The 57,671-nt window shown below is 39.4% G+C and carries 56 protein-coding genes and 3 tRNA genes (1 of these 59 running past the window's edge); 23 read left to right on the forward strand and 36 right to left on the reverse strand.

Annotated features, from left to right (window positions below; translation table 11 throughout):
• The coding region (locus E0H82_RS14545) for a transposase family protein (protein ID WP_165492963.1) at positions 1–237 on the forward strand (237 nt) is incomplete at its 5' end.
• A 161-nt stretch (positions 238–398) separates the two neighbouring features.
• On the forward strand, positions 399–1,625 hold the full coding sequence (locus E0H82_RS14550; RefSeq protein ID WP_131265457.1) for an MFS transporter: 1,227 nt from the start codon (positions 399–401) through the stop codon (positions 1,623–1,625).
• A gap of 95 nt (positions 1,626–1,720) precedes the next feature.
• Here E0H82_RS14550 and E0H82_RS14555 read toward each other — a convergent pair whose 3' ends face one another.
• The 3 genes from E0H82_RS14555 to E0H82_RS14565 all read right to left on the reverse strand — a co-directional run bounded on the left by E0H82_RS14555 (position 1,721) and on the right by E0H82_RS14565 (position 6,708).
• Positions 1,721–2,704: an ion transporter gene (locus E0H82_RS14555; RefSeq protein WP_131265458.1), complete on the reverse strand. Its 984-nt coding sequence runs from the start codon at positions 2,702–2,704 to the stop codon at positions 1,721–1,723.
• A gap of 101 nt (positions 2,705–2,805) precedes the next feature.
• Complete coding sequence (locus tag E0H82_RS14560) at positions 2,806–4,521, reverse strand: AAA family ATPase (protein WP_131265459.1); 1,716 nt, start codon at positions 4,519–4,521, stop codon at positions 2,806–2,808.
• Between the two features lie 177 nt (positions 4,522–4,698).
• Positions 4,699–6,708 carry a hypothetical protein gene (locus tag E0H82_RS14565; protein WP_131265460.1) on the reverse strand — a complete coding sequence of 670 codons (2,010 nt, stop codon included), beginning with the start codon at positions 6,706–6,708 and terminating at the stop codon, positions 4,699–4,701.
• A gap of 286 nt (positions 6,709–6,994) precedes the next feature.
• On the opposite strand from E0H82_RS14565, the gene mdh reads away from it, so the two are divergent.
• Both mdh and E0H82_RS14575 read left to right on the forward strand, forming a co-directional pair.
• Positions 6,995–8,206, forward strand: coding sequence for an iron-dependent methanol dehydrogenase (gene mdh / locus E0H82_RS14570; RefSeq protein ID WP_131265461.1), 1,212 nt, complete (start codon positions 6,995–6,997; stop codon positions 8,204–8,206).
• Positions 8,207–8,423: 217 nt separating this feature from the next.
• Positions 8,424–9,392, forward strand: coding sequence for an alpha/beta hydrolase (locus E0H82_RS14575; RefSeq protein ID WP_131265462.1), 969 nt, complete (start codon positions 8,424–8,426; stop codon positions 9,390–9,392).
• Position 9,393: 1 nt separating this feature from the next.
• Here the strand turns inward: E0H82_RS14575 and E0H82_RS14580 are convergent, their stop codons facing one another.
• Complete coding sequence (locus E0H82_RS14580; RefSeq protein WP_131265463.1) at positions 9,394–10,584, reverse strand: transcriptional regulator; 1,191 nt, start codon at positions 10,582–10,584, stop codon at positions 9,394–9,396.
• A gap of 196 nt (positions 10,585–10,780) precedes the next feature.
• Between E0H82_RS14580 and E0H82_RS14585 the strand changes: the two genes are divergently transcribed.
• Complete coding sequence (locus tag E0H82_RS14585; protein ID WP_116758929.1) at positions 10,781–12,292, forward strand: aldehyde dehydrogenase family protein; 1,512 nt, start codon at positions 10,781–10,783, stop codon at positions 12,290–12,292.
• 99 nt (positions 12,293–12,391) lie between these two features.
• On the opposite strand, the gene E0H82_RS14590 is transcribed toward E0H82_RS14585, so the two are convergent.
• From E0H82_RS14590 to E0H82_RS14605, 4 genes are all read right to left on the reverse strand, one after another.
• Complete coding sequence (locus E0H82_RS14590; protein ID WP_131265464.1) at positions 12,392–13,333, reverse strand: DMT family transporter; 942 nt, start codon at positions 13,331–13,333, stop codon at positions 12,392–12,394.
• A complete protein-coding gene (locus E0H82_RS14595; protein ID WP_131265465.1) occupies positions 13,330–13,908 on the reverse strand; it encodes a TetR/AcrR family transcriptional regulator in 579 nt (192 codons plus the stop codon). Before E0H82_RS14595 ends, E0H82_RS14590 begins: the two co-directional genes overlap by 4 nt.
• A gap of 193 nt (positions 13,909–14,101) precedes the next feature.
• On the reverse strand, positions 14,102–14,695 hold the full coding sequence (locus tag E0H82_RS14600; protein ID WP_131265466.1) for a 2-hydroxychromene-2-carboxylate isomerase: 594 nt from the start codon (positions 14,693–14,695) through the stop codon (positions 14,102–14,104).
• Positions 14,696–14,733: 38 nt separating this feature from the next.
• A complete protein-coding gene (locus tag E0H82_RS14605; protein WP_131265467.1) occupies positions 14,734–15,486 on the reverse strand; it encodes an SDR family oxidoreductase in 753 nt (250 codons plus the stop codon).
• A 91-nt stretch (positions 15,487–15,577) separates the two neighbouring features.
• Here E0H82_RS14605 and E0H82_RS14610 point away from each other — a divergent pair, with 91 nt between their 5' ends.
• The gene (locus E0H82_RS14610) at positions 15,578–16,138 is read left to right on the forward strand and encodes a TetR/AcrR family transcriptional regulator (protein ID WP_131265468.1); all 561 of its coding nucleotides are present in this window, start codon (positions 15,578–15,580) and stop codon (positions 16,136–16,138) included.
• A gap of 77 nt (positions 16,139–16,215) precedes the next feature.
• Positions 16,216–16,929 carry a glutamine amidotransferase gene (locus tag E0H82_RS14615; RefSeq protein WP_131265469.1) on the forward strand — a complete coding sequence of 238 codons (714 nt, stop codon included), beginning with the start codon at positions 16,216–16,218 and terminating at the stop codon, positions 16,927–16,929.
• Between the two features lie 97 nt (positions 16,930–17,026).
• On the opposite strand, the gene E0H82_RS14620 is transcribed toward E0H82_RS14615, so the two are convergent.
• Both E0H82_RS14620 and tkt read right to left on the reverse strand, forming a co-directional pair.
• Positions 17,027–17,611, reverse strand: coding sequence for a YceI family protein (locus E0H82_RS14620; RefSeq protein WP_131265470.1), 585 nt, complete (start codon positions 17,609–17,611; stop codon positions 17,027–17,029).
• 280 nt (positions 17,612–17,891) lie between these two features.
• Positions 17,892–19,880, reverse strand: coding sequence for a transketolase (gene tkt / locus E0H82_RS14625; RefSeq protein ID WP_131265471.1), 1,989 nt, complete (start codon positions 19,878–19,880; stop codon positions 17,892–17,894).
• A 587-nt stretch (positions 19,881–20,467) separates the two neighbouring features.
• On the opposite strand from tkt, the gene E0H82_RS14630 reads away from it, so the two are divergent.
• From E0H82_RS14630 to E0H82_RS14640, 3 genes are all read left to right on the forward strand, one after another.
• The gene (locus E0H82_RS14630) at positions 20,468–21,268 is read left to right on the forward strand and encodes a hypothetical protein (RefSeq protein ID WP_131265472.1); all 801 of its coding nucleotides are present in this window, start codon (positions 20,468–20,470) and stop codon (positions 21,266–21,268) included.
• Positions 21,269–21,666: 398 nt separating this feature from the next.
• Positions 21,667–22,833, forward strand: a complete 1,167-nt coding sequence (gene metK, locus E0H82_RS14635; protein ID WP_131265473.1) for a methionine adenosyltransferase — start codon at positions 21,667–21,669, stop codon at positions 22,831–22,833.
• A gap of 352 nt (positions 22,834–23,185) precedes the next feature.
• Complete coding sequence (locus E0H82_RS14640; protein WP_016167644.1) at positions 23,186–23,389, forward strand: hypothetical protein; 204 nt, start codon at positions 23,186–23,188, stop codon at positions 23,387–23,389.
• 291 nt (positions 23,390–23,680) lie between these two features.
• Here E0H82_RS14640 and E0H82_RS14645 read toward each other — a convergent pair.
• The 5 genes from E0H82_RS14645 to E0H82_RS14665 all read right to left on the reverse strand — a co-directional run bounded on the left by E0H82_RS14645 (position 23,681) and on the right by E0H82_RS14665 (position 26,419).
• Positions 23,681–23,765, reverse strand: a tRNA-Leu gene (locus tag E0H82_RS14645).
• A gap of 31 nt (positions 23,766–23,796) precedes the next feature.
• Positions 23,797–23,870 (reverse strand) — tRNA-Trp (locus E0H82_RS14650).
• 31 nt (positions 23,871–23,901) lie between these two features.
• Positions 23,902–23,986 (reverse strand) — tRNA-Leu (locus tag E0H82_RS14655).
• A 107-nt stretch (positions 23,987–24,093) separates the two neighbouring features.
• On the reverse strand, positions 24,094–24,888 hold the full coding sequence (locus E0H82_RS14660; protein WP_228258669.1) for a serine/threonine protein kinase: 795 nt from the start codon (positions 24,886–24,888) through the stop codon (positions 24,094–24,096).
• A gap of 19 nt (positions 24,889–24,907) precedes the next feature.
• Positions 24,908–26,419: a DUF3336 domain-containing protein gene (locus E0H82_RS14665; protein ID WP_131265475.1), complete on the reverse strand. Its 1,512-nt coding sequence runs from the start codon at positions 26,417–26,419 to the stop codon at positions 24,908–24,910.
• A gap of 183 nt (positions 26,420–26,602) precedes the next feature.
• Between E0H82_RS14665 and E0H82_RS14670 the strand changes: the two genes are divergently transcribed.
• Both E0H82_RS14670 and E0H82_RS14675 read left to right on the forward strand, forming a co-directional pair.
• Entirely contained in the window at positions 26,603–27,475 is an 873-nt protein-coding gene (locus tag E0H82_RS14670) for an ATP-binding protein (RefSeq protein ID WP_131265476.1), read from the forward strand.
• 343 nt (positions 27,476–27,818) lie between these two features.
• Positions 27,819–29,873 carry a TonB-dependent siderophore receptor gene (locus E0H82_RS14675; RefSeq protein ID WP_171458303.1) on the forward strand — a complete coding sequence of 685 codons (2,055 nt, stop codon included), beginning with the start codon at positions 27,819–27,821 and terminating at the stop codon, positions 29,871–29,873.
• Between the two features lie 627 nt (positions 29,874–30,500).
• Here E0H82_RS14675 and tsaD read toward each other — a convergent pair.
• Positions 30,501–31,517 carry a tRNA (adenosine(37)-N6)-threonylcarbamoyltransferase complex transferase subunit TsaD gene (tsaD, locus tag E0H82_RS14685; protein WP_131265478.1) on the reverse strand — a complete coding sequence of 339 codons (1,017 nt, stop codon included), beginning with the start codon at positions 31,515–31,517 and terminating at the stop codon, positions 30,501–30,503.
• Positions 31,518–31,662: 145 nt separating this feature from the next.
• Between tsaD and rpsU the strand changes: the two genes are divergently transcribed.
• Together rpsU and E0H82_RS14695 are read left to right on the forward strand one after the other, a co-directional pair.
• Positions 31,663–31,878, forward strand: a complete 216-nt coding sequence (gene rpsU, locus E0H82_RS14690) for a 30S ribosomal protein S21 (RefSeq protein WP_001136722.1) — start codon at positions 31,663–31,665, stop codon at positions 31,876–31,878.
• A gap of 38 nt (positions 31,879–31,916) precedes the next feature.
• Entirely contained in the window at positions 31,917–32,363 is a 447-nt protein-coding gene (locus tag E0H82_RS14695; protein ID WP_131265479.1) for a GatB/YqeY domain-containing protein, read from the forward strand.
• Positions 32,364–32,431: 68 nt separating this feature from the next.
• Here E0H82_RS14695 and E0H82_RS14700 read toward each other — a convergent pair whose 3' ends face one another.
• The 14 genes from E0H82_RS14700 to E0H82_RS14765 form a co-directional block, all read right to left on the reverse strand.
• Complete coding sequence (locus E0H82_RS14700; protein WP_228258670.1) at positions 32,432–32,797, reverse strand: hypothetical protein; 366 nt, start codon at positions 32,795–32,797, stop codon at positions 32,432–32,434.
• Between the two features lie 71 nt (positions 32,798–32,868).
• On the reverse strand, positions 32,869–33,234 hold the full coding sequence (locus E0H82_RS14705; protein ID WP_116758917.1) for a GFA family protein: 366 nt from the start codon (positions 33,232–33,234) through the stop codon (positions 32,869–32,871).
• Positions 33,235–33,281: 47 nt separating this feature from the next.
• Positions 33,282–34,685: a M48 family metalloprotease gene (locus E0H82_RS14710; RefSeq protein WP_228258672.1), complete on the reverse strand. Its 1,404-nt coding sequence runs from the start codon at positions 34,683–34,685 to the stop codon at positions 33,282–33,284.
• Between the two features lie 120 nt (positions 34,686–34,805).
• On the reverse strand, positions 34,806–35,771 hold the full coding sequence (locus tag E0H82_RS14715; RefSeq protein ID WP_131265481.1) for a 2-hydroxyacid dehydrogenase: 966 nt from the start codon (positions 35,769–35,771) through the stop codon (positions 34,806–34,808).
• Positions 35,764–36,456, reverse strand: coding sequence for a hypothetical protein (locus E0H82_RS14720; RefSeq protein WP_228258671.1), 693 nt, complete (start codon positions 36,454–36,456; stop codon positions 35,764–35,766). The genes E0H82_RS14715 and E0H82_RS14720 overlap by 8 nt, the downstream gene beginning before the upstream one ends.
• Positions 36,457–36,553: 97 nt before the next feature.
• Positions 36,554–38,404, reverse strand: coding sequence for a M48 family metalloprotease (locus E0H82_RS14725; RefSeq protein WP_416224504.1), 1,851 nt, complete (start codon positions 38,402–38,404; stop codon positions 36,554–36,556).
• Between the two features lie 130 nt (positions 38,405–38,534).
• Positions 38,535–40,076, reverse strand: coding sequence for an amidophosphoribosyltransferase (gene purF / locus E0H82_RS14730; protein ID WP_131265483.1), 1,542 nt, complete (start codon positions 40,074–40,076; stop codon positions 38,535–38,537).
• Positions 40,077–40,100: 24 nt separating this feature from the next.
• Positions 40,101–40,685, reverse strand: a complete 585-nt coding sequence (locus E0H82_RS14735; protein WP_131265484.1) for a CvpA family protein — start codon at positions 40,683–40,685, stop codon at positions 40,101–40,103.
• Positions 40,682–41,692, reverse strand: a complete 1,011-nt coding sequence (locus tag E0H82_RS14740) for a quinone-dependent dihydroorotate dehydrogenase (protein WP_131265485.1) — start codon at positions 41,690–41,692, stop codon at positions 40,682–40,684. Before E0H82_RS14740 ends, E0H82_RS14735 begins: the two co-directional genes overlap by 4 nt.
• A 90-nt stretch (positions 41,693–41,782) precedes the next feature.
• On the reverse strand, positions 41,783–42,262 hold the full coding sequence (gene gspM / locus E0H82_RS14745; RefSeq protein WP_131265486.1) for a type II secretion system protein GspM: 480 nt from the start codon (positions 42,260–42,262) through the stop codon (positions 41,783–41,785).
• Entirely contained in the window at positions 42,262–43,404 is a 1,143-nt protein-coding gene (gene gspL / locus E0H82_RS14750) for a type II secretion system protein GspL (RefSeq protein WP_131265487.1), read from the reverse strand. Before gspL ends, gspM begins: the two co-directional genes overlap by 1 nt.
• Before the next feature lie 27 nt (positions 43,405–43,431).
• Positions 43,432–43,887 carry a SixA phosphatase family protein gene (locus tag E0H82_RS14755; protein WP_131265488.1) on the reverse strand — a complete coding sequence of 152 codons (456 nt, stop codon included), beginning with the start codon at positions 43,885–43,887 and terminating at the stop codon, positions 43,432–43,434.
• Between the two features lie 113 nt (positions 43,888–44,000).
• The gene (locus E0H82_RS14760) at positions 44,001–45,074 is read right to left on the reverse strand and encodes an NAD(P)H-dependent glycerol-3-phosphate dehydrogenase (RefSeq protein ID WP_131265489.1); all 1,074 of its coding nucleotides are present in this window, start codon (positions 45,072–45,074) and stop codon (positions 44,001–44,003) included.
• 29 nt (positions 45,075–45,103) lie between these two features.
• Positions 45,104–45,679 (reverse strand): nitroreductase, encoded by a 576-nt coding sequence (locus tag E0H82_RS14765; RefSeq protein WP_131265490.1) that lies wholly within the window; start codon positions 45,677–45,679, stop codon positions 45,104–45,106.
• A gap of 196 nt (positions 45,680–45,875) precedes the next feature.
• Between E0H82_RS14765 and E0H82_RS14770 the strand changes: the two genes are divergently transcribed.
• Positions 45,876–46,253 (forward strand): hypothetical protein, encoded by a 378-nt coding sequence (locus E0H82_RS14770; protein WP_131265491.1) that lies wholly within the window; start codon positions 45,876–45,878, stop codon positions 46,251–46,253.
• 77 nt (positions 46,254–46,330) lie between these two features.
• On the opposite strand, the gene rhlB is transcribed toward E0H82_RS14770, so the two are convergent.
• Both rhlB and E0H82_RS14780 read right to left on the reverse strand, forming a co-directional pair.
• On the reverse strand, positions 46,331–47,482 hold the full coding sequence (gene rhlB, locus E0H82_RS14775; RefSeq protein WP_116758903.1) for an ATP-dependent RNA helicase RhlB: 1,152 nt from the start codon (positions 47,480–47,482) through the stop codon (positions 46,331–46,333).
• A gap of 98 nt (positions 47,483–47,580) precedes the next feature.
• Entirely contained in the window at positions 47,581–47,793 is a 213-nt protein-coding gene (locus tag E0H82_RS14780; RefSeq protein WP_005177104.1) for a cold-shock protein, read from the reverse strand.
• 382 nt (positions 47,794–48,175) lie between these two features.
• Here E0H82_RS14780 and E0H82_RS14785 point away from each other — a divergent pair, with 382 nt between their 5' ends.
• The 6 genes from E0H82_RS14785 to E0H82_RS14810 all read left to right on the forward strand — a co-directional run bounded on the left by E0H82_RS14785 (position 48,176) and on the right by E0H82_RS14810 (position 51,715).
• A complete protein-coding gene (locus E0H82_RS14785; RefSeq protein ID WP_131265492.1) occupies positions 48,176–48,409 on the forward strand; it encodes a sulfurtransferase TusA family protein in 234 nt (77 codons plus the stop codon).
• Between the two features lie 141 nt (positions 48,410–48,550).
• Entirely contained in the window at positions 48,551–49,420 is an 870-nt protein-coding gene (gene rpoH / locus E0H82_RS14790) for an RNA polymerase sigma factor RpoH (protein WP_116758901.1), read from the forward strand.
• 139 nt (positions 49,421–49,559) lie between these two features.
• Positions 49,560–49,925 (forward strand): DUF423 domain-containing protein, encoded by a 366-nt coding sequence (locus tag E0H82_RS14795; protein WP_131265493.1) that lies wholly within the window; start codon positions 49,560–49,562, stop codon positions 49,923–49,925.
• A gap of 25 nt (positions 49,926–49,950) precedes the next feature.
• Complete coding sequence (gene thiS, locus E0H82_RS14800) at positions 49,951–50,148, forward strand: sulfur carrier protein ThiS (RefSeq protein WP_116758899.1); 198 nt, start codon at positions 49,951–49,953, stop codon at positions 50,146–50,148.
• A gap of 12 nt (positions 50,149–50,160) precedes the next feature.
• A complete protein-coding gene (locus E0H82_RS14805; RefSeq protein WP_131265494.1) occupies positions 50,161–50,946 on the forward strand; it encodes a thiazole synthase in 786 nt (261 codons plus the stop codon).
• 79 nt (positions 50,947–51,025) lie between these two features.
• The gene (locus tag E0H82_RS14810; RefSeq protein ID WP_131265515.1) at positions 51,026–51,715 is read left to right on the forward strand and encodes a hypothetical protein; all 690 of its coding nucleotides are present in this window, start codon (positions 51,026–51,028) and stop codon (positions 51,713–51,715) included.
• Positions 51,716–51,772: 57 nt separating this feature from the next.
• On the opposite strand, the gene E0H82_RS14815 is transcribed toward E0H82_RS14810, so the two are convergent.
• Positions 51,773–52,384, reverse strand: coding sequence for a glutathione S-transferase N-terminal domain-containing protein (locus tag E0H82_RS14815; RefSeq protein WP_131265495.1), 612 nt, complete (start codon positions 52,382–52,384; stop codon positions 51,773–51,775).
• Positions 52,385–52,612: 228 nt separating this feature from the next.
• Here E0H82_RS14815 and E0H82_RS14820 point away from each other — a divergent pair, with 228 nt between their 5' ends.
• Positions 52,613–54,061, forward strand: coding sequence for a SulP family inorganic anion transporter (locus tag E0H82_RS14820; RefSeq protein ID WP_131265496.1), 1,449 nt, complete (start codon positions 52,613–52,615; stop codon positions 54,059–54,061).
• Between the two features lie 225 nt (positions 54,062–54,286).
• Positions 54,287–55,003 carry a tRNA (guanosine(46)-N7)-methyltransferase TrmB gene (trmB, locus tag E0H82_RS14825; protein ID WP_131265497.1) on the forward strand — a complete coding sequence of 239 codons (717 nt, stop codon included), beginning with the start codon at positions 54,287–54,289 and terminating at the stop codon, positions 55,001–55,003.
• 52 nt (positions 55,004–55,055) lie between these two features.
• On the opposite strand, the gene E0H82_RS14830 is transcribed toward trmB, so the two are convergent.
• From E0H82_RS14830 to E0H82_RS14840, 3 genes are all read right to left on the reverse strand, one after another.
• Positions 55,056–55,841 (reverse strand): fatty acid desaturase family protein, encoded by a 786-nt coding sequence (locus E0H82_RS14830; protein ID WP_131265498.1) that lies wholly within the window; start codon positions 55,839–55,841, stop codon positions 55,056–55,058.
• Positions 55,842–55,966: 125 nt separating this feature from the next.
• Positions 55,967–56,740, reverse strand: a complete 774-nt coding sequence (locus E0H82_RS14835) for a Rossmann-like and DUF2520 domain-containing protein (protein WP_131265499.1) — start codon at positions 56,738–56,740, stop codon at positions 55,967–55,969.
• An 89-nt stretch (positions 56,741–56,829) separates the two neighbouring features.
• Positions 56,830–57,671, reverse strand: partial view of a DUF1311 domain-containing protein gene (locus E0H82_RS14840; protein ID WP_131265500.1) — the 3' portion only. 193 nt of this gene lie beyond the right edge of the window; 842 of the gene's 1,035 nt are visible here — the last part of the coding sequence; the start codon falls outside the window, past its right edge; its stop codon occupies positions 56,830–56,832.

The following is a 57,671-nucleotide window of genomic DNA, read 5'->3' on the forward strand; positions in this document are numbered from 1 at the left end:
GCGATTTATGAAAAAAGTTTAATACCAATAAAAGCAAAACGAGGATGTAAATTAGATCCTGTATTAAAACAACACAACCGTGAAATCAATAAAAGAAGAATAGGAATTGAACATGTATTTGGTGTACTCAAGACCTTCAAAATACTTTCAGAGCGCTATCGAAATAGAGGGAAAAGGCTCGGTTTAAGATTCAATTTAATTGCTGGAATTTACAACTTAGAATTGAATGAAAAATGAGTTATGAAAGAGATCTATTAGGTAATTAAAAATATTAAACTTACACACACCTAAATTTAATCTATTCATCAACTCTATGAATTCCGAGTAAACGACTTAACATTATTCACTCATTTCACCTATAATTAGCTCTTTCTCCCCCTCCCAATATTCCGATTAAAATGATATCTCCGCATTTAAATACGGCGACTGATCCTACGCCATCCTATCGCCTATTTCGGGTCATTCTAGCACTCGCCTTAGGTGGCTTTTGTATTGGTACAACAGAATTTGTCGCGATGGGACTTATTCAAGAAATTTCACATAATTTGAATGTAAGTATTCCTGTAGCAGGACATTTTATCAGCGCCTATGCCTTAGGGGTTACAATCGGTGCTCCTATTATTGCAATCTTAGCAGCCAAAGTCCCGCGCAAAATCCTACTGATTGGGCTTATGCTCTTTTATGGCATCGCCAATGCCATCACTGCATTTGCCAATAATTATGAGAGCATGTTGCTGTCACGTTTTATTTCGGGTTTGCCTCATGGTGCTTATTTCGGTATTGCAGCCTTGGTTGTGGCTGACTTTGCGGGCAAACAAAAACGTGCTTCTGCGGTTGCCAAATTGATGATGGGCTTAAATGTAGCAACGGTCATTGGTGTACCCTTTGCAACGTGGTTGGGGCAACACTATGGTTGGCGGTCTGGGTTTGAATTCTCAGCTTCAATTGCATTTTTTACCGTCATTGCGATTTGTTTTTGTCTGCCAAAAATTCAACTCGATCATACTGCTAGTATTCAAAATGAACTTCGCGGGCTTAAAAATACGCAAATGTGGTTAACTTTAGCTGTCGGCGCTATTGGTTTTGGCGGTCTTTTCTCGGTGTATAGTTACGTTTCACCCATTTTGACTGAATATACACACACTGGTATTGAAATCGTACCTTTTGCACTTGCAAGTATTGGTTTAGGTTTAGTACTTGGTGGTTTAGTTGCAGGGCATTTCGCCGATAGAAACTTGAATAAAGCAATTATTTGGGTCCTCCTTTCAAATGCTGGTTCTTACATCATTTGTGCACTCGCTATTGGGAATCTATATACCGCCTTTGCAGCATTATTCTTAGTCAGTTTTAGTATTGCAGGTTTGGGACCATTGCTACAAACCCGTCTCATGGATGTTGCGGGTAATGCTCAAAGTTTGGCTGCTTCTTTAAATCATTCAGCATTTAATATCGCCAATGCTTTTGGTGCTTTTCTAGGCGGTTGGTTAATTAGCCAAAACTTGGGTTGGCTCGCACCCATTTGGGTTGGCACACTACTCAGTTTTGGTGGTTTAATCATTTTATTTTTTGCTTTTCAGCATGAGAAAAATAATCTAGTCGTTTCAGCATGTCATGAATCTATCTAACACAATACTACGACATGTGCATGTGTGAAATAAGCAATGAAAGTGCTTGCTGCTTTCATTGCTTTACTCATCACTTAGCTCTCAATTTTTAAATATTATTCAGGCAATTTTTTACCACAATGTGGGCAGTATGCATATTGATCTCTTTCCTGCTTAAGCGATTCTTCTTTTTGCTCTCGAATTAATTGCAAAATAATATCTTGTGTCTGCTCCTGAGTAAGTCCCACTTCTTTACGTATTTCCTCAATCTTTTCTTTTTCTAGAATAAAATCAATATCACTGTTTTGAATCAATTCTCGAAATCTAAGTTCCAGTTCTTGTTTTCGTAATTCAAGCTCATTTGCCAAACCATTGGCTAAAATACCCGCGGGCAAAGCGGCCAATCCGACACCTAAAATGGTAATCAGTGCCCCTAAAAAACGGCCAAGCGGCGTTACAGGAGTCACATCACCATAACCGACCGTGGTTAAGGTCACGACCGCCCACCACATCGATGCTGGTATTGAACTAAAGACATCAGGTTGTACCCGACTTTCGATCAAATACACACCTGCCGCAGCCATAATAATCATAATCACCAAGATAAAAATGACGGCTTGGAATGAACCTTTTTCGCGTTCGATGACACGTAATAAAATTTGCAAGGAAACAAAATATCGAGTTAGTTTTAATAATCGAAGTAAACGAACAATTCGGAGGAATCGTAGATCGAAATGAACAAAGAAATTGAGATACGCAGGCAAAATAGCCAGTAAATCGATAATTGCCCCACCACTTTTAATCCAATTTAAACGATTTTTCCAAGCCGATTCAAAACTGTCTGACTCTGCAACTGACCAGAAACGTAAAATGTATTCCACGGTAAAAATAAAAATTGAAAAAAATTCAAAATAATAAAACAAAGTCTCGTAACGTACATAATATTGATGTACTGACTCAAGTAATACCGCAGCAGCATTACTCATAATTAATGCAATCAGAAAATAATTAATCCCACGACTTAAGCGGGTTTCATAATCTTCATTGTGCAAATTGTTATAGACCAACTTGCGTAGCGTATACCATGCCGTAAATTTCATTGCTGTTCTAAGTTATTCTTATCGCTTATAAATCAGTGTATATGAACTTTAAATCAAAGTAAGCAAGAATTCCTCTTGCCTACTCTTTTCTCATTTAAATTTTATTCGATATAAAGTAACGCTAAACGCACTTGGTCATAGCCCATACGCGGATTGGTTGATTCTACAATTGGACGTAATTTAATGGCACCATCATCTGCAAAATGATCTGGGCTTTGACGTTTCTGTAGGCGTTTATATATCTTACGGACTTCCTCTACAACTTCTTCACCCGGATGTGCAACAGAAATATCTAAGCCTTGTTCTTTATGCAACCGTCCCAAATGATTAATAATGGTGGCAGGCGTGAGTCCACGTTCGCTTGCAATATCTTCTATGTCATAACCTGACTCAAAGAGTTCACGAGTTTCATCTAAAGTTGCCGAGGCATAGTTTTGCTTACCAGCATTTCGAGCAATTTTTTTCTCATTTCGCTCAATTTCAACATCATTCAGCGTTCCGCCACAGTGGCGAATAAAAGCTTTATGTTGCACGGTTAAATCAGTTTCAGCAAAATTCGTTTCAGCTTCAGCAGATAGTTCTTGAAAGCGTCGGTCTGCTTTAATCGCAAGACTGTCTAATTCCAAAGCTTGCATATTAAAACCCAACAGTTTTAAACCATCTAATGATTTTAATCGTGATAATGCGACGTAACCTTGTCCTTTTTCAAAGGTATGGCTCAAGTTTATTTCTGCCGCTGCCAAGGTCATACCTTGTGATTTATGAATAGTAATTGCCCATGCCAGACGCAATGGAATTTGCTGCAAACTGGCAATACTCTTACCCGCTTCGTTATCCACTGACCACGTTTCTGGTTCCACCAATAAGACTGAACCATCCGTGAGTTTCACTTTGGGCAAAATGCCATGATCATCATCTTCTTCAAAACCTATAACTTCCCCTAAACTGCCATTGATATAGCCCATGTCAAAATTGTTTTTTACAAACATCACTTTGGCATTCTTTTTTAAAGTTAACGCTTCTGGGGCACGTACAGAAGATTTCAGAGTTTCAATTAATTTATCATTACCATCACAGACTGCCATGAATTCATGGCCTTTCTGCTCAATGGCATTTAAATGTTGAAAATTAATTGAATCGACATCCATGTTATGGGTATAAAGACGCGTAAATGTATCGCCAATATCTTGTGAACGCGTTTGTTCTAATACACGGATATGCTCCGAAGTAATACTCTGACTACGAATTGCATTCAAAATATCATTCAGATAATCATTACCTTGACGATGTTGCTCGGTCAGATAGCAAACACGGAACTTGGCTTCAACCCACGCCTCAGACATAAAGCAGAATTTATCCCGATTGAGCTCTTCTTTTTTCCCAACAGGTGGCAACTGAAAAAAGTCACCCGCAACAATCACCTGAATGCCACCAAATGCATCGTCACTTTCTTTAAAGTATTTTAAAACCTGATTGACCAAATTCAGTTGTTTTGCATGCAACATCGAAATTTCATCAATAATTAATACCTGTGCATTTTCTAAATGTTCTTTGAGGTATTTGCGCTCTTTCATACGCTTAAGATCATCATCACTTAAGCTATCTTTAATACCGATACCTGCCCAAGTATGAATAGTCATGCCATTCATATGCGTTGCAGCAATACCTGTAGACGCTGTAATCGCAACAGGTACCTTACGCGCTTTCAAATAATTGATGTACTGATTTAAAGTATAAGTTTTTCCTGCACCAGCCGAACCTGTAAGGAAGACATTTTCGCCAGCTTTGAGGAGCTTAAGTGCAGTTTCTTGTTTCATATGACCGATAACCAATAAATAACGGCTATAGCCTAACGAGTTTTGCGTTAAAAGTTAAGTCTGAGAAGAAACACACTCGTTTTTTCCTACATCAAATGATTAAATAACAAAAGCTTATTCATAAATTAAAAAAAAGAATCAGAATGGTTTTTGTTAATTGGTTAAATCATATGAAGTCTATTGCTGTGATGGTGAAAAATGTTCGTTAAACCATTGAATGAATTGCTCCGCAATCGTCACTAACAATTGCTCCGCTTTTTGATTATTGGGATATTCCAATTGATCAAATAGCAATTTCCCTGCCTGAATATGGCAACCTAGCGTTAAGGACTGCCTGTAATGTGGCGACGACATATGAAAAGCAACATATTCTCCTTGCATAATTCGTTCTGCATAACTCATAGCCAGACAATGATGAAATATATTTGACTCTTCAATAATACGTTCAATTTGATGCAATTCCTCAAAGCTCCAACCTGAATATTGCAAAATGGTTTGAGGGGATACAGCATTCCAGGTATTCACAGCAAAACTCTGTTTTAAACGCGCTAAAATTTCATCCTTATGTAACTGCCGATGCCATTCTACGGCATGGTGGAATAAACCTAACCATGTACTATTTTTTGCAATTTCACGGTTTTCATTAAAACAATAAATCAAATAATCTCGAACATAAGCATCAAATACCGACACGCGTAAATTCTGATAGCGTAAATAAAATAAAGCCCTAAACTCATTCACAGGGACATGATGCCGACGTAAGGTACGATAAAACCCCCGATTTTGGTGCGTACTTGGATGCACATAATTCAATAACTCATGGGGTAAATCTTGCACAATATGATGTAAATGCAACATATATGCCTGCATGACGCGGCTAATTTTCTTATACACCTGCTTGACTATGGTTTCATTCTTGCTGGCGACATTACGCAGTAAATTCATCCATTCATCCAAATATAAAATGGATGGGCTAATGGCAATACGCTGATCCTCAACGGTTTGCTGTTGCCCTTTCAGCACTACACTTTGATTATTTTGATGTTCAAACCATTGTTCTGCGGTTGCATGTATATCGCAGCTTTGAATAAACATCCGCGCACAAGTATGTTGAAAATATTGCAACGTTAATAAAATAATACAGGGATGAATTTGACTGGTATCAACAAAACTTAAAGCTGTCACCGCGACACGCACATGACTGTGTTGGATGTGTGCACTTAACCAGTCAAGTACCATCGCATCTTGCTTAAACAACCAATTCACGGTTCTGGAATAATCAAAAATAGGCAACCGTGCGACTTTTTTTTGCCAGATCTGCGTATTTGGCTGCAAAAAGTTCTGTTTGGCCAATAAATCATCTTTATGCCACAACTCGCGATTCATCAAGCGTACAAAGGACAAGACATGACTTTGCTGTAAGGCATAAGGCTGTAGCAGTGCAAAATCCATTTGATGATCCAGCAGTTCATCCAAATTAAACTTCTGCTCGAAGGTCAAGGTTGCAATCCGATACAAGGCAGCGGGCAAAAATTGCGCTGCACTATGGCAAAGCTCATCATAACTATCCATTAAGCCCTGCAATGGTAAAAAGTCTTCCCCGTTTACAATATGTAATGCACAAAGTTGGCTAAAATGTTGTTTTAACGCAGGATCTAAAGCAGTTCCCGTTTGTTTGGACTGAGCAAAACAAGCATATGTTGCCATTCCGAGTACCATTAAACGCCGATCTAACAACTCAGCTTGAGCCAAAGTCATCTGATTTAAACATGCTATGACACGCGCAGGTCCATCCACCCACTGATAAATTTGTTTCGCAATAAGTTCACGTAATTGCTGTACTTTATTTTTAAGAAATAAGGAGTGTTGTTCATTCAATTGATCAGTCAAGAAACCGACATCATGCAAAAAGAAATCTTCAAGTAATTCCGCATGTTGATCTTGATAATTAAAATTGTATTGAATAAATGGAGTATGTTGGTTTTGGACTAATGCAAAAGAGAGATGAAACATCTCATTCATAATAAAAATGGTCTGCTTTTCTTGATCAATCCGAAACATATTTTGTGCATTCAGATTCCCCAAGATTTGCCACTGTTGATGCTGCATAGCAGTCAAATCTGAAGAAAACCCCAGAATCAATTGAGCAATTTGACGATGTTGCGGTATTAAACGCTCTTGTTCCATACACGCCCCTCATTCTACTTTTGTATAATGCTTCTTCCTATTGTAATCAAATTTAAAAAAAATTCACCCTAAGATAGAATTCATATTTTTATATTAATTTTCAGTCATATATAAGAATGAAATTTCTCATTCAATTTATATTTCAGATCTATCTGCCCATATTATTTTTTGTAAAACATTTGATGGTAGGTGTTTGGTAGGTAGGTTTAAAACTGTCTTCGTTAAATACTCAAGCCACGGTGAGGGTCACCGCTTAGAACATAACAATGGTAGAAGGAATCGCACCATGGCTTTTAAAAATATTGCAGATCAAACAAACGGTTTTTATATTCCATGTGTTTCACTCTTTGGTCCAGGCTGTGCTAAAGAAATTGGAACCAAAGCACAAAATTTAGGTGCTAAAAAAGCACTGATTGTAACTGATGCAGGTTTATTTAAATTTGGTGTAGCAGACACCATTGCAAGCTATCTAAAAGATGCGGGTGTCGACAGCCACATCTTCCCGGGTGCAGAACCAAACCCAACAGATATTAATGTCCATAACGGCGTACAAGCTTACAATGACAATGCCTGTGACTTTATTGTTTCACTGGGTGGTGGTTCATCACATGACTGTGCAAAAGGTGTTGGTCTAGTTACAGCGGGTGGCGGTCATATTCGCGATTATGAAGGCATTGATAAAAGCTCTGTCCCAATGACTCCTCTGATTGCAGTAAACACAACCGCAGGTACGGCATCTGAAATGACACGCTTCTGTATTATTACCAATACAGATACACATGTGAAAATGGCGATTGTCGATTGGCGTTGTACTCCACTGATTGCAATTGATGATCCTAAACTCATGATTGCAAAACCTGCTAGCTTAACCGCTGCTACAGGTATGGATGCATTGACTCATGCTGTAGAAGCCTATGTTTCTACTGCTGCAAATCCAATTACCGATGCATGCGCTGAAAAAGCGATTTCTATGATCAGTGAATGGTTACGCCCAGCGGTTGCCAACGGTGAAAACCTTGAAGCACGTGATGCAATGAGTTATGCACAGTATCTTGCAGGTATGGCATTTAACAACGCCTCTTTAGGCTATGTTCATGCGATGGCACACCAATTAGGTGGTTTCTATAACCTGCCGCATGGTGTATGTAATGCAGTATTACTACCACATGTTTGCGAATTTAACTTAATTGCCTGCCCTGACCGTTATGCTCGCATTGCAGAACTTATGGGTGTTAACACCACTGGATTTACCGTGACTGAAGCTGCCTATGCCGCGATTGATGCAATCCGTGAATTATCATCTTCTATCGGTATTCCATCAAACCTATCTGAACTCGGTGTGAAAGAGCAAGATTTAGGCATTATGTCTGAAAATGCTCAAAAAGATGCTTGTATGTTAACTAACCCTCGTAAAGCCACACATGCTCAAGTGGTTGATATTTTCAAAGCAGCATTAAAAAGTGGTGCTGAAGTTGTAGATTTTAAAGCAGCGGTGTAAGTCTCTCTCCAATCTCTTACTTTTTGCTTTTGGCAACCCAGTTCTGTTTGAATCGGGCATGGAATGTAGCCAATGTTGACTAACCATTGGCTGCAGTCTAGATTCTTTACAGAAGAAGGCACTGGGTTGCATTTTTTTATTCTACAATCAATTCTGTTTGACAAATGTTCCAACATCATCAAGGATTAAACCATAATAAATCTTGATGAGTATAAAAATGACATCGCTCAAAATCCCTACCATTTATCAAGCCGATGTTTTAGGGCCAGATTATCAACAGCTTGTGCTTGAGTTCCCAGACGATTATGAAGGCAAAGTCATTGCGACTTTAGTCCGCAAAAAAAATACTCAAGCCACCACCAAAGCAATTTTGTATATTCATGGTTTTATTGATTATTTTTTTCAAACAGAAATGGCAGATCAGTTCAATCAGCAGGGTTTTGATTTTTACGCGTTGGATCTACGCAAATATGGCCGCTCTCGCTTAGGACATCAACAACTTTATAATGTACGTGATTTAAGTGAATATGATGCAGAAATTAATAACGCGTTAGAAATTATTCAAGCTGAAGGTCATGATGCTGTGTTGTTAAGCGGGCACTCAACGGGTGGACTCATTTGTACCTTATTTGCAGCCCATCACCCGCAGCATTCATTAATTAAAGGTCTCTGGGCCAATAGTCCTTTTTATGATTTCAACATGAGCGAGTTTGAAAAAAATAAAGCGTTACCGCAACTCAGCAAACTAGGTCGATTGCTTCCGAATCTCACTATTCCAAGCGGTCTGAATAAATGGTACGTACCTAGCCTACATTGTCACTATCACGGTGAATGGAATTTTAACCTTGAGTGGAAACAGCCAAGCTACAAGATGGTAAAACTCAGCTTTGTTCGAGCCATCTATGAAGCTCAAAAAGAGATTCATGCAGGCGTAACACTCACTATTCCCACCCTAGTTATGCATTCACATCAAACCACGAACCCGAAAAAATGGGGGATTGAAGCTCAGACCAGTGACGTGATTTTAAACGTTAATGACATCCAAAAATACGCCGAGAAAATGATCGGGGATATCAGTATTCAAACTATTGAAAATGGTTTGCACGATTTGATTTTATCCGCACCTAAAGTTCGTGAGCAGGTTTATCAGAACTTATTTGCTTGGATAAAAGAGAAAGGAATCTGAATTAAAAGTCCTCTCGATCCTTAAATTTCAACAGCGTTTGATGAACAGGATGTGTCTTAGGCATCAGTTCAATCAAACGCTCTACCGCATCTATTGCTTCTGGAAAATGCGCTACATGTTTAAGCAACACATCGGTTTCATTGGCTTTAAAAATGGCATCACTTAAACGTGACTCCAAACAATCCCGCCAAGCACATAAAAATGGGCTTTCAGTTTTCGCCAAAAACACGCCTGTATACAGCTTTAATGCAGTTTCCAAATATCCAGCGTCTAAAGCTTGCTCAGCCTGTAAAAAATCCGCATCGACATTGACCAACAAACGGTAAGGTCTTGAGCCTAACATGCCTCCCAAAATATCACGGAGCTGTGACATTTCTGCCTTTAATGTTCCTACACTGACTTTACGCTCACCATAAAGTGCTTGATGTAAGGTATCTAAGGTTAACCCTTGAGGACACAAAGCCAAAATCGCAAGAATCTCAATTTGACGCGGTGTAAGCACTAACGCCTTGCCATTGAACAAAATTTGCGGGACAGCAAATGCACGGATAAACAGTTGCTGCTTTTGATGCTCCAATAAGGCGGATTGAATAATCGAAGCACAACGCTCAGCAGCCAAGAGTCCCAAACTATTGTGGTTTTTCCATGTGGTCGATAAATCAATAACCCCTAAGACTTGCTTTGAGTAAGGGTCAATTATCGGTGCCGCATAACACACCCAGTCTTGTATTGAAGTCATGTAATGCTCATTAGAAAACACACAACTCGATTGCTGAGTTTTTAATGACAATGCCAGCGCATTGGTACCAACCAATTCTTCTCTCCACTGCCCACCTTCAACAAAGTGCACACTTTCAGCCGCACTCTGCATTTGATGGCTCGATGCCGACCACACAATGGTACTGCCGATATCACCCACAGCAATCACCATGGACGATTGCTGGGCAATGTGTTTAAGGTCTTCAGTGCAAAGATGTAAGGCATGCTCTAAGGCGCCGTTTAAACCACGACGATGCTGATGATTAATTGGCGCTGCCATACGGTCTTTAGGAATCGCAGCCGAGGCTGAGCGCTGCCATGAGCTTGCAATACTTTGCCCTAATTGTTCTGCATGTAACGGCGAAAGACTACTACTTTGGCGGAACTGATCAATCCGTTGTCTTTTTTCTACTAATGTTTGCTTATTCATCATTGCTTTCTCTCAACAACTAATGATTCGACGTCCTGTACTTAACTGTTTTTGTAAGCATTTGTCGTCCTGTTGTAAACCTTCTACTTTCCAACCTTTCTCCAACCTTATGCTAGTTATGCTAAACAAATAATGTACTGATGTACCTTATACCAAAGCTGTAGAAGCTGAGATAAACAACAAGCAAAGGAAATTATATATGCGTTACGTCGATCCTAATCAACCTGGTTCTAAGGTTCAATTTAAAGCACAATACGAAAACTTTATTGGTGGACAATGGGTACCACCTGTTAAAGGAGAATACTTCGAAAACATCTCGCCTGTCGATGGCAAAGTATTCACCAAAATTCCTCGCTCAACGGTTGAAGATATCGAACTTGCGCTTGATGCAGCGCACAAAGCTAAAGCTCAATGGAACAAATCCTCTCCTACAACGCGTTCAAATCTGTTACTTAAAATTGCAGATCGTTTAGAACAAAATCTTGAATTACTAGCAGTTGCAGAAACTTGGGACAATGGTAAACCTGTCCGCGAAACACTTGCAGCAGATATCCCTCTAGCAATTGATCACTTTCGTTATTTTGCTGGATGTATTCGCGCTCAAGAAGGCGGAATTTCTGAGATTGATGAAGATACAATTGCTTACCATTTCCATGAACCATTGGGTGTAGTAGGTCAAATTATCCCATGGAACTTCCCAATTCTTATGGCAGCATGGAAACTTGCTCCAGCATTAGCAGCAGGTAACTGTATTGTTCTTAAGCCCGCAGAACAAACCCCTGTCGGTATTTTATTGGTTGCTGAATTAATTCAAGACCTATTACCAGAAGGTATTTTGAATATCGTTAATGGTTTTGGTGCTGAAGTGGGTCGTCCACTTGCCACTAGCCCACGTATTGCAAAAATCGCATTCACTGGTTCTACGCAAGTGGGTCAGTTAATTATGCAATATGCGACTGAAAACATTATTCCTGTGACTTTAGAACTTGGTGGCAAGTCACCAAATATCTTCTTTGAAGATGTTATGGATCGCGAAGATGACTACCTAGATAAAGCCCTAGAAGGCTTTGCTATGTTTGCTTTAAACCAAGGTGAAGTCTGTACGTGCCCTTCACGTGCCCTAGTTCAAGAAAGTATTGCCGACAAATTCCTTGAAAAGGCCATTGAACGTGTTAAGCGTATTAAAACAGGTCACCCTTTAGACACAGAAACCATGATTGGTGCTCAGGCATCTCAAGAGCAGCAAGACAAAATCTTGGGTTGTATTGCAACAGGTCGTGGCGAAGGTGCGGAAGTTCTGACTGGTGGTGGTGCTCGTCACGAAGTTGGTAGTGGTTTCTACATTGAACCAACCATCTTCAAAGGCAACAACAGCATGAAAGTTTTCCAAGAAGAAATTTTTGGACCAGTATTGTCTGTAACAACCTTCAAAGACTTTGATGACGCCATCAAAATTGCCAATGACACCATTTATGGCTTAGGTGCAGGTGTATGGTCGCGTTCGGCACATACCTCTTACCGCGCTGGTCGTGCAATTGAAGCTGGTCGTGTATGGACTAACTGTTACCACATTTACCCTGCACATGCGGCATTCGGTGGTTACAAAAAATCAGGTATTGGTCGTGAAAACCACAAGATGATGCTTGATCACTATCAACAAACTAAAAACTTGTTAGTAAGCTATTCGACTAAACCAGCAGGTTTCTTCTAATTCTCATGTGAGACCTATTTCCTTTGCAAGAAAACTGAAAACAGCGAACCAAGGTTCGCTGTTTTCATATTCGAATCAGTGATCAAGCATTGACTCATACTACATAGAAACTACAGTGTGATTTGTTTCAGCCTCTGGTTCTTCTTTAAATAAAATCGCCAAACAGACAAAAATAAGCCCCATGCCTAACCAACCCAATCCATCTAATTGTTCCCCCACAATGAGCATGGCAAATACAGCTGCCATAAATGGCTCAAACAAAGTCAACGTAACTGCACGGCTTGCAGGGACTGTTTTTAGACCATAACCAAACAATAAATAGCCCAAAAACATCGGGATTAACATCATATAGCCAACCACATAGATATTGATGACTTCATCAAAAAGATTTGTCCCTGTATAAAATGCAATCGGTAACAATAACATTGCCCCAAAACCAAAAATTAAACCAATTGATGCTTTCGCTTCGACACCACGATCAATTAATTTTTTCGCAGCCCACGAATAAAGTGAATAAGTGAGACCTGCAACCAAACCCAGAATGACACCCAAAATTTTCTGATCAGTAGTCTCCTGTTGTAACTGTGTCGCAACATCTGATTCACCCAACGAGAGCAATAACACTCCGAATATGCCAAAGAAACAACTAAAGAACCAACGTTTTGATAATTGTTTTTGATCAAAAATACGCTCTAACAAGGCAGTAAATAAGGGAGCTGTGCCAATAGAAACCACAGTACCAATGGTGATGCCTGCCAAATGCATAGAGCTATAAAAGGCTAAAGGATAAATTGCGACAGAAAGAGCCCCCAATAACAGTATGCCTTTATTTTTAGGAATGTCTTGAAGATGGTTGGCTATCTTCTTTCTGGCTAATAGCGCTTGTAAAAGCCCACCACCACCCATGGCCAAAGCCCCTATTGCCAAAGGACTTAAATTGGGTGCGAAGGATGCAGCTGTCCCCGTGGTTCCCCATAACACCGATGCCATAAGTACCGCAATAAAACCATAGTGAGCAGATAAATCTGGCTTTTGGCTCATGTGTTCAGCTCCTGTTGCAAAAGACGCTCTGTCATTTGTTTCGCTGCATGCACCTTATCTCCATTGCCTTCTAAACCGGCACGCGCAATAGAACCTTCCAATACAAAAGAAATAAACAGTGCCAATTCCTGCACTTTATTCTGGTTCTGAAATAAAGCACTAAGGTGTTCAACCAAAATCTGCTCAACCTCTTCTTTGTGTTGCTTCACCGCAATTCGCTCTGGGCTATCAACAGGAAATTCGGCTGCTGCATTGAGCAAACCGCACCCCCTAAATCCCTTTTCATAGGCATATTCAGCATGATCTTGATAGGCATCAAATACCGCCAAAATACGCTCATAAGCAGACTTACAATCGACCAATCGCTTGGCATATAGATTTAGCCATTCCTGATGTCGGGCTTGTATATAAGTAGCAATCAAATCAGATTTGGTCGGAAAATTATTGTAGAGCGACATTTTAGCCACACCTGCACGATCAGTTATCGCATTGATCCCTGTATTGGCAATTCCATCGTTATAAAACAAGGTTGCCGCTGCGTCTAAAATCTTTTCTTTGGCTGATTTATTGCTCATGGCAAACTCACTATTATGTAGACCGGTCTACCTAATTTATAAAAAGAGTTTAAGTTTTGCAATAAAATTTGTTTTTAAAGACAAAAAAGAACAATTTAGAGTAAAGAAAATAATAAAAATATCATTATATAATAATATCTTGTATGACCATTGGGTCATACAAGGCTGGCTCTTTTTAATACAAAGAATTACTTTAGCTTAGCGTTAAAGCATCTTCTAAAAAATGTAAATGATCAATTCCCCAATAAATTTCATTCTGATAAAACCATGTCGGTGCCCCAAATACGCCACGTTGCACAGCCTCTTCAGTAATCATTTTTAGTTGTTGTTTAACTTGTTCATCATCTAACCAAGTTTGAACTTGTTGAACATCCAGTTCTAAATCTACAAGCATTCTCTTAAATTCTTGCAAATCATTCAGATTACGTGGTTCCCCAAACATGGCATGAAACACGCCTGTGAGTACAGGCAAGAATTGATCGGGTAGATACAACTGTACAGCGGTGATTAATCGCATCAATTGCAGAGTGTTGATTGGGAAATACGGATTCATTTGCATTGGAATCTGCCATAGCTTTGACCAACGTTTTAAATCATTCATGGCATATCGTGCCTTGGCAGGTACGGTCATGGGACTACTGTTTCCCGTTGCTTTAAACACTCCCCCCAAAAGCATCGGTTTCCAAATAATTTTGGCATGCTTATCCGTTGCTATTTTTTGGATACGATGAAAACCCATGTAACTATATGGGCTCCCTAAATCAAAATAAAATTCAATCGTTTGCATCTTTAAATCCCCCTATTTAAGTTTCTATAATCCAGAAATTACCAGTGTTCAATCCATGGTCTTAAATCCAATTCATGTGTCCATGCATCGCGCGGTTGGTGTGCTAAATGCCAATAGTTTTCTGCAATATGTACAGGGTTTAGTATTCCATCTTGCGCCTTAAGTGCATAAAGATCAGGAAAAGTTGTTTCAATAAAATCGGTATCAATTGCCCCATCGACGACAACGTGTGCAACATGAATATTCTTTGGTCCCAATTCACGTGCCATACTTTGCGCCAAAGCACGTAATGCATGTTTAGCACCTGCAAAAGCTGCAAAGTTGGCAGCCCCTCGTACACCCGCCGTAGCCCCTGTAAAAATAATGCTGCCTTGTTCACGCTGCACCATACGCTTAGCCACCTCACGTCCTGCCAAAAAAGCACTAAAGCATGCCATCTCCCAAATTTTGAAATATTTACGCGCGGTTTCTTCTAAAATACTACACGGCACATTCGCCCCAATATTAAAGACCATCACTTCAATCGGGCCTATTGAACTTTCTATCTGTTCAATTAATTCAATCACTTGTTCTTCTTTACGTGCATCAGAAGCAAAACCGTAAGCCGTACCTCCCATGGTTTCAATTTCATCAATTAAAGGCTGTAACTTATCAGCATTACGGCGTGTCATACATGCAATATAGCCCCCACGTGCGAAGCGTTTGGCAATCTCGCCACCCGTCGCATCGCCTGCACCAATAATTAAAGCAACGCCTTTTTGACGAATTTCTTGTTCATTCTTCTCATTCATTGTTTGCATTCCATTAGATAACGATCGTTACTATAACGAATACTATGTTATAATTTAACTATCGTCAAATCTCGTTAATTAAGTCATTCACATGCGATATAAACCAGAATACAAACAAGAAAAACGCAAAGAATTACTGCACATTAGTGGTCAGCTTGCTAAACAGCAAGGCTTTGCCGCAACGGGTGTTGACAGTTTTATGAAAGCAGCAGGTGTGACCAGTGGTGCTTTCTATTCACACTTTGCTTCCAAACATGCGTTATTAAAAGCGTTGTTAGAAGTCGAATTACAGCAAAGTTTTTCAAGATGGGAAAATAATCCTCACGATAGCCCTGATGAATGGCTTGATTTTGAATTAAACCGTTACCTCAATATCTCCCATGTGCAACATGCGAATCATGGGTGTATTTTACCTGCCCTTGCCAGTGAGGTTGCCCGTGCTGATATCGAGATTAAACAACTGTATCAACAAGAATTACTCCGTGGACATGCCCTATTTACGCAACATTTAGGCTCTGAAGACAAAGCTTGGGGCGTACTTTGCCAATTGGTTGGTGCAATTAGTCTTGCGCGAGGCATGGCAGATGAAACCATACAAAAACAAGTGATCGAGTCCAGCAAGGCATTTTTAAAAGCGAGCCTTGCTGTTTAAATTTTATTACTTACGCAGCTTTATTATTTTGGTATATATTCAAAACCATTTCGTTTATTCATCACAATTCAAAGCGTATGAAAACAACAGCTCCCGATTTTCCAAAAACCATTTATGCCATTCAACATCTTGCTTTTGAAGACCTTGGTGCTCTAGAAGATACTTTTTACCAACTTGGTTTTCGTGTGAGATATGTAGAGGCAGGTGTAGATGACTTACACAAAGCGCTTGAACATGAAGGACTCACCGTTATTTTAGGTGGTCCAATTGGGGTCTATGAGACCGAAGATTACCCATTTTTAAAACAAGAAATTGAACTTTTACAACAGCGCTTAGCACGTAATTTGCCAACGCTCGGCATTTGCTTAGGTGCACAACTAATTGCTCATGCGCTGGGTGCAAAAGTTTATGCGGGATCACAAAAAGAAATTGGATGGAGTCGTTTAGAAATCAAACCAGTCGCACAGAACCCACTTACGAGCCTCACCAATACGCCAGTTTTACATTGGCATGGAGACACCTTTGATTTACCAGAACAAGCCGAACTTTTAGCAAGCTCTGCCATCTATCCGCATCAAGCATTTAAAATAGGCAGCAATATTCTGGCGCTACAATTTCATGTTGAAGTTGCTGCGGATGCAATGGAAAAATGGCTGATTGGTCATACTAGCGAATTACGCCAGGCAAGAATTGACATTCCAAGCCTACGTGCGGATAACCAACGTTTTGCACCTGTTTTAGAGCAAAATGCACCGCAAGTGCTTGAGTTTTTTATGCAACATATTGAATAAGATCGCTGAATCAAAGTACTCCTCCAAAAATCAACAGACCTAAAAAAAGGCACTCAATACGAGTGCCTTTTACTTTCCTGAAGAAATCGTGGGGAGATTATTTCTTCGCAGGAACTGATGCTTCAGTCGTGATGTTTACCGTGATTTTATCACCCACATTCGGCACATATCCACCTACACCAAATGCAGAACGGTCAAATGAAGTGGTTGCATTAAAACCAATCGACTGAAGTTTCGTCATTGGATGTTCACCCTGCTTGTTCAATACAGCATCAAGCACAACAGGCTTAGTTACATCTTTAACCGTTAAGTTACCTGTAATTTTATATTGATTATTACCTAAAGATTCTACTTTAGTACTTTTGAATGTGATGTTCGGATAATTGATCGCATCAAAGAATTCAGCTTTTTTCAAATGCTCATCTAATGCAGCGACATTGGTATTTAAGCTTGCCAATGGAATAGTCACATTGACTGAAGAATTCGCAGGCTTGTCATTGTCTACGTTGATTGTGCCTTGAATATTACTAAAGTTTGCAGATGGTGTAGAAAAACCGAAGTGGCTCCATGAAAATACTGTTGCTGTGTGTGTAGGATCAATTTGATATGCAACAGGTTTTGCCATAGAAAATGTAGCAACCGAAGCAATAGCCAAACCTAGTGTTAATGTTTTTAAATTCATGTGATTTTATCTCGTTTCAGAATGATTATTAGTGTATACCTTTCAAATTATAATTCACTGTTATGCATAAGACGATATGTTTCAAATTTAGAACAATTTAATGTAATCAAATAACTACAGAACTTAACGCAACAATCCAAACAATATATCAAGCATTAACAGAGCATTTAGAATATTGATCATGGTGCTTCAAGCCAAGAAGCCTGATCTCTATAGCATGTCTTAAATTTTAAAATAAAAAAACGCCTCACATTAGAGGCGTTTTTTTAGAAATGACCGATTAAGCTGTCAATTCTTTTACTGCATTTACAACTGCTTCAGTCGTAATACCAAAGAACTGGAACAAGTCTTTTGCAGGTGCAGATTCACCATAAGTCGTCATACCAATTACTTTGCCGTCTAGACCAACAAACTTCCACCAGTAATCAACATGAGCCGCTTCCACCGCAACACGCGCACGGATGTGAGCAGGAAGTACCGCTTCACGGTAAGCAGCATCTTGCTTCATGAATTCTTCAGCACATGGCATAGAAACAACACGTACACCTTCTAATTGTGCATATGCTTCCATCGCTAGTGACACTTCAGAACCCGTTGCAATAATAATGGCTTTTAATTCGCCTTTTTCTTCAGCAAGAACATAACCACCTTTCGCTACGTTCTCAATTTGTGCTTGAGTACGAGTTTGGAATGGTAAGTTTTGACGAGAGAAGATTAACGCAGAAGGACCATCTTTACGTACAAGCGCAGATTTCCAAGACACCGCTGCTTCAACAGTGTCACATGGACGCCATGTATTTAAGTTTGGTGTACCACGTAAAGATGCAATTTGTTCAACTGGTTGGTGTGTAGGACCATCTTCACCTAAACCAATAGAGTCATGCGTATATACATGAATGACACGTTGTTTCATCAGTGCAGACATACGGACTGCATTACGTGCATATTCCATAAACATAAGGAATGTTGCAACGTAAGGAATGAAACCACCATGCAATGCAACACCGTTTGCAATTGCCGTCATACCAAACTCACGTACACCATAGTGTACGTAGTTACCTGCCGGGTTATCTTGAACGCCTTGGCAACCTTTCCAAAGTGTTAAGTTAGAACCCGCTAAGTCGGCAGAACCACCCAATAATTCAGGCAATAATGGACCAAACGCTTGTAATGTATTTTGACTTGCTTTACGCGTCGCAATGGTTTCTGCTTTAGCGTTAGTTTCTGCAATGAACGCATCTGCTTGAGCAATAAATTCAGCAGGTAAGTCACCTTCGATACGACGTAATAATTCAGCCGCTTCTGTAGGATATTTTGCTTGATACTGAGCAAATACCGCATTCCAAGCTGCTTCAGACTCAGCACCTTTCGCTTTTGCATCCCATGCAGCATAAACATCAGCAGGAATTTCAAATGGGCCTTCAGTCCAACCTAAAGCTTCACGTGTTAATGCAATTTCATCATTACCTAACGGTGCACCGTGACAGTCTTCTTTACCTTGTTTGTTCGGAGAACCTAAACCAATAATTGTTTTACAAATAATAATCGTTGGTTTTTGCGTTTCAGCTTTTGCTTCCAAAGTTGCAGCACGTAATGCATCTGTATCGTGACCATCAACACGAAGTACTTGCCAACCATAAGATTTGAAACGTTGTTCTGTATCGTCAGAGAACCAACCTTCAACTTCACCATCAATTGAAATACCATTGTCGTCATAGTAAGCAATTAACTTACCTAGACCTAAAGTACCTGCAAGTGAACACACTTCGTGCGAAACACCTTCCATTAAGCAACCATCACCCAAGAAACAGTAAGTGAAGTGGTCAACAACAGTTAGGTCTTCTTTGTTAAATTGAGCTGCCAAAGTTTTTTCAGCAAGCGCAAAGCCTACAGCATTGGCAATACCCTGACCCAATGGACCAGTTGTGGTTTCAATACCAGGTGCATAACCTAATTCTGGGTGACCCGGTGTTTTAGAGTGTAGTTGACGGAATGCTTTTAAATCTTCAATTGAAAGCTCATAACCCGTTAAATGTAACAATGCATACTGAAGCATTGAACCATGACCATTTGACAATACGAAACGGTCACGGTTCGCCCATTGTGGGTTAGTCGGATTGTGATTTAAAAATTCACGCCAAACGACATCTGCAATATCTGCCATCCCCATTGGTGCACCTGGATGTCCTGAGTTGGCTTTTTGCACAGCATCCATAGCCAATACACGAATTGCATTTGCAATACGACGTTCGTTCAAAGGGGTTGTCATAGATCAGAGTCCAATTAAAACAATTTAAGAAGATGAATATCACATTCAATAGTGCGCCTATTGTCTTAAAAAAAGCGGGATGGGTAAAGCCTTATACACAATTTTTCCCTATTAATTGCTACTTATATGGACTTGAAGGAATAGAAATTTTAGGATTTTAATTTAAGCGACCAAGCAATCTTTCTTTTTTATCATTTATATCAATCGCTGCATGTTGCAAGACATTTCTAATTATCTCCTGTCTGTAAAAACTCAGCTTGAAATTTTAAGATGCACATCAATATCAACTCTATCTTCGCATCCCACATGGAATCCATTTCATATCAGATAGCTGAAAATTAATCATAAATTTAGGCTCGTACTGGCACCCCCTCATACCAATAAAAGCATCAAGGACGTTACACTAAAGAACGTTATAAATCTTGTCATAATCATTTTTATAAAATTGAATTTCTAACAATAAAACCTGTATTGCATTCACCTACATCAACATTCTGTAGTATATTTTCTTTAAATATAAATCCCCCTTCTCATCCTGCATGAGAATACATAAAAAGCCCCAGAACAATATAATACAAGAGGTTCTTATGAAATTAATTCCACTTTATGCCATAGCACTGTTGATGTTCACGGGCAATGTTATGGCTCAAGAACAAACAACCGTAAATAACAATGCAGATAAATTAGCGGATGATCCGACCAAAGTCACCACCAAGTTAGGCGTGTCTTATGCCAATAATTTTGATTTTAACGATGATAATTATTCCTTTTCCGGCTCATATGCTTTAGGTCAGGCCCGCAAACTCAATGCACGGATAAACAGTGATGCCAGTGAATGGCGAATTGGTGGTTCATGGCTATTCCCCACGGGCATTGTGAATTTTAACTTTGGCAAAAGCGAGTACACCAATGGCGCGAACCAGACCAACTACAGTATTGGCACTTTTATACCTCTAAGCCACTTTGGTATTCAGCCTGCGGGTATTCAAATTTTTCCAACAGCAGGTTATACCTACAATGATGGTGAATCTCCACGCTGCACCGCCCCAAATGGAAATTGTGCAAATTTGTCAGATTTTTCTGGCATGCCAAATGCAGAAAGTGGCTTTAGCATGGTGGAGGTTTCTGGAAGCAGTGGTTATTTAGGCGCATTCGCGTTAAAACCATTTACACCAAAGTTGACGATGATGGGTTTTGCCGTGGGAAGCTATGGTTCTGAAAATGATGCAGGCGAAAACTACAAAGGCTACTTTGCCGGTTTGGGTCTTGGTTATTTAGTACAAAAGCGCCATTCATTTAATGCCATGGCTTTCATGATGGATAACAACACCTATTTGGACAGCGCCGATGAACGCTTAATTTTATCCTACACCTATCAGTTTAATTAATTCGAATAACCACAACCACCACTCACTCCAATAAATTGCTCAAAATTAGCTTTTGTTCTATCGGCATTTATTTAAACCTATTTTATCGACTAAATTGTTTCAATCCGAATAAGCAACACACATCGTACATCTATAGAAATTTGACTCAACCCATGGATGAATTTATGGAAATTTTGTTTGTGTTAGATAAAATTTGCTTCAAATTGTTTAAGTAACATTCACCAGATATTTAAAACTAAAACAATTAATCGCTTCTTTATCAGTTTTATAGATGCTTATATCAAATAAAAAGTCATTGAATTGAAATAAATTCATCCTTTTTTATACAAGTTGAGCTAGTCCTAAAGTCTAACTCGATGTAACATATTGCGTCTTTAAAATTAACTGTGATAGGACTTATGCGCGAGTACGCTGTATTTACTTCGGAATCTGTAAGCGAAGGCCATCCAGATAAAATGGCTGATCAAATCAGTGATGCTATCTTGGATGCAATCTTAAAAGAAGACCCATATGCGCGGGTTGCTTGTGAAACGCTTGTAAAAACGGGTGCTGTCGTACTTGCTGGCGAAATCACAACAACTGCAAACATTGATGTCGAAGCAATTGTCCGCCAAACCGTAAACGGTATTGGCTACCACCATTCAGACTTAGGTTTTGATGGTTCGACTTGTGCAGTCATTAACATGATTGGTAAACAGTCTCCTGAAATTGCTCAGGGCGTTGACCGCCAAAAGCCTGAAGATCAAGGTGCAGGTGACCAAGGTTTAATGTTTGGTTATGCAAGCCGTGAGACAGATGTACTTATGCCTGCTCCAATTTCATACGCTCATCGCCTAATGGAAAAGCAAGCTGAGTTACGTCGTAATGGCTCACTTCCATGGTTACGCCCAGATGCAAAAAGCCAAGTAACCTTTGCTTATGAAAATGGTAAACCTGTACGTTTAGATGCAGTTGTATTATCAACACAACACGACCCTGAAATTTCACAAGCCAACTTAAAAGAAGCTGTGATTGAAGAAATCGTGAAAAAAATCATCCCTGCGGAAATGTTCCATGCAGGCACCCAATTCCATATCAACCCAACAGGGATGTTTGTAATTGGTGGTCCCGTAGGTGACTGTGGTTTGACAGGTCGTAAAATCATTGTAGATACTTACGGTGGTATGGCGCGTCACGGTGGCGGTGCCTTCTCTGGTAAAGACCCATCTAAAGTTGACCGTTCTGCTGCATACGCTGGTCGTTATGTTGCCAAAAATATTGTGGCTGCTGGCTTAGCCGATAAATGTGAAATTCAAGTGTCTTACGCAATTGGTGTTGCTGAACCTACTTCTATTTCAATCAATACATTTAACACGGGCAAAGTGCCTGATGAACTGATTATTCAATTGGTTCGTGAACACTTCGACCTACGCCCATACGGCATTACCCGTATGCTTGACCTAATTCAACCTATGTACAAGCAAACTGCTGCATATGGTCACTTCGGTCGCCAAGGTTCTGATACTGCATTTACTTGGGAAAAAACAGATAAAGTTGAAGCACTTAAGTCTTCTGCTGGTCTCTAATATTTTTCCATTCTATAAAAAAGCTCACTTCGGTGAGCTTTTTTATGACTATTCCAAAATAATTTCTCATAACAAAATATTTCAAACGTTTTTTCTGCTTGATGTTTAATGGCAAAACATCACTTATGCCCAACATAAAATAATATGTTATTAATCTTATATTTAATCTAAAAATAACGAACAATCACCACTTTAATTCAAACATTTCCGTTGTATTAAACCCGCCAAAGCAATTACACATCAGCATAGAAATTAGGCAAAAAAGAGCATATAAATAAAAAAATAGGTTTTTGCCCTTTAAAAAATTTTGCCTATCCCTATTAAATATTTATATGTTTACAGGAGTTCTCTCGTGAAAAAGGTTGTGAAAGCAAAAAATTTAATCGCATTTCGTATTTGGTTAGAAAAATTAGGTTATTCAGTAAAAAGCCTTGCTGATGACCGTGGTTTTACTTTTAGTTTTAAAAAAGAATATGGCTTAGTCACTTGTGATTTGGCAGGAAATTCATTAGCCATGCAATTAGGCGAAGAGTTTGAAGATCATTTAAAAGCATAAAGAAATAAGAAAACCTGTAAGTCGTACACGATACTCACCGTTGATCGAGTTGCTCTTCCTATATATTTAAGCCCTACGGGGCTTTTTTTATTTGCTGCTTTAAACCATGGTCAAACAACGATATTCGCCAACCAGCACGCAACAGATATAATGCAACCGTCATTACCTTCATGTCCGAAAACATCTAAATTTAATTCACTCAAATTTCCTATTGAGTTTTAGATATCCACTTTTCTCCAGACGAAAAAAAACAAGGTTTTAACCTTGCTTCATTCTTCCCAGTACATTAAATGGTGGGGGCGAAGAGACTCGAACTCTTACACCTTGCGGCGCTGGAACCTAAATCCAGTGCGTCTACCAATTTCGCCACGCCCCCGTACTGGGTTTCACTTAAAAGTGAATAAATTTGGCAGAGGATCAAGGACTCGAACCTTGACGAACGGTTTTGGAGACCGTCATGCTACCATTACACCAATCCTCTGTTACCTAAACATCATCAACTGATGATTAAGTGGTGGGGGCGAAGAGACTCGAACTCTTACACCTTGCGGCGCTGGAACCTAAATCCAGTGCGTCTACCAATTTCGCCACGCCCCCGATGGCTGTGTATATTATAGAGATCACTCCCCTCTGACAAGCCCTTTTTATTAAAAAACCTCTTGTTTGATTAAATATAAAACAAAAAACACTTTTATGTACTTTTCTTAAGCAATTTCAGACACTAAGGCGTGTTTTATTGCACAAATATTGTTAAATCTAGCAGCTTTATGCTTAGCCAACATCTTTAAAAGAAGTGGTTGAAAACATAAAAATTTCTCTGGTAGCTCAATCTGCAACCGCTGACAATGTAAATATGCCCAATCTGTATAATTTTTTGCACTTAATCTCTGCCCAGATAGCCATTCATAAAAAATAATGCCTAAAGCATAAATATCGGTTTGTATTGTTTTCACTTCACCATGAAATAATTCTGGCGCCATATAACGTGGCGTTGCATTGATTTCAGTTTTCACTTGTTGGGTGATAGATTGCACTTGCTCAAAGTCAATCAGTTTGACTTGCCCATGATATTCAACAAAATGCTCTGGTTTTAAATCAGCATGTATCCATCCTGCTTCATGTAATACCTGTATGGCATCTAAAGCACGTAATAGATAATATTGAATACTTGCAATCGGTAATGTCTGAGCACTCACTGTAAAGTATGGCACTGCATGAGGCAGAATAAGCATCTGTGTTAAAGATTGCTCTATGTCTATCTCTAAACCCTTAGATGCTACAAATGCTTTAGACACGATTTCACAAGGCAATAGGATGCTAGACAATGAAGTAGAACTCAGACTCTCTTGATAAAAAGCCAATTCATGCTGAAATCCTTGTTGATACATAAGATGCCCTTGTTTCATCTGCATCTTTAACCAACAAAGCTTTTCTTGATACTGAAAATAATAAAGCCTGCGTCCGTATCGCAGGCTGTTCGTCTTGGTTTTTAATTCCAAACAATCTATATGATTAAAATCAGGCAGTATGAACTTGGACATGTGCTTGTCGATGTAATTGCTGATAATTCAAAAGTTCTAAGGCGTGCTGGATGGTCTTCCCAATTCGAGCATGAGTTTCAATGCTTGATATTTTGGGCCACGTGGCACGTTCACCTTCACGCTGTAATAACTTAAATAAGTGCGGACGAGGGTTTTGCAACATATAACTATAATGACGCAGACTATACTTTCCAATGATATTTACATCGCCATAATAGCGCTGATCCACCACACCATAGCCATGATCAAGTAAACGGCGTATAGAAGGCACTTTCCCTACCCGTTCACGAGTAAAGTCCATCACGCCTTTGGCAATGACTTTACCTTGACGACGAATAATACGCTCAGGCCAACTCAACATGTCACGTCGGAACCGTGAAACGTCATCCTGCATAAATGGCACAATATGTGGATTTACCTGACTTGCAATACTGTAGTTCAAGTTATAAAGGCGTGCCATTTTCTGTTGAGGAAAATCGCTACGCACACTACCATCCACCCAACGTGTGGTTGCCATATATGGCGTATGCTCGCCATCATAACGTTTACTGGTGAGCTTAACTGGTGGAAATAAAATAGGAACCGCACAGGACGCCAATACTGCACTCCATACCAATAAATCAGGTGAAGTATAGGTATTCATAATACGCGCTTCTTGTGACGCATCGTAAGGTGCTACTGCTACATTGATGTATAGACCCGACTGTTTGAATGCTTCATCAAAGGTGACATTGCCTAAATTTTCAACGAGGAATTTTTTCAAATACTTCACATCGGCAACGCCACCGTTGCCTTTTAATAAGTCACCCAACTTTCGAAAATGAAAGGCTTCACTAAAAAAGTTCTCGCCATTTAATATTTTCGAAATATTTTCAGGATTTGAGACCCCAAGCATAGCGGTCATAATTGCACCCGCGCTTGAGCCAGAAAGCACTTTAGGCATTAAATCCTGTTCAAGTAAGGCCTTACAAACTCCAGTATGAAACAAACCTAAAGTTGCACCTCCTGAAAACATCAGTGCTGGTTGCCCATAGGCTTTTTCACAATGTTTAAAAAAATCCATTTTCTCTTGATAAGAAAGACACTCACAAGCGTCCGAAGCAATAAACGCTAAGCTCGCGCTCATTTCTTCAATATAGTCCTCAATAATGGTTTTCGTACCCACATACGTCGCAGCAAAGAGCATTGGGTGTGCAATATTGGCAATATCGTAAGTTAACCCCTCTCGTAACAAATACATTAAGTCACGCGTCCGATGCTGATAGCGATAGCGTTTTAATAATTTCAAACGATACGAAATCATTTCCGCATCAAAATAAGGAGAACAATTATCATATTTCCACTCTTGCGCCCCCGACTCTTGGTCAATTTTAAGCGCGATACTTTTCCACTCTGCGTAGCTTTCCGCATACTCCAATTGGCGTTTTAACTTTTTTATACGATAGGCTTGGTGTGGATTCATATCCTGTATGAATTCTTGAAATAACATAGCTTCCCTCAAAACACCTGCGCTTAAATATACTGACTTAAAATCTTTATCATTCAATCTTAAAATTTGGCAAAATCGAAGTATGATTCGATTAGCATTCATTGACATAATACTATACAGTCTAAAACCAAGACTGATGTTGGTCTTATTTGCTACTTTATCGTAATTATAAGCTGAATGACTATGGCAACCATTGAATTACCTGACACCATTTTACAATCCCTATCTCAAGTTCTTGCTCAATTACATCAAACACTTCCCACATTAAAACAAGAACCTGACTTTTTTGCTCCAGCATTCAAGTGGCAAAACCAACAACTGATTCCCATTTTCCATCCCAAAAAAATTGATTTAGATGACCTAAAAGGTATTGAACGTCAAAAAGCCAAAGTTATTCAAAATACGCTGCAATTTTTAAATGGATTACCTGCAAACGACGTATTGCTGACTGGTTCACGCGGTACAGGCAAGTCTTCTATTGTTCGCGCTTTATTGAGCCAATATCAAGACCAAGGTTTACGTTTGATTGAAATTGAACGTGATGATTTGTCAGAATTACCCGAAATTCAAAAAATTATTCAGAACCGACCTGAAAAGTTCATCGTCTATTGTGACGATTTGGCATTTAATGCTGAAGATGAAAACTATCGCAGTTTAAAAAGTGTATTAGATGGTTCATTACAATCTGGTGCAAGTAATTTTATTATTTATGCCACCAGTAACCGTCGTCATTTACTGCCTGAGTTTATGCATGAAAATACACCTGTAACGCGGGTTGATGTGCCTCAATATACTGAACTACATCCACAGGAAGCAATTGAAGAAAAAATTTCCCTGTCTGACCGTTTTGGCTTGTGGTTGTCGTTCTATCCTATGGATCAGGCACTTTACTTAGAAATCGTTGAGCACTATTTAGCAAAATCAAAAATGCCAATGACAGAAGAAGTACGTGCAGAAGCATTGAGATGGTGTCAGGCTCGTGGACAACGTTCAGGACGTGCAGCATATCAATTTTCAAAACATTGGGTGGGTTCGCAGCAGTTAAGTCAACTCTAGTTTTATAAAATAAGGTTATTCAAACAATGTCATGAAACCTCATTTTTATAATAAAAAGCCCAAACTTGTTAGACTGGGCTTTTTATTTACACTTAAAAATTTGTGTTTAAAGTAAATAATATAATTGCTTTCTATTTAGAGGTCTTAGATTAATTTTAGGAGAAGTTTAAAATTAGACAATAACTTATAAAAATAACAACGTATAAAGATGTAAAACTGAAAATTTAATGTGTACTTTTAAAAACTGCGAAATATAATCATTATCACCAAATTTCAGTGAAATATTTCTGTGTTCAAACGTCGTCTATTACCGAGCCTGAGCCTGCTACCGCTTGGCTGTGCAATGTCAGTCTTTGCAAGTGATCAAATCAGTGCTTTACCAACCATTAGTTTACAAGCTACAAGTGCTTCTGAAGATACTGACCAAACATACAAAGTAAGAACTGCCAGCTCAGCAACGCGCACCAATACTTCACTGAAAGAAACACCTCAAGCTGTGACAGTTGTTCCCAAAGCTGTTTTAAAAGACATTCAAGCAACTCGCTTATCAGAAGCACTTGATGTTGCTGGCGTAGGGCGCGCAAATAACTTTGGTGGGCAAGGTTTAACCACCTTTACTTCACGCGGATTTAGCAGTGGCGAATATTATCGAAATGGTTTCCCAATTAACCGTGGTTATCCTAATGCACCAGATAGTAGCACAGTGGAACGAGTTGAAGTCTTAAAAGGAGCTTCATCAAGTTTATATGGTCGTGGTGATCCTGGTGGAACATTTAACGTAGTGAGTAAAACACCGCAGACTGAACAGAAAACAACTTTAGGTTTAACTGTTGATGAAGAAGGTTTATACCGTGGCACCCTAGATAACACTGGTGCTTTAACACAAAATAAAAGCCTCACCTACCGTTTAAATTTGGTGGGTGAAAATGGCGATACCTATCGTGATCATGTGGATTCTAAACGTTGGAATATTGCACCTGTGCTGCAATGGACTCCTTCAGATGCGACCAAACTGACATTGGAAGCTGATTTTCTTCGCAATCAACATGCCTTAGATCGTGGTTTTACGCGTTATGATGGACAACAGAAAACCTCATTTGATTCATCAAACTATTGGTGGGAATCAGGTAAAGATCGCAATCACCTATATAATAACAATGACATGCTACAGTTCCGTGTTGAACATGCGCTCAATGATGCATGGAAATTGAATATCGGTACTCAATATTTAAATGGCAACCTACATGGTTATGCGGTTGAAGCCAATGGCGTCAAAGCCAATACCAATGGTGAAGTGATTACCCGCAACTATAATTGGCGTAATTTGGATTGGATTGATAAGAATTTTCAAGCCAATGTTGTCGGGAATTTCAATCTATTCAATTTTCAACATACCTTAATTGCAGGTATTGAGCTTGAAGATTACGACTATAAATCCTATATCATTCGCTCAAAAGATAATTTTGATTTAAACATCAATCAACCATACAACACACAACCATTGCCAGAATTGGTTAATGTGACTACGAATGACCGTGAGCAACTAAAAAGCCAAGCATTCTTTGTCCAAGATCAAATTCGCATCACGGATCGCTTAAATACCTTGATTGCGATGCGCTTTGAAAACTACAAGCAAGATTATAGTAATTTCGTAAATAGCACTTCATGGTCTACTAACAACAATGCATTTATTCCACGTATTGGTTTAACTTATGACCTAACAGATCAATTCACGCTTTACAGCAATATCAGTAAATCGTTTAAACCAAACTCAGGCGCAGATCGCAACAATCAAGGTTTCGACCCTGAGGAAGGCATTTCCTACGAAATTGGCTCAAAGTATGCGTTATTAGATAATCAACTTTCTTTGGATACCGCAATCTATTATACAAAGAAAGAAAATGTCTTAACTCTAGACCCATTGGATTCGACCAAGAGCGTTGCCGCAGGAGAAGTAACGAGTAAGGGAGTAGATTTAAGTCTTGTAGGTAATATCACACCTGCATGGAAAATTATCGGTAATTACTCTTATGTCGATGCTGCGGTAAGCAAAGACAATACATTGGCAAAAGGCACACGTTTAGCCAATATTCCTCAAGATTCATTTAATTTATTGGGTATTTATGAGTTTAAATCAGGTGCATTGAATGGTTTAGGCTTAGGCATTAATCAACGTTATGTGGGTAGCCGTAAAGGACAAACTGCCAATAGCACCTATGACATGAGCAGTTATGCAACAACGGATCTTATTTCTTATTACGATTGGAACAAAGATGTACGTTTAAGCTTTGATATCAAAAATATTTTTAACAAAGAATATGATGATAGTGCTTTTAACCGTTATATCTACCCAGGACAGCCACGAACTGCGAAGTTAGGCATCACTTATAATTTCTAATTCTAAAGTAAGCCAGCGTTAATGCTGGCTTTTTATTTATTTCTTAAAAGATGCCAAGCAGACATACACCGAAAATAGCAATTCAACAGCAAAATCTAAATCCTGTGATCGGCTTGGAAAGGTCATTATAGGATAGTTCTATTTGGCTATTCGGTAGGACAGGAAAGTTCTACTTGGGAATAACAGTATTAATTTAAAACCACATACATCAAAGTATTCATTACAAATCAGAACATCTGGAAATATTGCTAAGCCTTATCTCAACGACTTTGTCATTTTCAACACAAAGTAGATTAAAAAACATACTTAAACTTAATAATTCCAGTTAAATCAATACTTAGAACCCTTAATTTTATCCGCAATTTCTGTGGATAACCCTAGGGGTAAGTGTTGAAAAATCCTGTAAGCTTCGGCTTACACCTCTTCAGGCGGATAACTTCTCTACCATTCACAACAAGATTTATATTATGAAGCTATGAAGAACAGAATGTTCCAAAACATAAAACAATAATCATAAGTTCAGCATCAGGACTTGAGGTACGACAGGCGTTATACCGAATACCCCATACGAAAAAGCCTGACAAGATGTCGGGCTTTTTTACGGCAGTACAATTTAATTGAGATTGATTAAATTTCCGCAGGATTACTTAATTCTGTCATTGGCCAGCGTGGTGTAGTCGTCACTGCCAAACCATCTTGCTGCCCTGCTTTTAAACGCTGGTAGCCCGCAAAAGCAATCATGGCACCATTATCAGTACAAAGTTCAGGCTCAGCATAATAAACCTTAGCGCGTACTTTGACTAAATCTGCTTCCAAGCGTTCGCGTAAACGCTTATTCGCACTAACACCACCCGCAATTACTAAACGCTTTAAACCAGTTTGTTTTAATGCTTTAACGGATTTTTTAACTAAAGTATCCACGATGGCTTCTTGGAAGCTCGCCGCAATATCCGCATCACGATTTTCATCACCTAATTTTTTCATTTGCACAGATACGGCTGTTTTTAAACCACTGAATGAAAATTCTAAGCCTTGATGCAACATAGGTCGTGGAAAAGCAAATGCATTAGGATCGCCTTGTTCTGCAAGTTTCGAAATATTTGGCCCACCTGGGTATGGTAAACCCATCATTTTTGCGACTTTGTCAAATGCTTCACCCGCAGCATCATCAATGGATTCACCGAGTAATTCATATTGCCCAATGCCATAGGCTGCCATTAACTGGGAATGTCCACCAGACACAAGTAATGCGACAAATGGAAACTCTGGTGGTGTCCCAGATAGCAAAGGGGCCAACATATGCCCTTCCATATGATGCACACCAATCGCAGGTTTATTTAAAGCAAAAGCCAAAGTTCGACCAAACAAAGCACCTGTCATGAGCGCGCCCATTAATCCTGGCCCACGTGTATACGCGACCGCGTCAATTTCGGACTTTTTAACGCCACTATCCGAAAGCAATTGATTTAATAATGGAATCAATTTGCGTACATGATCACGCGAAGCCAGCTCTGGTACGACGCCACCATATTCTGCATGCAGCTTAATCTGACTATACAAAACTTGACCGCGTAAGCCGTTTTCACTGTCATACAGTGCTAAACCTGTTTCATCACAAGATGTTTCTAAGCCTAAAACGATCATTAAACTGCCTATAACCTGTATCAAATCTATTGCGTGAACCATTATAGACTTGTGGTATGAGATGTAAATGAGTAAAATACTGACCTTCACTTGTGATCAGGGCAATGTCGCCCAGATCTTATCCATAACTTAATGAGGATTCTTCATGCCACAAGTTAAATTGAAAGAAGGCGAACCAGTAGACGTAGCTATCCGTCGTTTCAAGCGTTCATGCGAAAAAGCGGGTGTTTTAGCTGACGTTCGTAAGCGTGAATTCTATGAGAAACCAACTCAAGAACGTAAGCGCAAAAAAGCTGCTGCTGTTAAGCGTTACCAAAAGAAATTGGCACGCGAATCAGTTCGTACTACACGCCTTTACTAAGATTAATTTGTGATTGATTGACTACTTGGAAAAAATAAATGACTACTTTAAAAAACCAAATAACTGAAGTTTTAAAAGCAACTATGCGTGCTAAAGAAATGAATAAGTTAACGGTCATTCGTAGTCTACAAGCAGCAATCAAGCAAATCGAAATCGATGAGCGCAAAGAGCTTGACGATGCTCAAACTCTTGCGGTCATTGAAAAGCAAATAAAGCAACGTAAAGAATCGGTCAAAGCCTTTGAAGGTGCAGGCCGCGATGATTTAGCTAGTAAAGAACAAGCCGAAATTGAAATTTTATCTCAATTTCTACCAGAAGCTATGACTGAGGAAGAGCTTGATTCTATCATTGAGCAAACTATTGTTGCTCAAGAAGCTACTAGCATGAAAGATATGGGTAAGGTGATGAACTCTCTGCGTCCGCTCATAGCCGGGCGCGCCGATCCTGCTCTCGTTTCCGCTAAAATTAAAGCAAAACTCGCTTAATCTTTCATAATATTTCTTCTTTATCGTTGAACTGCCTTAACAATAAGACAGTTCTTAGATAACCGCACTTAAGTCAAATTACACTGCACATTGTATTTCTTCAAAATCAGCATTTCTTTAGATGACATGACCTGCTGAATTACATCTTGCTTAGTTAAATTTCGATATTGTGCATCCAATGAGCTTCTATTCTTATCCGCTGCAGTATAAAGCTGCTCTACATAACGCCCCATAATTCCACAATATCGTGTTTGCTGCTCGACAGTAAAACTCGTTTGCTGCGGATTCAGTTGCGAAAAGAATTGTCGAATATCAGCTTTGTAATTACGATTAATTTTATCCACTGTAACCACATAATCCTCTACACTCGCAAAAGCAGAACCACAAGATACAGCAAGCAAAAGTGCTGCCAAACATTGTACTTTATTCTTCATGTGAACCATTAAAAATCAAAAAATGATTGAACGCCATCATACAGCGCTCACAATAGCAAAACTAGCACCGTTTATTTTATTTGAATAAATTCAGGCTTATATTGCTTGAATGCCTCTTCGCTTGGTGCAGGAATTTCCCCCTGTGTAACCGTTCCCAATCGCAAACGAATTACATCTGGCAAATCAATACGATAAGAAAAAATAGGGCTGCCGCATTCCTGACAAAAAACACGTGCTTTATTCGGACTATGAAAATACTCTTTAAGCACTTTCACTCCACGCACTACTTCAAATAATGACTTTTGTAATGGGCTATTCCAACCAGCGAAACTACCTTGTGCTTTTTGGCAATGCTGACAGTAACACAAAATTGATTTCTCAATTTCCCCATGATAACGGTAACTAACCGTTCCACATAAACATTGACCCTCTATCATCCTATCCTCCTATTATTCTTATAATTTTTAAATGCCATATTGATGCACTAAATTTTAAGCTGGTGCTCCTGCTGCATTTGATCAATACGCTGTTTTAATTGCGCGGACATTGCAACATTATCCTTCGCCAAGCGCTGCGCATGCAATAATGACTTTATAGCACCTTCTTCCAAACCACTCCAATATTCAACTTCAGCACGATAACGCAAAACATTGACAGCTCTTAGCGGCGAGGCAACATCTATATTCGCTGATTGTTGCAACAAACGCCAACCCGTAATATCCCGCGGGTTTTGATTCACAAAATTTTGCACCAAATTATTTGCTTGCACTGGTTGCTTTTGACGAATCAACACTTCCGCCAATTTATATGCCAAAGCTCGATTCTCAGGCATAATTCTTGCCGGTGATTCAATGGTCTGATAAGCATCATCTAATTTATTTTGACCAAGATAAACATCTGCTTGAATCAAAGTGAGTAAATTATGTAACTTCTTTTGTTTTTTAAGCTGATCCAACTGTGCTTGTGCTAACACATAATCACCCTGCTGATTATAAAAAGCCGCTAAAGCTAATTCCCCAGCAAAGCTCCCCTGTTTCGCAAGGGTCTGTAATTGCAATTCTGTCGCTTGATTAGTTACAACCAAGGTATACCATTTTAATATTTCAAAATTTTCATCGCGCATACCACTTTTAACTTGAGGTAACTGATTTGCACGTAAACGCGCTTCACTCATACGCTCTGTAGTTAAAGGATGGGTCAACCAAAAGTCAGGTAAAAAGCTCACTTGACTGGTTGTTCGGTGCATCACCTCAAAATAATCAGCCATGCTTTGCGGATTATAACCAGCAGCATACATGTACTGCATTCCTATCCGATCAGCTTCCCGCTCCTGATTACGACTATAAGTCAACTGCTGATCCATTAAAGCAGCTTGGGAACCCATCATGACCGCGGCACCTGCATTACCATCCGCCTGTGAAGCCACCAACGCACCAACAATAATTCCAGCCAAAGCCAAAAGGCTCTGTCCTTTAAATGCCTCTTGAGAACGACTGTAATGTCGTTGCGTTACATGTGCAATCTCATGCGCCATCACCCCTGCAATTTCATCCAAATTACGCGCAGAAGTAATCATACCTGTATTTAAAGCAAATAAGCCCCCAGGCACTGCAAAAGCATTAATTTGAGCATCATTAACCAAGACCAAACCAATTGGCTGGCCCAGCTGAGTCTGACTTAAAATATTTGAAAATACAGATAAAAGTTGATCTTCTAGCCACGTATTATGTGCAATAGGTAATTGATGTTGTACCTCACGATAGACTTTCTCACCAATCATTTTTTCATTTTGGCGATCAATCAAACCTATCCCACTGCCAATTTCAGGAACATTAAACTGAGGAGATGATGAGAAGTGTGTAACATCTGCCCAAGCTATATGGGTGATTACACACAAACTACCAATAGCAAAAAACCGTTTCAATGTTACGTCTCAGGATCTTATTCATTCTGAACAAACTATAACATTGAAACAACTTAGGATTTGCAATGATGTGTTATCAATATTTTAAAAGTCAGGATTAACCAAATAACGAGGCTGATGCCCTTCCAAAGCATCAACTAGATTACGATAGGCAAGTTCAGCCATTTTCTTCCGTGTCTCCGCTGTAGCAGATCCCACGTGGGGTAAAGTGACCACATTGTCTAACTGAAACAACTCCGATGTTTGGAGCGGTTCTTTCTCATAGACATCCAAACCAGCAGCAAAAATTTTGCGATCTTTCAAGGCTTGAATTAAAGCTTGCTCATCAACAACTGACCCACGCGCGATATTCACCAATACGGCATGCGACTGCATCAGATCAAAATGCGGATGTGAGAGTAATGATTTAGATTCATTATTCAAATCAACCGCAACCACAACAAAGTCTGACTGTTGCAACAATTGCTCTAAAGAACGGTATCTCGCATTGAGTGGCTGTGCCATTTCTAATTTTTCGCGGCGATTATGATACAAAATATTCATATTAAAACCATATAAACCACGACGTGCGATTGCTGCCCCAATATTACCTAAACCAATAATTCCTAGAGTTTTCCCATAAATATCTTGACCGAACTGCGCTTGCGATACTGTACGCTTCCATTCGCCCATTTTAGTCCAATGGTCTAAATATGGTACTTTACGCGCTGCACTCATCAGTAAAGTAAATGCCAAATCCGCTGTGGTTTCTGTTAATACATGAGGTGTATGACTTAACCAAATATTTTTGCGATTTAAATAGGCTACATCGTAGTTATCGTAACCCACACTCACACTAGAAATAATCTTGAGTTGCTGTGCAGTAGCCAAATTACGCTCATTAAGTAATCGACCCGCACCAATCATGCCATCTGCATCTTGAACATGTTGTTGAATTTGCTGATTCACATCACCTTGTTTAGGGTCTATAACCACAACATCGTATTGTGCCTGTAAGCGAGTTAGAATTTCTGGATCAATTTGGCTAAAAACAACAATTTTTTTATTCATCAGTCATCCGTGTATTGAGTGATTTTTGCATAAACTGCCACAAACGTTTTTTCAAAATTGGCTGATCAAGCATGTCCTGCAAACTTGCCAATTGATGGAGATCTACGTGTTGTAATTGAGAAATCACCCCTAATGCTATCAGATCTTTGTCCACACCAATCGCATCAATAAAACCACGAACATAACTTGATGCACCGCGACCATCTTGCATTTCAGCCAACGGAAATGGCCATTTCAACTCATGATATCCAGCAGGTATCGCATGTTGTATATTTGTCCATAACTCGGCCTGTTGCTCACTTAATACAGATGCATCTATAATAATTAAACATGATGCCAGACTCATTGCTTGTAGTTCAAATGCATCTATGTGAATCGCAGGCTGTGGATCTACTTTTAAAGGCTCAGCCAACAGTGCTTGGGTATGTTGTTGACGGCTTTCTTGTTCAATTTCAACAAACTGAGTTAATGCTGTATCTATTTCCGCAACATCTGGCTGGCTCAAAGCAGAGATATCAATCTGACTTTGAGGTAATTCTGTCATCACCTCAGCTAGAGCCTGATCACGCCATAAAGAAGATGACTGAGTTTGCTGTACGCGAGTGACATGGTTAGGAATCCATATATCAATTCCCATCGTTGCCAATATATCTCGCTGGTGCCCCATCATTTCTATGTTCAACATCTCAATCTTTAGCGCTATTCTAACGACATTCACATCATTTTGCTGTGCTTTATTAAAGCACTCACAGATACCTATAAGATATGAATTTACATCTTAATCACATAATCATTAAACTATTTTTCTTTTGCATTTGCTCAATAATTTCTGAAGTTTCAAAACCAAAACGCCAATATAACAATTCCAAAACATCCAATTCATCTTGCGTAATAATGCGGTCATTCCAAAGACACAACTCCGCAATCCCCAATATAATTAAGCGATCACGTAATAACAAACCCGATATATCATGCACAATTTCTGCAAGATCAATCGGCTCATCAGATATTTCTTCATAAATATCCAGCTCATCTACGGTCAAGATTTTTTTTAATATACGCTCACGAACAGTAAGCTGGTTATCACTATTAATCTGCTGCACATGTAGCAAGGCATCAATCAAACGAACAATTTGCGGCTTCACTTCATCTAAAGCTGTTGGAGTATGCACAGGCAATAAGTTTAGCTCGTATTTGACCCGCTCAAGCAATAATGCATCCAATAGTCCTATTTCGCCATCTTCTTGAATAATGAGTGCCAACTTAGTGACAAATTGACGGGCAATTGTCGCTGGCATTCCGCCAATATTGGCACATGCTTCATGAAAAATAGATAAATGCACACGTCCATCCAAATGAAGTAAAGCATCTATAATCGCACGACTCACTTCCGCTTCAGCTGGAATAAACTCACGGTATTGGCGAATCATGAGAATCGCAACCATGACCTCGCGCGAGCCTGTGGCTGTCTGTAATGCGCGTTCAATCAATTCTGGGCGCTGCATAGAACTACGCACCTCAGGATTCAATGGTTTTATTGCATCCTTAATGGCAAAACTAATTGGAGATAATCGCAAAAGAGGCAAAGGCTGAGGTGAACTCCAAGGCGTATGATATTCAGCATTAATTTCTTCTAATGGACGAAACAAACCAAATAGCGGCTGATTTTTCAGTCTTTTTAGATTTTCCAGCTGTAAATCCTGTACTAACCCAGGATTCATTTCATAAATCCGCTGCTCAATACTTGGATGAATATTCATCCAACTTTGTGGACTTAGTGAATTAGCAAAACACATATGTGAAATTGATTCCGAATATTCACTGTGAATTTGTGAACCTGCATGATGCACATAAATACGTAATAGCGTCTGTATATTGGCGTTATTTTGAATCAATCGTTTGGTTTTTAAATCATTTTTAAAGGTACGACTGCCTAAAGTTAAATACTTAATAAATCGTGTGATTAAGACACCTAAACTTCCTACCAACCAAATCACACCACCCAATGCCACTAAAATAGTTTCGAACTTCTGGGGTTGATTATATCCACGACGACTAAAGCCTAATTTCGCAACCTTACTCCCCCACTGACTGAAAGTTGTTAGTCCACTGTATAAAATTTTAAGACGCGTATTGTCCGCAGTTTCACCCGATAAAATCTGATTAAATTCATGACTCAACAAGCCAAACAACTCAGATTCATCTAAATTCTGCAAAGCCCCCCAAGTTAAAATAATAGCAATATCACGGGGTAAAAAACCCGCTGTGAGTGCATTCACTCCAACTTCATCGGGCAGCACATATACAGCAGGAGTATCAATGAGAAATCGGTCGGAAAGCTGTTCCGCAATCTTTAGCGCAATAAATTCTTCAGGCGTGCTTTCAATGAGGCTTAGTCTTCTTGCGCGCAATTGTTTTGCCAGCGAATGTCCACCCGAGCGGAACACATAAAATTCATACAGAATAGATGAACCAATAATCAGCAACAGTAAAACAATGACGTAGGGACTGAGTTGATGCCAAAAAATAGATTGTGATTGATCAAAATAATAAACCAAAAGCCCCAAAACCGTATTGAGAATAAACATGGTCAAAAGGACAGCCAATGCACAGATACTAGCAGTCCACATCATATTTTTATTTTTGATCAAGAAACCACCTATTTCTTTCAATGTAAAATTCCTTTATTACATTGTAATTCAGCCACATCATAAATGAAAAAGGCGGGAAATACCCACCTTTTTCACGCAAAACAATTGAAAATTATTGTTCGGTCACACCTGTTAAATCAACAGAAGCGGCATCAATGTTGACATCGATATAGCCATCTTTAGTTTTTTTAGCCGTGTCACTACGCTTTTGCTCTAACTCATCCAAGTAAGCAGCATCAATACCACCAGCCACATAAACACCATCAAATACAGAACAATCAAAGTCTTGTAAATATGGAACTTTGCTAGTGCGAACCGCAGCTTTTAAATCTTCCAAATCTTGGAAAATTAAACGATCTGCTTCAATAATTTCACGAATTTCTTCAACACTACGTTCTGATGCAATCAGCTCTTGTTTGGCTGGCATATCAATACCGTAGACGTTTGGATATTTCACCATTGGCGCCGCCGAAGCAAAGAATACTTTCTTTGCACCAGCATCACGCGCCATTTGAATGATTTCGTTACACGTTGTACCACGTACAATTGAATCATCCACCAACAATACGTTTTTATCTTTGAACTCGAGTTCTACAGGGTTCAATTTTTGACGTACTGATTTTTTACGTTGCTGCTGACCCGGCATAATGAAGGTACGACCGATATAACGGTTTTTCATAAAACCTTCACGGAATTTCACACCTAAAGTATTTGCCAATTCTAATGCCGAAGTACGTGACGTATCTGGAATTGGAATCACTACATCAATGTCGTGCTCCTCACCCCATTCGCTTAGAATCTTGTGTGCCAACTTCTCGCCCATTTTTAAGCGAGCTTTATACACCGAAATCCCATCAATGATTGCATCTGGACGTGCGAAATACACATATTCAAAAATACATGGACGGTACTGTGGATTTTCAGCGCATTGCTGCGTGAACATTTCACCATTCACATTAATAAAAATTGCTTCTCCAGGTGCAATATCACGCTCAACTTTAAAGCCAAGTGCTGTAATTGCTACAGATTCAGAAGCAATAATATATTCATGCTCACCAGCCTCAGTTATACGTGAACCGTAAATCAATGGTCGAATACCATTCGGATCTCGAAAGCCAACCAAACCTTGACCTGTAATCATGGCAACAACACCATAAGCACCTTTACAACGCTCATGAACACGTGAAACAACATGAAAAATATCGTCTGGAGTTGGTACTAACTTGCTACGTTTTTGCAATTCATGCGCAAAAACGTTCAATAAAACTTCTGAGTCTGAATCGGTATTCATATGACGTAGATCTGTTTTAAACAAATCGTCATGAATTTCTTCGGCATTGGTCAAATTACCATTGTGCGCCAAAGTAATACCATAAGGAGAGTTTACATAAAATGGTTGCGCTTCTGCACTGCTTGAAGAACCCGCAGTTGGATAACGCACATGACCGATACCATAATTTCCAAGCAAAGCACGCATATGACGAGTATGAAAAACATCTCGCACCATGCCATTGTCTTTACGAAGAAATAGGCGTCCTTCATGGCAAGTTACGATCCCAGCTGCATCTTGTCCACGATGTTGTAACATCGTTAATGCATCAAACAACATTTGGTTAACGGGTGATTTACCAGCTATACCAACAACTCCACACATAGCAACCTCGCAGACAAGCTAGGATTAATAAAAAGGATTATTCGTTGAATTGCCTGAACGCGAATGATCTTTTTGCGTTGGTTCAGACAAGGAGTGAGAAGATTTCTGAGCATCTTCCGACTGAATATGTTCAAGCGCTTCGTGTGCTGCATCTTTAGACAACTGAGCAGCCCATGGCGCATAAGGCAATAAAGATTGAACCATTTTAGATTGCTTCCAATGCGGAGAGCTTTCTACCCATGGACTTAAACCCTGCATTGTGATTAAGACCACCATCAGCCCTTTTAGTGTTCCAAATGCACCACCCGCAAGACGATTAAGCGGGCCCAACTTTAAGGTACTTAAAACACTATTCAACAATGCTGTTGCGAGCCAAGTCAGGACAACAATGACCAACACAATAAAGGCAAACGCTGCAATTTTTTGAACCACTGGATCTTGACTGAGAGCATGCATTGAAGGAGCAATGATAGCGGCATATTTTGCACCGACAATCAGTGCAAAAATCCAACCCACCAAGTTCGCAAAGGCTTTAACAAATCCTTGTCGCAAACCGTTTAGCCCTCCAATGAGCAAAATGATCAGTATGAAGATATCAATGGTATTCATTTTGCCAGCATAGCATCAACACAATCTTTAACCAGCTTCGGTCCAGTATATATAAGGCCACTATACACTTGTACAAGTGTTGCGCCCGAATTTTGTTTCACGAGTGCTTGTTCGCCTGCCAAAATTCCACCCACACCAATCAATGGCACTTGACCATTTAGTGCCTGAGCAAACGCAGATAAACATGCCGTACTCTTTTCAAATACAGGCGCACCAGACAATCCGCCCGCCTCATCACCTTGCGGTAAGTTTTCTACGCCTTCACGCGATAAGGTCGTATTAGTAACAATTAGACCATCAATTTTATTGGTAATTAATTGTTGCGAAATAAAGCCAATATCCTCAGGTGTTAAATCAGGCGCAACTTTAAGTACCAAAGGCACATAATGGTGGTGCTCATCAGCCAACTCAAGCTGACGCTTCTTCAACGTCGCCAATAACTCAGTTAACGCATCACCACTTTGTAAACTACGTAGATTTTTAGTGTTCGGAGAAGAAATATTAACCGTAATATAAGAAGCGTAGTTATAAACTTTTTCTAAGCAAATGAGATAATCATCTACCGCATTTTCTACAGGTGTATCGGCATTTTTACCAATATTAATCCCTAAAACACCTTTAAATTTAGCCGCTTTAACGTTTTCAATTAATTTATCTACACCATCATTATTAAAACCCATACGGTTAATAATGGCTTGTGCTTGTGGCAAACGGAAAAGACGTGGTTGAGGATTACCAGCTTGCGGACGCGGTGTAATGGTTCCAATTTCAATAAAACCAAAGCCAAGAGCAGCTAAGGCATCAATATAGGCACCATTTTTATCTAAGCCAGCAGCTAAACCAACAGGGTTTGGAAATTCAATACCCATACAAGTCACAGGCTTTGCCGTAACATGTTGGCGCATCATCCCCATTGCATGGGCTGATTTCAGCAAGGATAATGTTAGCTCATGTGCACGCTCTGGTGCTAAAGAAAACAACAAAGGGCGGGCTAGAGAATACAACATATCTAGAAAAGTCTACTGCTTTTTAAGTCGGTATATTATAGGCGTAGCCCACCAAAAACACCATGCTTGGCAACTGTTTATTTTGACCTATTATTGTAGTGTCGCTGTTAATTTAATCTGTCCTGCATTGGACTGAAGTTCCATTTTTTCAATGCTTAAGCCCATCTGAGCTAATTGAGTCAAGAAATTTGCCAAAATAGAATAATTTGCATGACTGACCACAACTTGAATTTGCTCACCTACCTGCTGTGAAGCAACACCCAATCCTTGTTGTTGTGCAATACGCTGTACTTTTTCGGCTGCACTGAGTTGCACATCCCCTGCTGGCTTCATGGTGACCGCATTACTTTGCATCCACACCACTAAATCCTTCAACTCACTCACTCTTTGCTGTTGTTGTTCTGCCGCTTTATGCATATACCATAGAGCTGAACCCACCGCCGCAACCAATACAAAGACCACAGTAAAAATCACCATGATGCGTTCGCGAACAGACAAATGCTCTAAATACTGCGTGAGTTGTTCAGTCCAACCATCTAATGTATTTTGAAATTTTTCTATTGCTTTCATTATTGTATTTTCACCGAACCAATTACCCCCGAACCATTTGGCTGAATATTACCAAGTTCAACCTTAAAGCCTTGTTGATTCAATTGCTGCGTTAAGTTTTGTAAAACTGCTGATGAATTGGCCTTTAAATCCAAATTAAGGATTGATGCATCATACGATACACGATCAGCAATAATTTTATTTTGCATTAGTACTGGACCAACGCGACTCAACAATTGCAACCCTGCATTTTGCCCGATTTGATTGCTCCGCATCTGAAACTCAAATTGACTTTTCAATGTCTGCTCAGTTACAGGATAGTTTTGCCCAAACCAATATTTAAATTGAGATACTGCTTGAAGTGCTGTTTCATCAGCCACCTTCTTATTTTTATACCAACGACTAGCATCATACCCAAACTGAACAATTAAAATAGCAAACAACACAGCAGCGCAAGCTTTCCAATAACCAGAGATTTTCGTTTCTGATTTTAGCTTAGGTAAAACATTAAAAGGATGTTGTTTCGGCTTGTTCAGTTCCGCAAAGTGATATTCAAACCCATGAATTTGATCTTGCGTTACGCGTGCCTGCAAACTATTCAATTGCACTGCATTCAAATTAGCAACGGTATAATTTCGAGATACCTCTTGATAATCTAAATAGAGTGGTAAATCCTCAATAGAGCACCCCATCCACTCACTTTCTCGCACCAATAAACGGCCATGCAGATCCAACAAAATTGTTTCATCTGATTGTTGAGGTCGTGGCGCCGCATAAAAGTCAGGAAGAAGTGCAGTAATTCTTGTGGGCAATAAAGAAAGCGAATGCTGCCATGTTTCTATCAAATGCTGTGAAATACCCAACAAAGTGAGCTGATCTGGATTTTGAAAATGATGTAAAATTTTCATACTGTCGATAGGGAATACAATATATTCTTCTAACAGATATTTAATTCCCTCTTGCCCCAGTTGCTTATACTGTGTCTTATTTAACTGCTGTTGCAACATTTGTGCGTGGCGGCTTGGAAAAAATACAGTCGCCTCTTGCACTGCAAAAGGCTGCAAGTCTTGAATCAACTGCTCTAAACTCAAAGCACTTTGCCAGAATTCCCCTTGCGACCACTGCCATGCCTCATTGGCTTCTGGCATCCATATATACAACATTTATTTTTATCTGCCGTTTAGAATAATTTAAGCTTGAGGAATAAAGCGCTTTTGAACTGTTGATAAACCTGCCGCAATTACACTTTGATCATAACAGCGTGCTTCTGCCAACGAAAAAGGATGAAAAGGCTCAGCTGTCAGCAATTCTTCTATATATGCCACAACATTCATATGACAGACCACCACAATTGACTCATACGGCAAATGCGACAACCACTCTACTGCCACACGTGCATCATCATCTGGTTTAATTGCATTACAAAGTAAAACAGGCACACCTTTAAAATGTGTTTGAATATGTGCCAAAGTTTCTTGTGCCCTTAATAATGGACTCACAATAAAAATATCAGGTTGCACAATATTTTTTAAATAATCTGCTGTTTCCTGAGCCTGCAGATGACCACGTGCCGTAAGTGGTCTTTTCATATCATTACCGTCAATTGCAGGTGATGCTTCACCATGACGAACCAATGTAAGTAACATAAAATTTCCTTATTATTTCAGGGCACTTAGCGGCATAATCAAATTAAAATTCAGCCGGCGCCCAATTCTCAAGTATAAACAAGATTTATGACAATTCTAATGCTTTCAATTCATTAAACTTCATGGTGAGGAAGTACGAATTCGACATCACTACGGTGACCATTTTTCATTAATGACACTGCAATAGATAAAGGTGGAGCACCTTCAAAAATAACATCATAGAGTGCACAGGTAATTGGCATATACACATCTAACTCTTGTGCTCGCGCACGAACTTGAACAACGGTATTGATCCCTTCGGCTGTTTGTCCCAATTCTTTGGTTGCTTGCTCTAAGCTTTTTCCTTTTCCTAAAGCGTAACCAATTTGAAAATTACGGCTGAGAGGACTATTACAAGTTGCGAACAAGTCACCTACACCAGACAACCCTAAGAAAGTTAATGGGTTCGCACCTAACTTTACTGCAAAACGACTCATCTCTGCCAATGCACGAGTTAACAGCATACTTTTGGTATTTTCACCTACATTATAGGCGGCTGCCATTCCCATCGCGACGGCGTAAATATTTTTCAGTGCACCACCCAGCTCGACACCATTCACATCATCACTAGCAAATACACGAAATAAAGCGCTATGCAAAGCTTGCTGTATAGCATAACGCACCAATTCAGAATCGCTGGCTATCACCGTACCCGCAGGCTGTCCAGCAACAATCTCTTTTGCCAAGTTCGGACCCGAAAGGACACCAAAAGGGATTTCTGGTAATTCTTGCTGAATAATATCACTCATAAAGCAAAAGGTTTTTGCCTCAATCCCTTTAGTTAAAGACACCACAGCTTGCGAAGTAATAAATGGGCGAATCTGCTTAAGTACATCGCGAAATGAATGGCTTGGAATTGCAACCAAAATAATATCGCGATCACGTACTGCTTTTTCTAAATTTGAAACTGCAACCAAATTTTGCTCTAACTGAAAATCGGGTAAATAACGTTGATTGACGTGAGTACGGTTAATTTCTTCAGCAATCGTTTCATCACGAATCCAGATCATGGTATCGCAACCATTCCGAACAGCCGTATTGGCCATTGCCGTTCCAAAACTCCCCCCGCCCAATACCGTTACACGTAAAGCCGTTTTGCGATCAAGAGTTACAGGTTCTAGCAAATCACTAAAGTTTAATTCAGACATTTATTTTTATATCCCAAAATGGATCTAACTTACTTATTCCAAGTACTCACATAGTCAGCCGTGTTTATTTCAGCTCGAGCCGGAATTGCCTTAGCCGCGGTACCTACATAAATAATCCCTGAAATCAAATCATGCTCGGTTAAGCCCAAAGCCTGTTTTAATAATTTTGACTCAACCACAGCACCACTTCGCCACATGGTCGAAAAACCTTGTGCTTGCAAAGACAATAATAAATTTTGAATTGCAGCACCAGTGCTTAAAGTCTGTTCAAAATCAGGAACTTTAATATGCGCTTGAAACTTGGTCAGCGCAAGAACCAACAATGGTGCACGAAATGGATGATTCTTAACTCGATCAAGTTGAACTTGATCTTGCTCCCCCAAATCTGAAAGAGCTTGAGACAACAATAAACCAAATGCTTCACGCTGCTCAGATTCTATCACCACAAATTTTGTCGGTTTTAGGCGATGGTGATCGGGCGCAGTTAATGCTGCCTGAAATGCCAATTCGAGCTGTGCTTTATTTGGAGCGGGTTCAACAAGTTGTCCAATTGACTGACGTTGATGAATATTCTGATGAATAAGGTCAGCTGTTAAATCCGTCATTGATTTAAAGATCTATACATAAATACTTCAGCAAGAGTATCACAATATTTTCATATTACTCTAGCCAACTGAATAAATTGTCTTTGCAAATCATGTTTCACAGAGCAATAAAATAAAACTGCATTTTTAATACAGCACTGGCAACACAATCATGAAATTATGATTTCGTATATTTCTTATGATGACTGGGGAAAACATGAATAAAATTTTAACCTTAGGTACGACAGCATTATTCACCATTTTACTAACAGCATGTGCATCGACACCCACGTCTTCCACTGTAATTCAAAAAGAAAACAACCAATTTGAAGTTACAGGACTAGGCAAAACCAACATCATCGCTAAAAATAATGCCATTGAAGCGGCAAACAAGACCTGTAAAAACTCGACACCCGTCGTCGTTAGTGAAAAGACCGAATACAATGGTGCTTTAAAAGGCGTAGTTGATGATAAAACTGGACAGATGATTCAATCAGCCGCTGATGTGATTGGCAGCATTGCCGGCACCAATACCAGCATTGCCAAAGATACAGACTATCAAACAGTCGTTACCTTTTATTGCAAAACCAACTAGTACAATCAAGCCAACATATTGCCCAGCAATAAAAAAGGGTTAGCTTCAATGCCAACCCTTTTAGTTTTAAACCTGTATTAACAATACCCTTCCAAACGGGTTAAAGGCAACTTCTGACCAATCGCTTTTTCAATTTCAGGTAAATGAAATGCATCATCCTCAGAAAGGAAGCTAATACTTACCCCACGCGTACCTGCACGACCTGTACGTCCAATACGATGTACATAATCATCCGACTGTTCTGGCAAGGTGAAATTAACTACGTGCGATACACCATCCACATGAATACCACGCCCAGCAACATCCGTTGCAATCATAATATTATGCTGACCATTCTTAAACTGGTCTAACATTTTAAGACGTTTGTCTTGTGCAATTTCGCCCGACAACATCACGACTTTATAGCCATCACGCTTTAAGCTGTCATATAACTTACGAACTTGATCACGACGGTTAGCGAAAATCATGACTTTTTCAATCGGCTCGTCATGTAAAATATCTTGGAGCAATTTATATTTATCAGACTTCGCAACCATATACACACGTTGCTCTACATCTGAATTGGTTTTCTTTTCAGGTTCGATTTCTACTGTAACAGGCTCACATAACCATTGTTGTGCCAAGTTAAGAACATCGTAGCTAAAAGTTGCGGAGAACATGAGAGTTTGGCGCTGCTCTTTACGCGGTGAGTAACGCACAATCCGTTTGACCGAAGGAATAAAGCCCATATCCAATAAACGGTCTGCTTCATCAATCACTAAAAATTCAATTTGATCCAACCAAACTTCTTTTTGTTCTACAAAATCAATCAGTCGCCCTGGCGTAGCCACAATAATATCGACTGGTTTTTTATCGAGTTGTGCTTTTTGCTTATCAAAATCCACCCCACCCAATAAAGTCACCAAATGCAAGTCAGTAAACTTCGTTAAATGTTTCGCATCACTTTCAATTTGCAATGCCAATTCACGGGTCGGTGCCAAAATTAAAGCGCGTGGTTCACCACGAAAACGTTGTTCTTTAATCGGATTATTGAGTAAATCATTAATCACGCTAACCAAAAATGCAGCTGTTTTCCCTGTACCAGTTTGTGCACGACCAATCGCGTCATGCCCAGCCAAAGTAAACTTGAGCACCTTTTGCTGGATTGGCGTCATTTCCTTAAACCCTAAAGCGTCAATCGCTTGTTTAAGTTGCGGGTGTAAATTTAGGGTTTCAAAACCAGATGACATAAATACGTGCTCAAATTAATGAATATTGAAAAACAGAGTCATTATAAACAAAAAACGCCCCAATATACATTGAGGCGTTTCGAAGAATCTTTAGCGTATTAGTCTAAAGGTTGAACTTCTTCAGCTTGGAAGCCTTTTTGACCTTTTACAACGCTGAATTCAACACGTTGGCCGTCACGAAGTGAACGGTGGCCTTCGCCTTGAATAGCACGGAAGTGAACAAATACATCATCACCGCCATTGCGTTGAATAAAACCAAAACCTTTAGTGTCGTTGAACCATTTAACTACGCCTTGTTCACGAGCTGTCATAAGTTAATCCTCATTGTATTTAAAAGAAGGACCACCCGGTGTTGCAAACAGCAGAGCAAACAAGGTTTAAAAACATTTATTATTTCTAAGCTTGTAATCATTCTGTATAACTATTAACAAAATCCCGGTTACATCCATTTGTAGAGTATGAGTTTAAAACAATTTTTAGTTGTGTTAAATCCTCAATACGGCATCGAGCTTAACATGGGTTTATGACAATTAATAGAATTTTTTCACTTATTCCACATCAAATTTAGTATTTTTTTTCGATACTTATTTATCACCAATATAAACATAAATATAGTTTTAGTGTGATTTAAGTTGGGGTTTGGCATTAAATTTGCTAATATTTGAGTGTATATCCTGAAATTTCTCACTCCATATGTCGAATCAAAACGAATATGACCTCATTATTGATACAATGGGTAAGCCTTGCCCTATGCCATTACTCATGTTGAAGCGTTCTTTAAAAAATTCGCCGCATTGTCGGATCTTACTGAAGTCTTCCGATCCACATAGCCAAATTGATGTAACACGGTATTGCCAAATGCATCAAATGACTTGTGTAGTGCAAAAAATTTCAGAGCATGAATATCATTACTTAATTGAATCTTAATTATTTTCAATTAAACTACATGGTTGCAATTTGGCATAAAAAATTACATAACACTACCCAAATTTCCTTAATGTGTGAGCGTATTGGCATTAAGATGAAAGGTAGTGGAACATCAATGTCCAGTTTTATTAAGGAGTACCTATGAGTGACAGCAGCAATCAATTGATGCCCCTGTCATTATCTGCACCAGGTGTAAACCTTGGGGCATATATTAGTACTGTCAATCAGATTCCAATTTTAACAGCTGAACAAGAAAAAGAGTTAGCTGAGCGTTATTACTACGACCAAGACCTTGATGCTGCTAAAATGCTGGTGATGTCGCATTTACGCTTTGTGGTACATATTGCACGTAGTTATGCAGGCTATGGATTACCCCAAGGTGATTTAATTCAAGAAGGTAACCTAGGCTTGATGAAAGCCGTAAAACGTTTTGACCCGAATATGGGCGTACGCTTGGTTTCATTCGCAGTACACTGGATTAAAGCCGAAATTCATGAATACGTCATTCGCAACTGGCGAATCGTAAAAATTGCAACAACCAAAGCACAACGTAAATTGTTCTTTAATTTACGTAGCCTAAAAAAATCAAGCAAAAAACTGACGCTTGAAGAAGCACAATCGATTGCCAATGATTTGAATGTAACTCCAGAGCAAGTCATTGAAATGGAAGGACGTTTAACCGCTTATGATGCCGCATTCGAAGCACAGGGCGATGACGATGACGAAGGCTCAACCCATGTCGCTCCTGCATTATACTTAGAAGATAATCGTTACGACCCTGCTCGCTTAGTTGAAAATGAAGACTATGAGGAACAAAGTACCTCTGCCTTACATGAAGCAATGGAGCAACTAGATGATCGCTCACGGAATATTTTACAACGTCGTTGGTTAGATGATGATAAATCGACCTTACATGAGTTGGCTGCTGAATATAATGTCTCTGCCGAACGTATCCGTCAGTTAGAAAAAAATGCGATGGAAAAAATTAAAGTCGCAATGTCATCTAATTAAGTTTTTTTGTTTTTTAAAGGCACAACTTCAAGTTGTGCCTTTTTTATATTAACGCTTTGAACAATGTCACATTTCGCTTTTTCACCTTAGGCAGAATATGCTAAGGTTATGTGCAAACTTATTCTGGTCATCATGGCTTATGTGGATCGCAATCTCTGCACTTAATTTAGCAATTGCTGTCATGCTAGGCGCTTTTGGTGCACATGGTTTAAAAGCTCGTGCAACAGAAATTCAACTGGCTTGGTGGCACACAGCAACAGATTATTTTTTCTATCATGCCTTGGGCTTATTGGCGCTCGCCATAGTGGCAAAAGTAGTTCCCCAACTTCCGATTAAAATGAGTTTTTCCCTTATTCAAATTGGAATTTTCTTCTTTTGTGGTTCATTGTATGTCATGGCTTTGGGCTTACCTCGCGGCTTAGGTGCCATTACCCCTATTGGCGGTGCCCTCATGATTGCTGGATGGCTGGTTCTGGCTTGGAATGCTTACAAATACGCCAAATGAAGTCGCAATTTTTTGGGAATAAAACATGCAAATTTTTCTGAATGGTGAAGCCAAAGACACCACTTGTCGCAATCTTTTACAACTGGTTCAGGAATTAGAACTGGAAGGCAAACGCTTTGCGGTAGAACAAAATGAAATGATTATTTCTAAGTCTAAACTCGAACAAACCCCAATTTGTGATCAAGATCGCATTGAAATTATTCAGGCCGTCGGTGGCGGCTAATTCGGAGCTCCCATGGAAGATACCCCTCTTATTGTTGGTTCAAGAACCTTTCACTCACGTTTGTTAGTGGGTACAGGTAAATATAAAGATTTGAATGAAACTGATTTAGCCATTCAAGCCAGTGGTGCTGAAATTGTCACAGTCGCAATTCGTCGTGTGAACATTGGGCAACACCCTGATCAACCGAATTTACTTTCTGTAATCCCTCCTGAAAAATACACCATTTTACCAAACACAGCAGGTTGCTTTGATGCAAATAGTGCAGTACGCACTTGTATGTTGGCGCGTGAACTATTAGATGGTCACAATCTGGTAAAACTGGAAGTCTTGGGGGACGAAAAAACGCTGTATCCAAACATCACTGAAACCTTAAAAGCAGCACGCACACTGATTGATGATGGTTTCGAGATTATGGTGTACACCTCGGATGACCCAATTGTCGCGCAAGAATTAGAAAGCATGGGTTGCGTTGCGATTATGCCTTTAGGCAGTTTAATTGGTTCTGGTTTAGGTATTTTAAACCCGCACACCATCTCAATTATCAAAGAAAATGCCAAAGTTCCAGTTATCGTTGATGCTGGTGTAGGTACAGCCAGTGATGCTGCGATTGCGATGGAATTAGGCTGTGACGGCGTACTGATGAATACTGCGATTGCTGCTGCTCAAAATCCAATTTTAATGGCATCAGCTATGAAAAAAGCCGTTGAAGCTGGTCGTGAAGCATTCCTTGCAGGACGTATGCCACGTAAACGTATGGCAAATGCCAGTTCGCCTGAAACGGGTTATTTCTTTAAATAATACTTGGCTTAAAATGGATTCTTCGGAATCCATTTTTTATGCTTGCTACAATTTTCTTATAATAATATTTGAGATCAACATGCTAAAAAATATACTTGCTCTTACACTCGCCACCTTAAGCTCATTAACATTTGCCGCATCAGATACTTCCAGTTATTCGAAGTTTGTACCACAAGGTTGGAAAATTTTAGAAACAGCCACTGGGGACTTAAACCGTGATGGTCAAATAGATGCGGCTCTTATTATTCAACAGAATAATCCAAACAATATCAAAAGCCATGAAGGTTTAGGCAGTGATCGCTTAAATCTGAATCCAAGAAAACTTTTGGTGTTATTTAAAACAGCTCAAAGTTATCAACTGATGACTGAAAATTACTCACTTCCAACGGAGAATGATGAAGAATCCCCTTGCCTTGCTGATCCCTTAGAAGATGGCGGAATTACGATTGCTAAAGGACTGTTAAAAATTAGCTTACATTACTGGTTAAGTTGCGGTTCTTGGTATGTCACCAATAATAACTATACTTTTCGTTATCAAAATAATGACTTTAATTTAATTGGTTTTGATAGTAATGATTTCCATCGCGCTTCAGGTGACATTACAGAAAAGAGCATTAATTTTTCTACTGGCAAAGTAAAAAGCACCACGGGTAAAAATGAGTTTGCTGAAACAGCACAACCAGTAAAGACCGAATGGAGCACGCTTAAAAATAAATATCAGATTCAATTACAAGATATAGATTTTAGTGAATATGCTGAATATCAATAAAAAAATGCCTCTACACGAGGCATTTTTTACTGCACGTTTGAAGTCAAATGTCCCTTATTAAGGGATTAAGCCTTCATCACGCATCGCCATTTGCACAGACTGGCGCTCGGCAACCTTATGACGTATACCAATAATATTCGTATAAGGCGTTAAATCATGCTCAATCGAATTTGACCAATTTGTCAGCACAAATAAATACGCATCTGCTGGACCAAAATTATCATCGACCAAGTAATCGTGATCAGATTCTGCAATGGTTGTATCAATATAGGTTAATAAACGATCAATTTCTGCATATGCTTTGGTTTTGGCTTCTTCCGATAAAGGACCACCAAAAAATACAGCATAGGCATCATGTAACTCGGAGTTAAGATAACCCAACCATTCCAATACTTTGGCACGTCCTAAACCTGATGGCGGAATTAAATCCTGTTTAGGATCATGCTGAGCAAGGAAAGGTAAAATTGCCACATTTTCAGTCAGAATTAACCCTGGATTAATTTCTAAGGCAGGAACATAGCCTTTAGGATTAATTGCATAATAATCTTCACCTTTTTCTGTTTTATGGGTTTTTAGGTCTACGCGAACCAGATCAAAATCGACATTAATTTCATTTAGAATAATATGAGATGCCAGTGAACATGCACCTGGGGAATAATAAAGCTTCATATATGATCCTTGTTATCTAACTCTTTACTTCTTTTAAACTTACTTTTGACAAACTTTCAAGCGATCAGACCTGTAAATTGCAAAAACGTAACTGTTATATAAAACATATAAAAACAATTACCTTTTGAATATTGTTCAATTTCTACAATTTTTCAAGTTAATCCTGTGTGATTTTTTATTGCTAGATGTTTTAACATACACATTCTTTAAATTTTATGAAATGTTGTCGTGATTAGCCTTAAAAGATCAGAATGGTTATCCAATATTCGTACAGATGTACTTGCTGGTATTGTGGTTGGTTTAGCCCTCATTCCTGAATCGATTGCATTCTCGGCAATTGCAGGTGTTGACCCACAAGTCTGTTTATATGCCTCATTCTGTATTGCAGTGAGCATTGCCTTTTTTGGTGGACGTCCTGCCATGATTTCTGCAGCGACAGGTGCTATGGCATTGTTGATGATTACCTTGGTCAAAGATCATGGTCTTCAATACTTATTTGCGACCACCATTTTGACAGGTTGTATTCAGATTATTGCGGGCTATTTTAAAGTTGCAAAATTGATGCGCTTTGTCTCTCAATCTGTGGTCTATGGCTTTGTTAATGCACTCGCTATTTTAATTTTTGTGGCACAAATTCCTGAAATACAGAAAATGGATTTTATCGGTTATAGCTTTGTGGCTTTAGGTCTAGTAATAGTCTATTTATTTCCGTATATGCCTAAAATTGGCAAATTACTGCCTGCACCATTAGTCTGTATTATTTTACTCAGTTTAGTCGCTCTCGTTTTTGGTGCAGATATGCGAACAGTCAGTGATTTAGGTCAATTCCCAGACACACTGCCTGTTTTTTTAATTCCAGACATTCCACTGAATCTTGAAACCTTAAAAATCATCTTTCCATACGCAATGACCTTAGCCACAGTTGGTTTACTTGAAACCATGATGACCACCACCATTGTGAATGAAGTCACAGGAACAGAAGGTGATCGTCATAAAGAATGCCGCGGACAAGGTTTTGCCAATATTATTAGTGGTTTTATGGGCGGTATGGCAGGTTGTGCCATGATTGGTCAATCCATCATCAATGTGAGTTCAGGCGCTCGTACACGACTTTCTACCTTGGTAGCTGGTGTATTCTTGCTCTGTCTGGTGGTGTTTTTAAAAGATTGGTTGGCTTATATTCCGATGGCAGCACTGGTTGCCATTATGATTATGGTGTCTTTTACCACCTTTAACTGGGACTCGGTCAAACAGTTTCGCAAGCATCCCAAACAAAGCAACATTGTCATGCTGAGTGTGGTGGCTATTGTTTTAGCAACGCACAATTTAGCTTTAGGTGTATTTGTCGGTGTCTGTCTTTCCGCGCTGTTTCTTGTAAATAAACTGGAAAGTGAAGTGAAAGTTCAATCTAAATTGATTAACTCTCAAACTTTACAATATCAAATTTCAGGACAAATTTTCTTTAGTAGTACTGAAAAATTCTATCAATTCTTTGATTTCACAACTTATACCAAACATGTGATTCTGGATCTGACCCATGCCCATGTCTGGGATATTACTTCCGTCAATATGCTGAATACCGTTGTGCAAAAGTTTAGAGATCAAGGCATCGACATTGAAGTGGTGGGTTTAAATGAGGCGAGTAGTACCCTGATTGACCGCTATAATCCGCTTTGATGTTTTTACATCATTAAAGAGCTGTTTCATTCAGCTCTTTTTTATTTACACTTGATTACACCTACCGATTCCATTCAAATTCCTTAACTTGATGTTATATCAGTCAGGGCAATATCAATTTGAAAAACTCAAAAACAATTTAATTACCGAAATCGTGGTAAAAAATTTGACTTGCCCGTCTCAGGATTTAAAATACCGCTTTCGAATTTTACATTTGCCAAAGTTATGTCAACCGATCTATTAGAACCGCAAGTCATCGAGCTAGACAACTTGAATGAGCATCGCGAAATTGTGACTTTTATGCGTCGCTCTTCTCCGCTGAATACTTCTCAACGTACTGCGCTTGAACAATATGGTCACTTAATTTTGGAATATCCAGTAGGTGATTTACGCCAGCATTTTGAGCATCCTGAACGTCCATTAACCGTGGAAATTGGTTTTGGTATGGGTCGTTCACTGGTGCTTATGGCAAAAGCCAATCCAGAACGTAACTATGTCGGAATTGAAGTACACGTTCCTGGTATTGCACAATGTGTATATGAAGCTGGCATGGCGGGTTTAACCAACCTTCGTCTTTTAGATGCCGATGCAATTCAAGTACTCCGTGAAATGCCAGACAACAGCATCAACGCTGTGCAACTTTACTTCCCTGACCCATGGCAGAAAAAACGTCACTTCAAACGTCGTTTCGTGTCACATGACCGTATGCCACTGGTTGAACAAAAGTTAGAAATGGGTGGAACATTCCACGCAGCGACAGACTGGGAACCGTATGCGGAATGGATGCTTGATGTGCTCGACAACCGTCCAAATCTTGAAAATATGGCAGGTAAAGGCAACAGCTACCCGCGCCCAGACTGGCGTCCACAGACCAAGTTTGAACGTCGTGGACTGGAAGAAGGTCATAAAATTAACGACTTCTTATTTAAGAAAATTAAATAAGTTTTGTATCTAAAAAAATAGGGCTAAATGCCCTATTTTTTATTCTGAATGATTAAAACACATGCCGAATTTCAACCGTCGGATCATATTCATCTAAGCGTTTTGCCAAAATATGTAAACGTCGTGTCGGCACTGCTGGAAACAAATGATGCTCCACATGATAAAACATGTTGTAGGTCACGACCCGCTTAAACTCATTACGTACTGTACGTGCCATATAAATATGATCTTCCGTATCATGATGCACCGTCCATACCGCAAAAAAAGCCGTCATGCATTGCCCAATCAACATTGCACTGACATGGTATTTTAAAATATTGATATCCAAGATCAAAAAAACCATAAACAGTACAATCACATTGGCAACGAGCTCAGCGGACATCCACTTTTTCTGCGTCTTGCTTCCAACCTCAAAGGCTTTTTTATGTAACATCCACGGAAAAATAGGGCCAAATAACAAAGCCTGCCACCACTTCATGGTTGCACTTTTTGCTTCAATATCCTCTTCTTGCATACAGTGCTGATGGTGTCGAAGGTGATTAATTTGTACCGCATGCATTGAGCCTAACATGATAATACTTAAGATAAACATGACCCAATGTGTCGCGGGTCGGCTAATCCCTAAAGCAAAATGAAAGGCATTATGCACTTGTCTAAGCCCTGTTAAGAAAAACATAAACGAGCAAAACAGTGCCAAAAGATACCACTGAAAACCTGCGAAAATGAATGAGACCAGTAACCATGGTAAAGAAATGAGTAACTCACTGATGATATCGGTACGGCCTAACTGCACAAGATCTTTCCACTGCACCTGTTCTAATAATAAATGTGAACGCATACACCCTCTAATTGTTTGTATTTATTTTCAGAAGCACTCTACCGAATCCTAATGCATAAAAAAAGCCACTTTTTCAGCGGCTTTACTTGTTTTTATTACAGGTACACGAGTTATTCATCCTTCAATTAACTATGTCGCTGCATAATTTGCTGACTCATCAACGCATAAACCGCCGCAAAATCGGGTCGGTTCAAATCCGCTAATATCGCTTGATGCATCTGCAAAATATTCACATCACCGCGTACCGCAGGTCCAGTTTGCATAGTTTTCGGATCATTTTGTGTGGCTTTTGCTGCTGTTTCCAAGATCAGCGGATACAATAAACTAAAATCAACTTGCGTCTGATCCACAATTTGCTTGCTCATGTCGTAACAATAATTGGCAAAATTACAGGCAAATACCGCAGCCAAATGCAGGCTTAAACGTTGCTGCGAACTATAAGCATAGACACGCTGGCTCAACTGTTGAGCCAAATCTAATAATTGTTTTTGATCGTCTTCATTTGCAGCTTCAATAAATAATGGTGTTTGTTTCCAATCTACCTCTCGTTCCAAACTAAAGGTCTGTAAAGGATAAAACACGCCCGCACGTGGGTGGTGTTGCTGCAACATGACCAAATCGGTACTACCTGAAGTATGTACGATCAGAACCTCTGGCAATAATGGTGCAACTTCAGCGATGACGGCGGCAATCGATTGATCACTAACAGCAAGAATGAGCAAATCAATCTCCGATGATAAATCGGATAACGATGGACACGCTTGTGCTGCCAACTGCGCTGCCAAATGTTGTGACTTTTCCCAAGTTCGACTATAAATTTGTACAATTTGATGATGTTGCTTTAAAGCAGACGCCAAATGGTAGGCGACACGTCCTGCACCAATAAAACTTATTCGCATGTCTACTTTTACTCTCAATTTCTGTGCTAAGCATGCCAATAAAAAAAGGACGAATCAATTCGTCCTTTTTATTTCAAGCCGCTTTTTGATTAATTAAAGACATTATTCAAATAAACAATACGCTCCGACGTTTTTTGATTAAAGCATTTGGTGTATTGCATGTCTTGATTTTGTGCTTTCATTTGCTCATCCCAATAATCGTAATGCTGTTGATAAGTTTCACGATCTTTTTCAGCAATATTATGAATACTGGTTTGTGCAATCACTTTACAATCCACATCCCTTTTTTCAAACCAATCGGACTGGTCCTGTTGCAATTGTGCTTTTTGCTCACTACTAAAACGATCCCAAGTTTGATTTAAACGCTCCACCACTTTCGCCTGATCAGCATTGAGTTCTTTCTGACGGATATCCATAGATTTCTGAGCGAGTTCTTGTTGCTCTGCTTGTTTTTGATCTTGCGTATCCCGCATATTTTCATACTGTTGATTTTCAGCTTCATAAGCGGCGAGTTGTACTGCTTTTTCGGTGATATAAACTAGACCATCTAACACTTTATTTTCTTTGGGTAGCTGGAGTTGAATACCCTCTTTATCCGTTTTAATCAGTTGATAATCAAATGATCCTTTCAGTTGATCATTTTGCATCGTTAAACCATATGCTTCACTTTCCAGTAAATCGTTCAACGTACCATAGCGATCACACTCATCACAACTTTCTGTTTCATAACCATTTTGTGCACGTTGCTGTAAACCTTTCGGCATTTTCACCACTAGTTCACTGCGACATTCCAGTTGTTTCGCTGTGTCAGGTTGTTCGGTCACGGTAGTAATGCTTTTGACTTCAAATTGAATATGCTGCGTAATGGTATCGGTCAGGTTTTTATCTGCCTGATAATAGCTCGAGTTACGTAAAGCTTTATCTAACTTTT

The organism is Acinetobacter sp. ANC 4910, from assembly GCF_004331035.1.
Lineage (GTDB): Bacteria > Pseudomonadota > Gammaproteobacteria > Pseudomonadales > Moraxellaceae > Acinetobacter.

Excerpts from the sequence above, each read along its gene's own strand:
- E0H82_RS14805 (WP_131265494.1), top strand. The coding sequence starts at position 50,161 with ATGGAAGATACCCCTCTTATTGTTGGTTCAAGAACCTTTCACTCACGT.
- E0H82_RS14610 (WP_131265468.1), top strand. The coding sequence starts at position 15,578 with ATGCGATATAAACCAGAATACAAACAAGAAAAACGCAAAGAATTACTG.
- E0H82_RS14705 (WP_116758917.1), bottom strand. The coding sequence starts at position 33,234 with ATGATAGAGGGTCAATGTTTATGTGGAACGGTTAGTTACCGTTATCAT.
- E0H82_RS14665 (WP_131265475.1), bottom strand. The coding sequence starts at position 26,419 with ATGTTATTTCAAGAATTCATACAGGATATGAATCCACACCAAGCCTAT.
- E0H82_RS14835 (WP_131265499.1), bottom strand. The coding sequence starts at position 56,740 with ATGCGAATAAGTTTTATTGGTGCAGGACGTGTCGCCTACCATTTGGCG.
- E0H82_RS14555 (WP_131265458.1), bottom strand. The coding sequence starts at position 2,704 with ATGAAATTTACGGCATGGTATACGCTACGCAAGTTGGTCTATAACAAT.
- gspL (WP_131265487.1), bottom strand. The coding sequence starts at position 43,404 with ATGTTGTATATATGGATGCCAGAAGCCAATGAGGCATGGCAGTGGTCG.
- E0H82_RS14720 (WP_228258671.1), bottom strand. The coding sequence starts at position 36,456 with ATGTTGAACATAGAAATGATGGGGCACCAGCGAGATATATTGGCAACG.
- E0H82_RS14590 (WP_131265464.1), bottom strand. The coding sequence starts at position 13,333 with ATGAGCCAAAAGCCAGATTTATCTGCTCACTATGGTTTTATTGCGGTA.
- E0H82_RS14630 (WP_131265472.1), top strand. The coding sequence starts at position 20,468 with ATGAAATTAATTCCACTTTATGCCATAGCACTGTTGATGTTCACGGGC.
- E0H82_RS14560 (WP_131265459.1), bottom strand. The coding sequence starts at position 4,521 with ATGAAACAAGAAACTGCACTTAAGCTCCTCAAAGCTGGCGAAAATGTC.
- E0H82_RS14815 (WP_131265495.1), bottom strand. The coding sequence starts at position 52,384 with ATGAAGCTTTATTATTCCCCAGGTGCATGTTCACTGGCATCTCATATT.
- metK (WP_131265473.1), top strand. The coding sequence starts at position 21,667 with ATGCGCGAGTACGCTGTATTTACTTCGGAATCTGTAAGCGAAGGCCAT.
- thiS (WP_116758899.1), top strand. The coding sequence starts at position 49,951 with ATGCAAATTTTTCTGAATGGTGAAGCCAAAGACACCACTTGTCGCAAT.
- tkt (WP_131265471.1), bottom strand. The coding sequence starts at position 19,880 with ATGACAACCCCTTTGAACGAACGTCGTATTGCAAATGCAATTCGTGTA.
- E0H82_RS14770 (WP_131265491.1), top strand. The coding sequence starts at position 45,876 with ATGAATAAAATTTTAACCTTAGGTACGACAGCATTATTCACCATTTTA.
- E0H82_RS14765 (WP_131265490.1), bottom strand. The coding sequence starts at position 45,679 with ATGACGGATTTAACAGCTGACCTTATTCATCAGAATATTCATCAACGT.
- E0H82_RS14700 (WP_228258670.1), bottom strand. The coding sequence starts at position 32,797 with ATGAAGAATAAAGTACAATGTTTGGCAGCACTTTTGCTTGCTGTATCT.
- E0H82_RS14575 (WP_131265462.1), top strand. The coding sequence starts at position 8,424 with ATGACATCGCTCAAAATCCCTACCATTTATCAAGCCGATGTTTTAGGG.
- tsaD (WP_131265478.1), bottom strand. The coding sequence starts at position 31,517 with ATGATCGTTTTAGGCTTAGAAACATCTTGTGATGAAACAGGTTTAGCA.
- E0H82_RS14670 (WP_131265476.1), top strand. The coding sequence starts at position 26,603 with ATGGCAACCATTGAATTACCTGACACCATTTTACAATCCCTATCTCAA.
- E0H82_RS14675 (WP_171458303.1), top strand. The coding sequence starts at position 27,819 with ATGTCAGTCTTTGCAAGTGATCAAATCAGTGCTTTACCAACCATTAGT.
- rpoH (WP_116758901.1), top strand. The coding sequence starts at position 48,551 with ATGAGTGACAGCAGCAATCAATTGATGCCCCTGTCATTATCTGCACCA.
- E0H82_RS14600 (WP_131265466.1), bottom strand. The coding sequence starts at position 14,695 with ATGCAAACGATTGAATTTTATTTTGATTTAGGGAGCCCATATAGTTAC.
- trmB (WP_131265497.1), top strand. The coding sequence starts at position 54,287 with ATGTCAACCGATCTATTAGAACCGCAAGTCATCGAGCTAGACAACTTG.
- E0H82_RS14780 (WP_005177104.1), bottom strand. The coding sequence starts at position 47,793 with ATGACAGCTCGTGAACAAGGCGTAGTTAAATGGTTCAACGACACTAAA.
- E0H82_RS14595 (WP_131265465.1), bottom strand. The coding sequence starts at position 13,908 with ATGAGCAATAAATCAGCCAAAGAAAAGATTTTAGACGCAGCGGCAACC.
- E0H82_RS14810 (WP_131265515.1), top strand. The coding sequence starts at position 51,026 with ATGCTAAAAAATATACTTGCTCTTACACTCGCCACCTTAAGCTCATTA.
- purF (WP_131265483.1), bottom strand. The coding sequence starts at position 40,076 with ATGTGTGGAGTTGTTGGTATAGCTGGTAAATCACCCGTTAACCAAATG.
- E0H82_RS14585 (WP_116758929.1), top strand. The coding sequence starts at position 10,781 with ATGCGTTACGTCGATCCTAATCAACCTGGTTCTAAGGTTCAATTTAAA.
- E0H82_RS14785 (WP_131265492.1), top strand. The coding sequence starts at position 48,176 with ATGTCGAATCAAAACGAATATGACCTCATTATTGATACAATGGGTAAG.
- E0H82_RS14795 (WP_131265493.1), top strand. The coding sequence starts at position 49,560 with ATGTGGATCGCAATCTCTGCACTTAATTTAGCAATTGCTGTCATGCTA.
- E0H82_RS14565 (WP_131265460.1), bottom strand. The coding sequence starts at position 6,708 with ATGGAACAAGAGCGTTTAATACCGCAACATCGTCAAATTGCTCAATTG.
- E0H82_RS14550 (WP_131265457.1), top strand. The coding sequence starts at position 399 with ATGATATCTCCGCATTTAAATACGGCGACTGATCCTACGCCATCCTAT.
- rhlB (WP_116758903.1), bottom strand. The coding sequence starts at position 47,482 with ATGTCATCTGGTTTTGAAACCCTAAATTTACACCCGCAACTTAAACAA.
- E0H82_RS14620 (WP_131265470.1), bottom strand. The coding sequence starts at position 17,611 with ATGAATTTAAAAACATTAACACTAGGTTTGGCTATTGCTTCGGTTGCT.
- E0H82_RS14830 (WP_131265498.1), bottom strand. The coding sequence starts at position 55,841 with ATGCGTTCACATTTATTATTAGAACAGGTGCAGTGGAAAGATCTTGTG.
- E0H82_RS14715 (WP_131265481.1), bottom strand. The coding sequence starts at position 35,771 with ATGAATAAAAAAATTGTTGTTTTTAGCCAAATTGATCCAGAAATTCTA.
- E0H82_RS14735 (WP_131265484.1), bottom strand. The coding sequence starts at position 40,685 with ATGAATACCATTGATATCTTCATACTGATCATTTTGCTCATTGGAGGG.
- E0H82_RS14605 (WP_131265467.1), bottom strand. The coding sequence starts at position 15,486 with ATGAATGAGAAGAATGAACAAGAAATTCGTCAAAAAGGCGTTGCTTTA.
- E0H82_RS14580 (WP_131265463.1), bottom strand. The coding sequence starts at position 10,584 with ATGATGAATAAGCAAACATTAGTAGAAAAAAGACAACGGATTGATCAG.
- gspM (WP_131265486.1), bottom strand. The coding sequence starts at position 42,262 with ATGAAAGCAATAGAAAAATTTCAAAATACATTAGATGGTTGGACTGAA.
- mdh (WP_131265461.1), top strand. The coding sequence starts at position 6,995 with ATGGCTTTTAAAAATATTGCAGATCAAACAAACGGTTTTTATATTCCA.
- E0H82_RS14615 (WP_131265469.1), top strand. The coding sequence starts at position 16,216 with ATGAAAACAACAGCTCCCGATTTTCCAAAAACCATTTATGCCATTCAA.
- E0H82_RS14695 (WP_131265479.1), top strand. The coding sequence starts at position 31,917 with ATGACTACTTTAAAAAACCAAATAACTGAAGTTTTAAAAGCAACTATG.
- rpsU (WP_001136722.1), top strand. The coding sequence starts at position 31,663 with ATGCCACAAGTTAAATTGAAAGAAGGCGAACCAGTAGACGTAGCTATC.
- E0H82_RS14755 (WP_131265488.1), bottom strand. The coding sequence starts at position 43,887 with ATGTTACTTACATTGGTTCGTCATGGTGAAGCATCACCTGCAATTGAC.
- E0H82_RS14740 (WP_131265485.1), bottom strand. The coding sequence starts at position 41,692 with ATGTTGTATTCTCTAGCCCGCCCTTTGTTGTTTTCTTTAGCACCAGAG.
- E0H82_RS14760 (WP_131265489.1), bottom strand. The coding sequence starts at position 45,074 with ATGTCTGAATTAAACTTTAGTGATTTGCTAGAACCTGTAACTCTTGAT.
- E0H82_RS14725 (WP_416224504.1), bottom strand. The coding sequence starts at position 38,404 with ATGATGTGGACTGCTAGTATCTGTGCATTGGCTGTCCTTTTGACCATG.